This window comes from Bradyrhizobium sp. LB11.1 (genome assembly GCF_040549385.1).
Classification (GTDB): Bacteria; Pseudomonadota; Alphaproteobacteria; order Rhizobiales; family Xanthobacteraceae; genus Bradyrhizobium.
Map to the genome: position 1 here is coordinate 57672 of NZ_JBEPTH010000017.1, position 57671 is coordinate 115342.

Consider the following 57671-nt stretch of genomic DNA (forward strand, 5'->3'; position numbering starts at 1 on the left):
ACACGGCAGCTGCTTTGGCGGTTTTCAAAATCCAGCGTTCGAGGTCATGCCCGGATAGAATGGCGTGTCGCGACCCGGCATCGTGTTCGAGATAAGATTTGAGGGAGGCGAAGAAGTAATGTGCAGAGGCATCGAGCGGGCTAAACGCGCTGTTGTGCTTGGTACAGAGGCATTTTGTCTGGAGAGGCGGCATGATCTTCGTTTCGCCCGCTTCCAGCCACGGAACGCCTGAGATCGAGAACTCACCGTCGCCCATCAATACGCGGCAGACGGAATCCGAAATGATATGCTCGGCCGAGATGGGGGGAACGCATGATCCCAGCTCCTTCATGTAACATTTTTCGACACGTCCCGTGGCAGGCAGCGCTTTGAGTCCAAGGACTGCGGACGGCTTGTGCCAGCCCTGCCCGTTGAAGCAACAAAGGCGCGCGGTCTTCCCCGAGCTGCATGGACACGGTCCGTTTAAGACGGCTTCCCTTTTTCGCCTCGCTTCACCCATGGCTGCGCATTGGAGATCGAAATGTGATTGGGCGTGCCCCGGCAAGCCGGGTTTTGATCATTTGATTTCTGCATAGTCAGGCTTAGCAAATTTGCAAATCTATAAACTTGCCGTTGGTTTGAAATATTGCTATATTGCTTAGTATGACTGAGCATTCAGGCGGGAAACTAAACCACCTTGAACATACCCTCCCGGAAGGCCTATTGGTCGATGCTGGGTGGATGACGAAACATGGCTATTCGACAGGTCTGCGCAGCCAGTATGTCTCGGCTGGCTGGCTGGTTCAGCCGACGCGTGGAACTTTCAAGCGTCCGCTTGGCACTCTGACATGGCAGAAGGCCGTCATATCGCTTCAGACGCTGCTTGAGCGCCCCCTGATCGTCGGAGGGCGAACCGCGCTCGAATTGCAGGGCTTCTCGCACTACCTCCGGGCTGAAGGGCCGACCGTAGTTTATCTGTATGGTCCCACTGCTCCGCCCGGCTGGCTGTCCAAGCTTCCGCTCAAGGAACGCTTCACATTCCGCAAGAGCACAACGCTCTTCAAAGCCGATCCGGTGACGAAGGGGCTCAAGAACTTCGCCTGGAATGTCCAGAACAATACCGGCGCAGCCGCCGATGAATTCCAGGCAGGCCCATTCAAGCAGATATGGGGCCAGGGCGAATGGCCGCTCACCGTCTCATCGCCCGAGCGCGCGTTGCTCGAACTGCTCGACGAGCTGCCGAATAGCGAGAGCTTCCACCAGGCTGACATGCTTGTTGAGGGCTTGCGCAACCTCAGTCCCCGCAAGCTGCAAAAGCTGCTGGACGATTGCCGAAGCGTGAAAGTCAAAAGGCTGTTCTTCTGGTTTGCCGACCGGCACAACCATTCATGGCTGAAGCAAATAGACCGTGACAAGGTCGATTTGGGGAAAGGAAAGCGCATGCTGGTGAAAGGCGGAAGGCTCGATCCGAAATATTTGATCACCGTGCCGGAGGATCTCAGTGCCCCTGTCTGAACGCTATCGGCATCAGGTTGCGCTGCTAATCGAGACCTTGCCATTCGTTGCGGCGGAAAAGGATTTTGCTCTCAAAGGCGGGACTGCGATCAATCTATTCGTGCGCGATATGCCGCGTTTGTCAGTCGATATCGACTTAACCTACCTGCCTGTCGCCGGCCGGCCGGAATCGCTGGCCGCGATCGATGCGGGCATGAAAAGAATGGCTGTCGCCATTGGCAAGGGAATTCCGGGCGTCAAGTTGAATGAGGTCGTGAACCGCGCGGAAGGCATCGTTACCAAGCTGACACTTCAAAGGGCTGGCGCTCAGATCAAGATCGAAGTCACTCCCGTCCTTCGTGGTTGCGTCTTCGATCCCGAGATGCGATCCGTACGTCCCAACGTCGAGGAGAGCTTTGGTTTTGCGGAGACACAAGTCGTCTCGTTTTTCGACCTCTACGCAGGAAAAATCGTCGCGGCCCTTGACCGTCAACATCCTCGCGATCTTTTTGACATCCACGATCTTCTGGCGAATGAGGGAATCAGCGACGACCTGAGGCGCGCTTTCATCGTCTATCTCATCAGCCATGATCGGCCTATTTCGGAGGTTGTGGCGCCGCGGCGAAAGGATATCCGCCAGGAATTCGAGCACGGCTTCGAGGGTATGACCTCAGATCCGGTCTCGCTGGATGAGCTATTGAGAGCCCGCGAGAACTTGATCGCCGAGGTATCTGGAAAGATGCCGAAGGAGCATCGGGAATTTCTGATCGGATTCAAGCTCGGGAAGCCAGATTGGACTCTGCTGGGCGTCGATGGAGCGGCAGAGCTTCCCGCAGTCCGATGGAAGCAGATCAATCTTGATAAGCTGCGTGCCGCAGATCGCGAAAAGCTTGTGGGTCAGTTGATCGCAGTTCTTAAGTGACTGCGTTGTGCTGCATTCGGGTCGTAAGCGGATGGGCATGCAGTAGGGATGTGGAGTAGGCTCGGTCGCTATAGGATAAAGCAGGAGCCCTCATCGTATAATAGCGTAGAGAACACTGGTTTGACGATGTCGCAACAGAGGCCCAGCGTGACCTGCTCCCCAATTTGCCCTCGTTTATAAGTAGAGTCTGTTCTGGATCTGGCCCCTGTTGGGGCGGGTTGCGAACTCGGTCGGCGTGAGCCCGTTGAGGCTCGTGTGCGGTCGGTTGGTGTTGTAGTCGATCCTCCATTCTTCGATGATCTGGCGGGCCTCGTTGAGATTGGCGAACAGGTGCTCGTTCAGGCACTCGTCGCGCAGGCGGCCGTTGAAGCTTTCGACGAAGCCGTTCTGCATCGGCTTGCCGGGCGCGATGTAATGCCACTCGATCCCGAGTTCTTCCTGCCAGGCCAGGATGGCATTTGAAGTGAACTCGGTGCCGTTGTCGCTGACGATCATGCGTGGGCAGCCGCGACTTTCAATGATCTGGCCGAGTTCACGCGCCACGCGTAGCGCAGTGAGCGAGGTGTCGACGACCAGTCCGAGGCACTCCCGGGTGAAGTCATCGACCAAGGTCAGGATACGGAAGCGACGGCCGCTGACCAGCGTGTCCATCACGAAGTCGAGCGACCAACGCAAGTTCTGATCCTGCGGGAGCGATATCGGCGCCCTTGTGCCCAGCGCCCGTTTACGACCACCGCGCTTGCGCACGGTCAACTGCTCCTCCTTGTAGAGCCGGTACAGCTTCTTCCGATTGATCCGGACCCCTTGCCGAGCCAATAGCAGCCCCAGGCGACGGTAGCCGAAGCGGCGCCGTTGCGGCGTAAGAGCAGGTTCACGGAAGAGCAGATCATCAAGGTCTTGAAGGAACATGCTGCCGGGATGTCGGCGAGCGATCTGTGCCATAGCGCGACCGCCACTTGTAAAACGTCGCGTCGCTGATGCCGTGCTTGCTAGGCGAGATAGCGCGCAAGTGGCCATCCACCTAAATTAGGTCGGCTCACACGCGTTGGTGGTTTGATACTGAGAATGCAAACCGATATTGAGTTCGGGTTGAGATCAAACTGGCGGTTGTTCACGCCAGACGTCGAGCGGCTTTAGCTTTGTGCGTTATGTTTCTTCAAAGCGAAATCCGTCCTCCAACCCCACGTTCCGAACCTACGGTTTGCGCGGTGACTACGGGTGACATCTCGGAACTAATCGCAACAGGCGTTGTCGCGCGACATCAAATGCATTGCTGTCACTTCGAGCGAGCGGATATGATGGCGAAGTCAGTGCGGCGGAGAGAGTGTCAGTCAATCCCCATTGAAAGACAAAGTATTTTCGACCTTACTAAATCAAAACCCACTGTTTAAGCTACGGGCGGAGCCAAAGGTCGGCGGCCACCGGACCGGAGAGCGCCGAACTGCGCTCGATAGGTTCAAATCGCGGACTCGCAACCGCGAATCATCAGTTAATCTTCCGGCAAATTTCGTCGCCCGGTGATCCTGCGACTCAGTCTATGACCTCTTCGTCGCACAAAAAATGCGGGTGCACATAGATGCCAAATTCCAATGATGTCGCCGGCAACGAGATGCTTTGGGAGCGGATCCTGTCCCCGCTCGTCGTCCCTGGTCTCATTCTAACAGCCAAAGGCAACCTGAATCTTGTAGCCGAGTACCTGGGATGTGATCAGAACGTCCACTTCCCGTTTGCGTGCCTTGTTGCCGGTACTGGCGGAACGGGCGTCGTTGATTCATGGGCATGTTTGGATGACCACCTAGGGGCTGTTTGGATTCGTCTTGAATTTATCGCGGCGCGGTGAGATTGATCAGCTACCGTAGGAAACGCTCGGCACGGGTTCGGCGAGTACCGCGTGGCGTCGTGCCCGTTTGCTTCGGCGTAGTTCAGAATAATGTCACGCCGGCCCTCTGGAACCATGGAGGACGTAACCGCTTGCGGCAGGCATAAGAGTGGTCCTTCAGCCGGAAATTCGACGGGCGGGGACGACCTGCAAGACTGAGCTGCGACCAATCTTCTCGCAAAGGAAGTCCGCCGGTTACGCGCCGGCGGACTTCAACCGAAATTCCTCCGACGCGGTGAGCTGGCTGATGGTCCAGCACTTGTTCACCAAAGTTCGGCTCAACCGATGTCGGCTGATGATCGCGCACCTATCAGCCTGCGGGCATTGATAAGGACGGGCTCACTACCTTGGACGGTGCGCATCTCCCTCAGCATAGGCATTCGACGTGGCGGTCGCCGATGAAGTGCGATTGCAGGAACCACCGCCTCCTACCTTCGATGCCCGACATTGATCCAGGCTCGTGAAGCCGTAAATCTTTGTGCCATCAGGTCCGCTAAGATACCAGCTTTCTTTGGCGGGAGGCGCAGCGGCGGGGGGCGTAGCGGCGACCGCCGACAGAGTTGTGAGAACGAGACCTATGCAGCAAGCCGCTGCGAGTGACAAGCGACCAGGACGCAATAGCGTATTCATCTAAACTTCCTCCGTGAGCATTGAAGTCATGTGCTGACGAGAAGAGACCTAGGGCGAGAGCCCATATGGTTCAAATGAACTGTCTTTATCGTCCAATTCACAGGTTGCATTTTTCTCGTATCGAATTATCCGACTGACCGCTGTCGACCTCAGGCGGGTCCGCGACCCGCGGAGGCAGACGCCGCCGGCCACTTCACCAGGCGATAGCGGCATCAGGCGCTTCAATAGCCGAAAACGATTTCGTAGCCACGTACTCCTCCAAGCGCAGCAGCAACTCCTGTCAACAGGAATGCAATCCAAAACAGCGCAGCACGCGGAAGGCGCGTCAATGACGCAAGCCCGATCGTTGTCAATAGGCCCACGGCGATGACCATGAGAGCGAGGCCGTAGCCAGGTCCGCCAGGATAACGGGAGCAACCGGCCAAAGCGCTCCCGAGGACCTGAGTGATCGCCGCTATCGGCCAGAAGAACAACTCGTCGACTGGATGATCGGTGAGAGCAGCGGATGTCCCAGTGTTGCGATAGCAAAGCACAAACGAGAGCACGAGCAACGGAACGATTTGCAAGGTCGCAGCGGGATCGCCAACGCCCAAGGCGGCATCAATCGTCCGCGCGAGCACCACACCGAGCACACTCGCCGCGAACAGAGCTGACCAGAACGTCACTCTGGCAAGCTGTGGTGCTGCGGCCCGCCACACGAGTGCACCGCCAAACCAGAGCATCAATGCAACAATCACACGTCCGGAGTGATGCAAGTAACTCCGATTGAGTGCCTCACCCAAGATCCCGCCGCCTGCCGTGACGACTAACCTGTTTGTCCAGAACCCGATCGCGATCTCCGGCACCCCGCCCGTCCCGTTCGCTGGTCCTCGGTCGCGCGAAGAGGGCCTTTCAACACTGCTGTACGGTGGCAAGGCAGGTCTCCTCCGCTATCGAGATTGAGCGACAAGACATTGCTTCAGGCATCCTGCGGAGACGGTCCGCGGCTCCTCCCAGGCACCATTAAGCTGAGGCTGGCACACACTGGCCGATCTCTTCGGATTCTAAATCGCGACGCTAGCTGCTACGATTGTCTTGCGAAGCCACATGTGAGCCGGCGCGTCATCGAACCGTCGATGCCACGTCATTACCGTGCGAAGGTTAGGAGAATCGAATGGAAGCTCAAGGACTTCAATCGGATAGGCACGGCGGAATTCCTCTGCGAGCTTTCCTCCAAGGATCGCGACCAAATTCGATTGCACGAGCACCGCGCCGGCCGACAAATAAGGGACGTCTAAAGCGATCGTTCGGCTCTTTTTCAAGCCTTCATCGATAAAGCTCAAGTCCTCGGCGGCGGAGCTGATTGCAAGATGTTGGACTTCGGCCAGCCCCGCCACCGTCAACTGAGCACGAAGTGCAGGGTGTCCTGTTCTAAGCGCCGCCACGTAGCGGTCGTCGATCAGTACTTGGGAAGCGAAGCGCTCTCCATCACATTTTTGCGCAGTGATGGCGATATCAAGTTCCCCGCGGTCCAGCTTATCGGCAATATTGAGCGTTCCGCTCGGTACGAGAGACAGGCGAAGTTTGGGCGCCCGTGCACAGGTTGCCGCCACGATAGGGCCTGAGGCTACGACCGCGGCATAGTTGTTCACGGCGATGATGAAGCGTCGGTCCGCCGTGGCGGCTTCAAAACTGTCTCCCTCGACGGCCAGTTGCAGGTCGTTCAACGCCTTCCGGATTGGTAGCGCGAGTTGCTCCGCTCTGGGAGTGGGAATCATGCCCGCCGGCGTCCGAACAAACAGCCGGTCCTTCAGCGCATGCCTGAGTCTGTTCAACGCGTGGCTAACAGCAGGTTGGCTCATCGCCAGCACGTCGGCGGCCCGCACCACGCTTCGCTCCGTCAGCACCGTATCGAAGACCAACAGCAGATTAAGATCGATATTGCGAAATCGCACAAGGTGCCTCATACGCGTGGCGTGAACTAACCGATTTTGACGATTCACGTGAATAATAACGATCGTCAATGTGCACAGTGTTTGGCGACTACGAAATGTTCGGCTTATCAAGACGAGGCGGCCGGCGCAGCGTCGGTGATGGAATCGCCACCATCGACGAGAATACGGCAGATCAGTCCTTCGGCATCGAAGCTGAGTTGTGCGCGACCATACGCTCCGAGTGCGCCCGCAATCAGACGCGAACCGAAGCCGCGACGCACTGGTTCTTTCACAGGCGGTCCACCACGTTCTGCCCAGATGATCGCAAGCTGTTGCGTATTAGGACCGCACGGTACGCTCTCCCATGAAATCTCTACCCTTCCGGAGGGCGAGCTTAGGGAGCCGTGTTTATAGGCGTTCGTTGCGAGCTCATGAAAAATGAGGTGCAGCGCAACCGCAATGCTTGGCGCAACCTCGACATCGGGTCCCGCCGCGACGACCTGCATCCGATCGGCCGCATAGGGCCGGATCGCCTGCTCCATGAGCGCGGCGAGTTCAAGTGTAGAACTCGGCCCCGACATCTCATGGCAGCGCCGCAGCACCGAGAGGCGACTCAGCAATTCGGCGCGATATTCTTTAACCGGCCTGATCTGCGTTTGCCGGATCACTGCCTCGACGATGGCGAGCAGATTACGGGCCCTGTGATTTAGCTCTGCAATCAACAATGCGCCATCCTCGCTGTTCGCATCTCCAGCAGCCGCCCCTTCCGCACTGGTGGGATCATCGACTTCGATGCGGGAGCAAATCGTGTTGCCGTGCAGGTCTTGACCTTGCTGGTACATCTCGGATTCTTCCATTGCGAACATCTGCAAAATAATGAGTTGGCTGAGACCGAGACGCTATTAAATTAAAGTACAGCTAAAGCCGGTTTGCGGCGTGCTCACGCAATTCTGAGCACGGCGTTCCCACAGAGCCAGCGCCAGGCACCTCCCGCCGGCGCTCGCGTGAGATATCCTGAAGGATATCGAGCTGCATCTGCGGGATCTCGGCGAGTCGCTGCCACTGGCGCGACATCAGATAGTCCATTTTCTCATGAAGGTGTCTGATCTCGAGCTCGGCCTTGAGGTTAACCTCGTAGTCGTTCTGCGATCGCAGCCTATCCTTGGCGTCCTGACGCTTCTGGCTCATCATGATGATCGGATCCTGGAGCGCAGCAACACATGAGAGGATGAGGTTCAGCAGAATGTAGGGATAGGGATCGAAACGGAATGCATCGGACGCCACCTGGTTGAAACCGATCCAAACCGCAAGCGCGACCATGAACCATAAGATAAACGCCCAGCTTCCGCCAAAATCAGCCAAATGGTCGGAAAGCCGCTCACCGACTGTCCGCTGCACCTCATATTCGGCATCGATATTCTCGGTAATCGTGTCCTGATTGGCCAGACTTTCTGCGACCTGACGGTCAAGCTCCGTCAATTCACCATGCTCGGCTTGCAGCAGCTCCTCGACGTAAATTCGGCGATAGCTCGCTGCCTCGCCGCGGCTGATGAGCGCTCCGGGCGCGAGCGTGGGGTGGTCAACGCGAATCCGCTCGACCAATTTTGGCGCCAGCTGATCGAGCGAAACCAGATTGGACCGGTTGTCGTCACGACCGGAGATCGCGCTCAGTGCTCGGTCATGCCGGCTTGAACGAGCCTGCGCTGGCTTGGCTGGGTTAGGCTCGTCCATCCTATCCCCCTCGGTGGCTGCCATAGCGAGATCCAAATGCCCTGGTGGCGGTCGCGACAACCCAGGCGGTGATGAGGAAGGGAAGCAGCGGGGCATAGAGCCGCGCATGGAGGAGGAGAAGCCCGCCGGCCGTGGCACCGATTACCAGAGAGGCGAGCACAGCTCTCAATCGATGTCGTTCCTCGCCCGTCAGCGGCTCATGCGCCAAGTCGCCGACAACGAAGATGAACGTGGCGGTCGCGGCCGTCGTGAAGACGCCACTCACATTCAGCCGCCGAACCGCTCCGCTTTGCATTCCCATCGCGATGGCCCAGACGACTAAGAGAGCCAGCGTAGCGTTCGCGCCCGGCCGCGCGTCTGTTGCGAGCCAGATCAGCACGAACCCGACGTGACCCAGCAGCGAGAGCCCAAGCGCATACGTCGTCTGCTGCGGCCACACCGCACCAAGAGGCTCCCGATATTGCTCCGACCCGGATGGACGCCGGACAACAATTCTCGTGCCCAGATAGATGCCGATTGCGAAGCCAGCCATCGATGCCAGGACGGCAATTGTACTGGGCGCCCTGGGGTTCTGCGAAATGCCGAGCCCGAGAAAGGCGATGTTTCCGGTCATGAAGGCCGTGAAGACCTTTCCCAGGGCAATGAAACTGATTGCGTCCACCGCGCCCGACGAAACCGTAAGCGTGAAAAGCAGCCGGTCACGGAGGCTGATTTCGCGAGTGAGGTCGCCGGGCTCCGCCGAGATAGCGCTCATGACAAACCTCCTCGCGGGTCGACGCAGAACTCGGAGGATCGCCGGTTTTTCCCGGCGATCCTCAACAGAACTAAGGAGCCCGACTCTGCGGCTTCGTGAGGGACAGCCTTTCTCGGTCTGCTTTTGCCGACGATCAGACCGGCACGATGCCGCGACGATCCCTCGGAAGTTTCTTGAGATCCTCTCGGGTCAGATTCAGATGCTGCATGAGCAATTCAGGCGGGAGATGGCCGAACCACTCCGCAAGCGACACCTCTTCGTATCGGCTGGTCCGGAATACCTCCAGGAACTGCAGAACGTCATTGCCGGTGTTCTCGACGTAGTGACCAAGATTCTTCCGCACCACACCGACATCGCCCGGGCGGAAGTCGTTCGTCGTGGCCTTCGGCCCGGTATTGAAGACCGTCATCCGTGCTTGCCCGCGCAGGTAGTACTGCCATTCGTCGGCGTTCGGGTGCCAGTGCATCTCCCTCATCCCGCCCGGCTCGACTGTGACCAGGGCAGACGCGATGGTTCTGGAGATCTTGAAATTCGTACTGTCCGCGATCTGAATGCAGCCACCACTGCTTTGCTTGACCGGTTTGGAGCGGGAAAGGTGAAAGACCACCGGTTCGGTGTCTGCTCGGACGCGCGCCGCGGCCTTGTCGGCGGCTAGGTTTCCCGGCTCCTCGCCCTGGAAGATCCAGAGATTGCTGAGGGGAATGTTCCTGAAAACCTCTTTGGGCACACCGAAGTTCTTGGCCAGCACCTCCGGTGGCGTGTGCGCGATCCAATCAGTGACGAGCAGCGTGTTACTTTCGGACTGCTTGCCGCTATCGAAGGCAAGGACAAACTCGGCACCCTCGGGGCCAAGGCCCTGCAGCGAGTGCGGCAGGCCAGCCGGGAAATACCAAAGGTCCCCCTCCTCGACATCGTCGATGCTCGGACGCCCCTGAGCGTCGATGGTCGTGATGCGACATCTTCCGCGCGTCATGACCGCCCACTCGGCGGTCTGGTGCCAATGCAACTCGCGGACGCCGCCCGGAGCCAGATGCATGTTCACGCCAGCGATCTCCTCCGAGATCGTAAAGTCCTCAGAGGTGAGTTCGCGTGCCCAGCCTCCGTTCTGGATCCGTTTGGGCGAGATGTTAAACGACGACCAGAAGAAGGGCTGCGTGCTGATATCGGTGGCGGGCGGATCAATTTGCGAGGGGAACTGACTTTCGATGACCTGATTGCGTGGGCCATCGCTTCGTAGGCTCTCGGGGTTGCCCGTCGTGTTCATCCGCCCCTGAGGCGGCAAATCAGGATTGCCGAAGGCCGGCGTCGGATGGTTCGGAACGGATTTAATTGTGTTCGGCTGATTGGCGATGGGCACTGGTTTCTCCTTTGGATCGTGCGCTGGGCTTTGTGCTGGCTGGAGGCGGCGACCAACCGCGAACCGGCCTCCTGTCCTCCGTGCCGCCAGCTACACACGGCCTCCCAGATGGAAAGCAAGCCAAATGTTCTCAACTAAAAACGGATTTAGGATTGAAGCTCTTAACCAGCACGTTAGAACGCATCGAATTGAACGGCTCACCGCAGGTGCTTACGTGATGACCCGCGCGATCACCCGCGAGCTATTTCGAGGCAGCGGGCTCGCGGGTCGCTTGGCTCGATCTACGTCGGCCTGCAGCTATTCGCTTTGCTGGCGTGTCGACCGCCCGTTAGCTTCGAATTTATGTTTCTAAACGCCCGTTTAATGGCTTGGCGAGTGTAGGGAGCGTAATTTCCTTTTCGTCATCATAGATCGGAAGGCGCCCCTGCGATGTCAACGAATGAAAGCCTCAACCCAAATCAGCTTCGCGACGCGCGGGCCGACTTCGTCCACCAACATTGGGTGCTTTACCTCATGGAGGGTTTGCTCCTCCTCGCCCTTGGTGTCGTCGCCATCATCATCCCGCCGATCGCCACGTTGAGCGCGACGATCGTGATCGGCTGGGTCTTTCTGGCAGCCGGCGTCTTCGGCCTGGCCTCCACATTCCGGGCACGTCATGCAGCCGGTTTCTGGTGGTCGCTGATCTCTGCCGTGGCCGGAATCGCCGCTGGTCTGGTCCTGCTGGCCTGGCCGTTCAGCGGATCCGTTTCCCTCACGCTCGTAATGATCGCCTTCTTCACCGTCGAGGGCATCGCGTCAATCATGTTTGGCCTCGAACACCGCCGAGGCGTGCCGACGTGGGGCTCGTTCGTCGCAAGCGGCGTGATCGATCTGCTCATCGCGGCCATCGTCTTCCATGGCTTTCCAGGAACCGCCACATGGGCGCTCGGCCTGCTGGTCGGCATCGACATGATCTTTGGCGGTGCCGCCCTCGCCGTCCTCGCACTTCATCTGCGCAGATGAGTGGGTCTTTTACCGCACTGGAAGCAGATTCAGCGCGAAGCGCGGATGGACTGCGCCGCCTAGATCACAACCACCCTATGACTGCTGGAGTGTGGCCCTGAAACCGCTTTTTCTCGTTTGCCTCGCCCTCGTCGTCAGCTTTCCGACCGTTGCCGCGTTCGCGCGCGGCGGCGTAGGAGCCTCTCACATGTCTGAAACGGGGGGCGTATTCGGAACGAGCGCTGCTGCGCCCGGCACTAATTCGCTCGGGACGGCGCTGGCAGCATCGGGCACCGGCAGCCGCATGAAAGGAGCTTTGCTCGGCACTGACCCCGCCATTGACCGCGAGCAAGCGAAGGTTGATAAAATGATAGATTCCATCTGCCGCGGCTGCTGAAACGACCGCGGAAGGCTTGCTCGCGCCGGGAGCCGCAGGCGTGTAGGTTTAGCAGTGCGTTGCATGGTTGAAGTCGGCTGCCGCGCCTACTGGCGCAAAGCAGGAACGAGGCTAACAGCGAATTTAATAGTTGCTGCCGATGTGCTAGAGCTATCTCGTTGTTTACGGAGGTGTGCGAGAGACATATCCCCTTGGGGCCTGGGACAACGTGATGCCGAAAGTACTGCTGATTGAAGATGATCACGAAACGGCCGACGAGATCGTAGCCGAGCTGGCTGATCGCGGGTATGAAGTTGATTATGCGGCTACGGGAATAGAGGGCCTGGACAAGGCACGTGCGGCGGAAGCCGACGTCATGATTGTGGACCGGTTGCTCCCCGGCGTAGACGGCCTGACCATCATCGAGGTCGCGCGAAAGGAGCAGGTACGGACTCCCGTCCTGGTACTGAGCGCGCTCGGAGCCGTCGATGACCGTGTGCGCGGCTTGCGGGCTGGCGGCGACGACTATCTCACGAAGCCGTTTGCCGTCGCCGAACTGATCGCCCGGATCGAAGCGCTGTTGCGCCGACCTGGCGACGCCAGGGAAACGGTGTTGCGAGTTGGGCCGCTCGAGCTCGATCTTCTTGAGCGTATAGTCAGCCGCAACGGCCGCCATATTGATCTTCTCCCGCGCGAATTTCGCCTGCTTGAATATATGATGCGTCGCAAGGACCAACTGCTGACGCGGGGCATGCTGTTCGAGGAGGTCTGGAATTACAAGTTCGTTCCCGACAGCAATCTGGTTGATGTCCACATGGGACGCCTGCGACGGAAGATCGATGCGTCGGGCGAAATTCCGATGATCCACAACGTCCGGGGAGAAGGATTCATTTTGCGTGCTCCTTCCTGAATTTGCCCGCACACCGACGTTTCGGTACATCCTATTCATCTTCGGGGCGTTCGCGGTTTGCATCGTCCTGATCGCCGGCTTCGTCTATTGGCAGACCTCGGCCTATGTGACATCGACCGTCGACGAGATTATCGTCGATCGCGCAAACGCGTTTGCCGGGCTCGCCGCCGATCAGCGGCTTGAGGCGATTGAGGAACAAGTGACCACCGATCCTCTTCGCGTGAAGCTGATCGGGTTGTTCGATCTCCAAGGCAAACGCATCACCGGCAATATCGACGCCCTCCCGCAAGGTCTCAGATCCGACGAGCCGCGGGAGCTAATGATCGTACGGCGCGATTTACATGGACGTGAGATGCAGATAGCACGCGCGGTTGCGCGCTGGATCGACGGTGGTCAGACCCTTGTTGTCGGGCGTGCGCTGGATCAGGTGACTCAACTCGGGAGGACCATGGACCGGGTCCTGACCTGGGGCCTCATTCCCGCCCTTGGGATTGGTTTGGTGCTCGGGTCGTTTCTGAGTATCCGGGCGCGACAACGTGTTGAGCAGCTCAATGCATTGGTGCAAAGAATCGTCATCGGCGATCTGCACGAGCGGCTGCCAACCCACGGCGGCAAGAGCCCATTCAACGAGCTTGCGACGCTGATCAACGGCATGCTGGATGAAATCGAGACGCTGCTGCGCAGTGTTGCCGGCGTCGGAGACGATATCGCTCATGACCTGCGAACGCCGCTGACACGCGTCAGGGTGACGCTGGAACGCGCTCGGCAAAACGCAAGCACACTCGACCAGCTGCGCAGTGCCATCGACCAGGCTATTGCCGGCCTCGACCAGTCACTCGCGATGGTTACCGCTCTGCTGCGTATTGCGGAGATCGAACATGGTCGCCGGCTGGCGGGATTCGCTGAGGTGGCCATTCCGGAGTTGCTGCGTGAGGTCGGCGATCTCTATGAACCGATCGCGGAAGACAAAGGCGTGACACTGACGGTCGAGACAAGTGGAGAGAGCCGCGTGCGTGGAGATCGCGATCTCCTGTTCGAGGCCATTGCGAATCTCGTCGATAATGCCATCAAGTTCACGCCCGAAGGTGGGTGCGTCGATCTGAAGCTTTGCCGGATCGGCGATGAAGATGCTGTTCGTGTCAGCGATACCGGACCCGGCATTGCAGCCGCCGACCGTGAACTGGTTGCAAGGCGCTTTTTTCGTTCCGACAAGAGCCGTACCAAGCCGGGACTTGGGCTGGGCTTGAGTCTCGTCAATGCTATCACGAGGCTCCACGGATTTCGGTTTGCGATATCGGCCGGTCCGGGGTGCGTGGCTGAAATCGCTTTCCCGCGCGTGGCCTCCTGAAACCAGCGACTGCAAGGCTAGATCAGGCCGCAAGCCTTAGATTTTTGCCGGACATCGAGGGTACATGGCCCCATAAATTCGAATTTAGCTTCGTAACCGGCAATTTAGTGGAGCCGGACCATCGCTTCCGTATCTTCAATTCGAGACTAGGCGCCCGGGCGAAGCGCGTTCGCGGGTGCTCAGTCGTGCAGAAAGAACGATAGGAGCCTTGGATGCGATCCCTATTCACGTTAGCTGCGCTCGCAGTCCTCTGTTCAAGCGCGGCAAGCGCGCAAACCGCAGTCATGTCGTCGGGCTTGGGAGCCACGTCTCCGCTCGGCACCCTCGGCTCAAACGGAAGCAGCGGCAACGGCAGCATCAGCACCACGATCCCGCTCGCCGCAACCGAAGTTGATCCGGGCGGCCTCAGCCCGGCACCGAGCTCGAGCTGTAATTCGAGCGGCGCAACAACTGCGATAGGCAACATGAGCTCCAGCTCAACCTTCGACGGCGGCGGCATAAGCTCGACATCCAGCTGTAGCTCGAGTTCGACGAGCAGCACGACTGCCGCTTCGTCCGCCGACGCTGCGAACACCGGGACCAGTCTGGTCGGCGGCACGATTCCGCTCGACGCAACCGAAACCGCGGGTGCCGGCCTTAGTCCGATGCTTCCGATTCCTGCGCCGACCGTATCCACCACAATATCCGGCACGACAGTAACGGGAGCGACGGCGCCGTGCACGGGCTCGGTCAGTTCCGGGTCGAACGTCACCACGACAGCCGGCTGCTGACACATCGGAGAACATCATGCGCAGATACGGGATTGCCCTGCTCGCTGGCCTGTTGGTCGCAGGAGGCGGCGCACTTGCTGCAAGGCGACTGCAACACACCGAACCGCCCCAGAACAGCACGGTGCCTCTGGCGGTGCCCGTGGTCTCCGCAACCGTGCTCAGCCACGACGTGCCGATTTACCTGCGGGGCGTCGGCACCGTGATCGCGTTCAACAACGTGATCATACGTAGCCAGATCACTGGGCAGCTCACCAAGATCAGCTTCACACAGGGACAGACGGTGAAGAAGGGCGATGTGCTTGCGGACATCGATCCGCGTCCCTACCAGGCTCAGCTCGACCAGGCTATCGCCAATCGCGATCGCGATCAGGCGCAGGTCGAAAATGCTCAAGCCAATCTGAATCGATATACCCCTCTTGCCAAGAATGGCTGGGCGAGCACTCAGCTTGTCGACACCACGAAGGCGCAGGTCGCGCAGCTCCAGGCGATGGTGAAATATGACGAAGGCGTAATCGAGCAGGCCAAGACCAATCTCAGCTACACTCAGCTTAACTCGCCGATTGATGGCGTGACAGGCATCCGCCAGATCGATATCGGCAACATCATTCATCCGACCGACCAGAACGGCCTCGTCGATGTCACCCAGATTCAACCGATTTCGCTGCTGTTCTCGCTGCCGCAGACCGCCTTTGTCGAGATCAACCAGCGAATGGCCGAAGGGCAGCTGAAGGTTCTCGCCTACGGTCAGGATGACACGACCAAGCTTGATGAGGGTGAGCTCGATCTCGTCGATAACCAGATTGTCCAGACCACCGGAACGATCCGCTTGCGTGCGAGCTTTCCCAATACAAAACGCACCCTCTGGCCTGGCGAGCTCGTCAACGCGCGGCTGCTACTCGAGACACGTCACGACGGGCTCACCATTGCGTCGTCTGCGGTTCAGCAAGGACCAAAGGGCGCGTATGTCTGGGTGATTGCACCTGACCAAACCGTGCAGACCCGGCCGGTCGAGGTTTCCGAGATCGGGGGCGGGCAGGTGCTGATCAAGTCGGGCCTTCAGCCCAATGAAAAAGTCGTCGTCGATGGTCAGTATCGTCTCCAGCCCGGGGTGCGCGTGCAAGAGCTTACTGGTGATGCAGCCAAAGTAGCCAACCTGCAGAGCTCGGTCGAAGAGGCCCTCCCATGAACATCTCCGCATCCTTTATCCACCGGCCTATCGCCACCGCCCTGCTGATGTTCGGCCTTTTGCTCGGTGGTCTGGTGACTTACAGACTGCTTCCGGTGGCTGCGCTGCCAAACGTCAACTTCCCGACCATCCAGGTCACCGCTCAGCTTCCCGGCGCTGATCCCCAGACCATGGCCTCGTCGGTCGCAACCCCGCTTGAGCAGCAGTTTTCGCAGATCCCCGGGCTGGTGCAGCTGACTTCTTCCAACGCTCTTGGATTCACCCAGCTGACTGTGCAGTTCGCCCTCAGCCGCAACATCGACAGTGCGGCAACCGATGTGCTGGCGGCGATCAACGCGGCCAGCCCCTACCTGCCGCAGGGCATTCCCTATCCGCCAACCATTCGCAAGGTAAACCCGGCTGAAACCCCGATCCTCGTCTTCGGGTTGACGTCCGATACGCTGCCGTTGACCACGGTCGATGCTTACGCAGAAAACATCCTGGTGCCGAAAATCTCGCAAATCGCGGGTGTCGGTACCGTCGGCATCGGTGGCCAGCAGAAGCCGGCGATTCGCGTTCAGCTCGATCCCCAGGCGCTTGCCAATCGAGGCATCGGTCTGGAGGACGTCCGTAACGTCCTTATGCAGGCCAATGTCGACCAGCCAAAGGGCACGTTGAACAGCCCCAAGCAGACCTTTACGCTCAATACCAACGATCAGCTCCTCAAGCCCGAAGCCTACAAAAATCTCATCGTTGCCTATCGCAACGGCTCACCGGTTTACCTCCGCGACGTCGGCAATGTCATTGAAGGGCCGGAGAACAATCTGCTGGCCGCGTGGTACAACAACAAACGCGCCATCATCCTGGCCGTGCAGCGTCAGCCCGGCGCGAACGTGATCGACACGGTCGATCGCGTACAGGCTCTGCTGCCGCAATTGCAAGCGGCTTTGCCACCGGCCGTCAAGATCAACGTCATTTCGGATCGGACCCAGACTATTCGCGCCTCGGTCTCTGACGTGCAGTTCACACTCCTGCTGACGGTCGCACTCGTCGTGATGGTGATCTTCATCTTCCTTCGCAATTTCTGGGCGACCGTCATTCCCGCCGTCACCGTGCCGCTGTCACTCATCGGCACGTTTGCGGTCCTGTACGAGCTCGGCTACAGCCTCGACAATCTTTCCCTCATGGCGCTGTCGATCGCGATCGGCTTCGTGGTGGACGATGCGGTGGTCGTGATCGAGAACATCGTCCGCCATGTCGAGGCCGGCCTCACCCCGATGGAGGCCGCGCTGCAGGGATCGCGGGAAATCGGCTTTACGATCGTCTCAATCACGCTGTCGCTGATTGCCGTGTTCATTCCCCTGTTCCTGATGGGTGGCTATGTCGGACAGCTCTTCCAGGAATTCGCCGTCACCGTCAGCGTGTCGTTGGTGCTCTCTCTGCTGATCTCGTTGACCCTGACACCCATGCTGTGCGCGCGGCTCCTCAAGCACGACACCAGAAAGCATGGCTGGCTTTATGATCAGTTCGAGCGCGGGTTCAACGGACTGCTCGCCGTTTACGAGCGCGGATTGAAGGTAGCGCTGCGTCATCGCCTGATCACTCTGACGACGCTGTTTCTGGCTATAGGCCTGACCGGCTATCTCTATGTCATCATTCCGAAGGGCTTCTTTCCACAGCAGGATACCGGCATGATCACGGCGATCGCGGAAGCAGGCCAGGATACCTCGTATCCGGCCATGGTCGATCGCATGCAGGCGATCATCAATGTCGTGCTCAAGGATCCGGCCGTCGCTTCGACCGGTGCCCAAATTGGTGCCGGAGGCGCAACCGCCACCCTGAACGACGGCCGGATGTTCATTGCGCTGAAGCCCCTTGGCCAGCGCGGCGCCAGCGCCGATCAAGTGATCGCGCGGCTTCGAACCGAGCTCGCTTCCGTCTCCGGTATCACCCTCTACATGCAGTCCGCGCAGGACATTATGGTGGGGGCGCGTCTGTCCAAAACGCAATATCAGTATACGTTGACGGATGCCGATTCGAATGAACTGACACACTGGTCCGGGATCTTCCTCGAAAAGCTGAAGAAAATTCCCGGTATTATCGATGTCACCAGCGACGAGCAGAACGCGGGGCCACGGCTCAACGTCACGGTGAATCGATCGGTCGCATCGAGCTTCGGCATCCTGCCCTCGAGCATCGATAATACACTCGACGATGCCTTCGGCCAGCGGATCGTCTCGACCATGTTCACACCGCTCAACCAGTATCACGTCGTCATGGAGGTGAATCCGCGCTTCCAGACCAGCCCAATGGCTCTACAGCGCATCTATCTCGCGTCTTCGACCGGACAAGAAGTCCCGCTGAGCACGCTCACGAACAGTGGCCTCACTTCGGCTCCCATCGCGATCAATCACCAGGGCATGTTCCCGTCGACGACGATCTCATTTAACCTGAAGCCCGGCACCTCGCTTGGTGGCGCGGTCGCAGCAATCCACGATTTCGAGCAGCACAGTGGCAAGCCGGCTTCATTGACCACCACGTTCCAGGGTAACGCGAGCGCGTTCCAGTCGGCGTTGGGGGGCGAACTGATCCTGGTATTGGCGGCACTCGTTGTGATCTACATCATCCTGGGCGTGCTCTACGAAAGCCTGATCCATCCGATCACCATTCTCTCTACCTTGCCTTCCGCCGGGCTTGGGGCATTGCTTCTGCTGATGGCTGTACACATGGACCTCAGCGTGATCGCCATCATCGGCGTTATCCTGCTGATCGGTATCGTCAAGAAGAACGGCATCATGATCGTCGACTTCGCGCTCGAGCTCGAGCGGACGGAAGGGGCGGACTCCGAGACATCGATTTATCAGGCTTGCGTTCTCCGTTTCAGGCCCATCCTGATGACAACCATGGCAGCTCTGCTCGGTGGCGTGCCGCTGATGCTTGGAACGGGCAACGGGGCCGAAATCCGCCAACCGCTCGGTTATGCCATCGTAGGCGGCCTGTTGCTTTCTCAACTGCTGACCCTGTTCACAACTCCGGTCGTCTATCTCTATCTAGACCGGCTGCAGCACGTCCTCGGGCGCAGAGCGGCGCGAGCAGCCGAAGCGAAGGCTGCCGCGGACCCAGCGTAATACGCTCGCACGCCTTGGCTGATTCCTTGTCGGCCTCGCAGCAGCCGCCTGCTGCGAGGCCGGCATCCTCCCGTCAGCACGGCGATGTCGGCTAAACGCAAGTTTAGGCGGTTAAAGTCCTATTTAATGGCCTGCCCATCACCTGCGCTCCTACTGTCATTGTGCCGGATTCAGAACATCGGAGCTACACAATGCAGGTCGTCAACGCAGCTGTCGCGTCGCATCGTTTCAGACCAGACAATGATCACTTCAACGGCTACGCCTCTGTCGTAAGAAGATACGAGCTGCTCGAGCCGGACCAGGAACAACAGCTTGCACGGCGCTGGCAAGAGAGCAAAGATCAGCATGCCGCTAATGCCCTCGTCACCAGTCATTTAAGGCTCGCCCATAAACTGGCCAGGAGTTACCGGGGATACGGCCTGCCGCTGGCGGACCTCATGGCCGAGGCGAGCGTCGGACTGGTGCTTGCCGCCTCGAAATACCAACCCGATCGCGGCTCGCGCTTTTCGACTTACGCGGCCTGGTGGATCAGAGCCAGCATTCACGAGTACATCCTCCGCTCGTGGTCGCTGGTCAAGATCGGGACGACGGCGGCCCAGAAAAAGCTGTTCTTCCGCCTGCGCGGAGAAAAGCGGAGGCTAAAGAGCGACGCAGTAGGCGTCACGCCCGAGCTCGCCGAGCAGATTGCGCAAACTCTTGCGGTTACTCCGCGCGAGGTGATCGATATGGACTGTCGCTTGAGCGGGGATCTGTCGCTCAACTCGCCAGTCAATCAAGAGGAAGGCATCGGCGAGTGGCAGGACATGCTGCAGGACGAGGCGCCTAACGCCGAACTCCTTCTTGCGGACTCCGAAGAAGGCACGCAACAGGCCGGCGCCATGCATGCGGCAATCAACATGCTCACCAGGCGGGAGCGTCGCGTGTTCGTGGCACGCCGTTTGACCGACGACCCTCCGACACTCGACCAGCTTGCGCGCGAGCTTTCGATTTCGAGCGAGCGCGTACGGCAGATCGAGATTTGCGCTTTCAGGAAGGTCAAGCGAGCAGCGAGGCACGCTATCGCGAGAGAGAATTGGCAGTCCACCGGATGCCCCTGCTCACGCGCGATTGAGATAGCGTGAAGATAGATTGCATTTAGATCGCCGCGTCCGTTCACACTTCTCTTGAGAAGCCGACTGTTTTGGCTTCCCACATCCAACAGGAGAAATCAATGAGCAAGCTCAAAATCGTTTCGGCCGCGCTAATTGCGACGGCAGTATTGGCCTCGCCCGCAATCGCGCGCGAGAGCCAGGCCGCCACACGGCACGTTGCGGTCAATGTCGAACGCGATGCCGCAACCGCACCCCGCGATATCGACGGCCGCCTCTGCGTCCCCGCACCCCGTGTGGGCGCGTTTGCCACGGCGCCCTGGACCGGCAACAACGTTCCTTGCGAACCGGGCACGTAATGACAGTTAGTGCCACGCGCTAATAGGACGTTCCGACTCGGCTTTCAGACTCCCCGCTCAGCACGGATGGCCCACAGCGCCAAACTGAAAGACGCAATACCGATCGGGCTGCTGGCGATAAGCCGCAGCCCGACTCCCCTTTTGCAAACTCGTGCATTATGGCTAACAGCCAGATCACTAAACTGAAATTTAGTGGTTCTCGCGTCGCGGCGCCCTACCTCACGAGGATCACAATCAGTTGGGGATCCTCGCCGTACATGAGCGCACTTCCCGCCTGCTGCTCGGCGTCCGCCTCCCGAGCAAGCTCGCTTCCGGTGTCGCAAGCATCTCGTGCGCCTGTTCAAGGCTGTGCCAGAGCGGATGCGCGAGACCGTCACCTTCGACAACGGCACCGAGTTCGCATCTCACCTTTCCTTGCAAAGCCTTTTGATGAAGACGTTCTTCTGCGACCCCCATGCTCCCTGGCAGAAAGGCGGCATCGAGAACGCCATCGGCTGCATGCGCCGCTTCATCCCCCGCAGGACCGATCTCGACAAGTTCCAACCCGACGCCTCGTCAAATCCATCGCCGCCTACAACAACACCCCGCGCAAATGCCTTGACTTCAGGACCCCAGCCGAGACCTTTGCTGCTCAAGTGTTGCACTTCGAGTGTGAATCCACCCATCCTCCAAACCCACGGCGAGAAGCTACGGTTTTGCACCGTTACTGGGGCCCTCGCGGAACTGGCCGCAACCGACTTGATCGCGCTACTCGTTGTTTTCGCTGTCATTCCGAACGATGGGATACAGAAGAGAACAGTGTAGTGGCGGAAGGAGCATCCTCCGAACCCACGGCGAAAAACTACAGCTTGGGCGAAGAATTAGCGCAACATCGCGGAATTCTTCGGTGGTTTTGCGGTAGATTCGAACAATCGGATACTGGGGAGAGCTGTGGCGTAGCGTGGCGGAGAGGGAGTCAGTCAATCCCCTTTGAAACATAAAGCATTTTCTGCCTTCCGAGATCAAACCCACCATTTGAACTCCGAACGCTACCGCCTTTCCCCACACCAACCAAACCTACGATCTTATCCAATCCTTTGCATGACGCAGTTCGTGGCCCGCGTCGACGATTAGAGCCGAAGAGCCCGGCCTCGGTGGATCACCGCCGGCGCGTTGCGCACCTTGATAAGATCGGCAGTCGAAGGGATCCGCTGCACAACGCCATCGATTTGACGGGTTCAAATCGGGGAGGCGCAACCACGTCAGCGAGTGCCAGTCACGCCCCGCTAGGACGCCCCGGATGCGGTAAGCGGATGATAGCCTGGATCCTTGAGCAACGCATGCATTTGGCGCCGGCGAACGCCCATGTTGCCGCCGTCGAACAGAGGAAACGCCATCGCGTCCTGCAACAAGCCGGCCAGCGGCACCTGATGATCATAACTCTCGATCCCGACAACCCTCATCAGATCGGTGATCACCCTGACGGCGGTTTCCGAACCGAAGATCTTCGATTGCAGCGACAGTTCAAATGCTCCGGGTGCCTGAACGTCGAGGGCGTGGCAAGCTTTCCAGCTCAGGTAACGCGCAGCCTCGATCGCGGTCTTGGCATCGGCCAACGCATAACCAACGGCCTGATGTTCGATGATGGGGACTGCGCCGGCGCGACGCTCGGTGCGCGCAAAATTCAGCGCGAAGTCGAAAGCGGCCCGCATCAGCGCCACGCCAAACACGCCGACTAGCGCCGCGGTTCCGGCAAAGCTCGCTTCCACCAGTTCCAGCCCGCCCCCGGCGGGGCCGAGGACGTTTTCCTTCGGCGCGCGGACTTGGTCCAGTCGGAAGCGTGGCGTGAGATGGGCGCGGTGCCCCATTGAGTCCGATAGGCGCTCGATAACGATGCCGCTTGAAGGCCCCGGCACCGCGATGACGGAAATAGCGCGCTCGGGCGGGGCCCCGGAATCGGTCCGGCAAACCACGCACATGAGGTCCGCGCCCTCTCCATCCCAGCCGGTCGCGCTTGAGACCCATTGTTTTGCGCCGGTAATCACCCATTCGTTGCCATCGAGCCGCGCTGTGGTGCGAACCCCTTCAGCGGGCGCCGGAGATGCGAAATTCGCGCTCCCGCCGGGCTCGCTGAAGGCAAAAGCGGCCAGCGGCGCTCCCGAACGCGCAAGGAACGGTGCTAGAAAATGCCGTTGCTGCTCCGGTGTGCCCGCAAGCATGACCGGAGTAAGTCCGAGCAAGGCGCCAAACATGGTCAGCGACACGTTGACGTCGACGGATTGAAACTCCTCCGCGACCACTGCCATGTCGAGCACGCCCGTCCCCTCCCCGCCCAGTGGCGCGGGAATCAACCGGCGCAAAAATCCAGCCTTGATCACCTGTTCGTAGAAGGGCTTGGTGGCAGCGAAGCGGTCCGCGGGGGTCGGCAGATGCCGCGTCGCATCGCGGACGTCGACAAGAACTTTTTGTGCGAATTGCCGCGCGCACAACTGCAGCTCGCGTTGGGCAGGCGTCAGCGTGAAATCGATCGGCATGCGGCTCTCCCTGATGCGATCCGGCGCGTCGGATTAGACGATGCAGCCTGGGTCGAGAACCAAAGAGGACTAAGCCCCGGCCGGCTCGAAGTCATTGACGTGGTGTCCTTGCCGATTTGGCAAAATGTCCACCTGACTGGCATGAGATTTGTCTGTATGCTGGTCTAAGAGGCCACATTTCGGACCGGCGACCATGAAAAGCGCTTCCTGGAGTACCGGCGACGTTCAGCCCGCAGAACGCTTCGCCTATTGGCGCGAGGCCGTTTGCCAAACCTATCTGCCGCTCGAACCGGAAGAGCTGTCTTCGGGTTATTTCGATGGCGATCTCAAAAGCATCAGCGGTGCTTCGCTGCAACTGTCGCGGGTCAGGACAATCGCGTCGGTTGTTCGCAGAACCCGCAGCGGCATCGGCTCTTTCCAGGACGGTTCATTCTTCGCCAACCTTCAGATCGCAGGCGAAGCCGTCGTCGAGCAACACGGCACCCAAACCCTGGCGCATGCCGGCGATATCGTTCTGGTCGATACCAACGAACCGTTTACGATCCGATTCGAGCAGGGCTGCAACATCATCTGCGCCAACATTCCCGGTGACAGGCTGCGGCGACACCTGCGGCAGGTATCGCGCCGGCCGGCGAGCGTGATATCCGGCTGCGGTGCCGGGCGGCTGGCATCGGCCTATCTCGGTGCACTCGCGGAAATTCCGGAGGATTTCGACTTCGTCGACGATCTGGCTGCCGATCAGCTTTGTGCGCTGTTGGTACGGGCCACGTCGGTCGGTACTGTCGTCACCCCACCTCATTCGCGCCAGCAGCACCTGTTGCAACGCATTCTGACTCTCATCGCCGACGAACTCTACAACCCGCGTCTTTCAGCAAAATACGCCTGCCATCATTTGAAAATCTCGCGCAGTCGCCTGTTCGCCGTGCTAACCGAAGCGGGCCTGACGTTCGCGACGCGCGTCCGTGAAACACGACTTAATCACAGCCTCGAACAGCTCTCTGATCCCCGATTTTCCGAATTGGCGATCGGAGAAATTTCGCGTCGCTGTGGCTTCGCCAATCAGGAAACCTTCAACCGCGCTTTCCGGAAGCGGTTTCGCGCCACGCCCGGCGCCTGCCGTGCAGGGACGGCAGCTCGATAGTGGGGAGCCTCTCTACGCCAGGTTCGGTTTCCAATCCTCGCATCAAGCCGCGCAGCGGAACCCGGCGGCAATGTCAGCTTCCGATTCCACCTGCGAATGGAGCACCTTCTGCTGTTTCGTGAAGATCGAGACCGGCACAGAATGCGTGGCCCGCGCCGCGAAGCACGACGGTCCGCGCCGAACGATCATTGAAGAGATCGCCGAAATAGTGGCTCAGTTCCGTGGTCATGGGCGTATTGATGGCGTTCAGCGCCTCGGGTCGGTTCAACGTCACCCAGTGCACCGGACCGCGGCGTTCAACCAAAATCGTCTTGTACGTCATCGTCGGCTCTACGATCATCTTCCGGTTTGAACGTCGTACCCGCGTCGCTCCGAAATGCTTGTCGATACCCAGCGCTTCCAGGATAAAAAGGATCAGGACCAGATGATGCGCCTGGGCTGGTACCGCGCGGTCCATGTCAAGATCGTCGCGGTTGCGCGCAAGCTTGCCGGCATCCTGCACCGGATGTGGGTCAACGAAACCGACTTCAAAACCGGCTTCGGCGCCAAGGTCACGCAAAGGCTTAGATTGAAACCTGCACAATAGCTGCTGTGCAGATGACGACGGATGAGCGCTGGGTTTACATCCAGCATGTCGAGGAGGAGCAAAATTAGAGATCCGCGCGCGCGGTGAACCCCCGACCTTGGTTTCGCTCTTTAGCGATCAATTGAAATAGTTTCAGCTAAGGGCGATCATTGACAACAACGGCACTTCAGGCGCCAAAGCTAGGAAGCGCGTCCGGGTGGGCTGGACGCAAGCTTACCGTATATTGCGCGCCACCGCATTGACCCGCTGTCCCAGATTGCCGCGCAAGATATTGGTTCGATGCGAACCTCTCGACTCCCAAGCGCCACCTCATGTCGCCACTTCCGAGGCCGCGGCCTTTTGTAGCGCTCGCTGGCGCCAGGTTGCGCCCCCGACCAGCACGATGACTACGCCAAGCACCGCCAACATGAGATCGCCGCGTTCCCCATCACGGGCAAACCTGGCCACGACGCCGAACGAGGCGAGAAGCGCATTCAGCGTGGCGCCGAGAGGACCGGCAAACAGCGTCTCTAGTTTCGGCTCGATCGCAGGGTCCATCGCGATCACCTCGCCCGCGATCCAGCCGAGCAGCGCCGCGCCGGCCCACATCAGGATCGGCAGACGGCAGAGCAGAGCCATGATTAGCGCTGCACCGGCGACGATAAGGGGAATGCTGATCGCCAGCCCAAGGATCAGAAGCGGCACGCTCCCCTTTGCAGCGGCGGCCACCGCGATCACGTTGTCGAGGCTCATGACGATATCGGCAACCAAGACGATTTGGATCGCCGCCCACAAATGCGCGGCCGACTCGACGCCCTCTTGGTCCTCCTCTTCCGGCACCAACAGCTTGGCCGCGATCACAAGCAGTGCCAGTCCGCCCACCAACTTGAGATACGGCAGGCCCATCAGAGTCGCGACAAGGCCGGTGAACATGATCCGCAGCAACACCGCGGCGCCAGCACCGAAGATCATGCCCCAGAGCCGCTGCCGCGCGTCGAGACTGCGGCAGGCAAGCGCAATCACCAGTGCGTTGTCGCCGGATAGCAGCATGTTGATCCAGATGATCTTACCAACGGCGACCCAAAAGGTCGTCGTTATCATCTCGCCCTTGAGCTGACCCAACAACACACCAAAGTTCGGGGAATCAACGATCTGCCAAAGCCATTCCATAGAACACTCCTGCAAAACTGCGCTACGCTCAACCAAGCCAAGGACCTGGCGCGCCGCCTTCGATTCCGGGCTTAATGAGAAATATTGAGCGCTACCAGAAACCTTGAGACCATGTTGTAGGCAGCGACGGTTGCCACGAGCTCCACGATCCCCTTATCGTCAAACTCCTGCTTGAGCCTTCGGAAGAGGTGTTCCGGAACCGTCACGTCGCGGGTCATCGCATCGGTCAGTTCAAGCGCCAATTTCTCGCGTGGATCAAAAGCTTGCGAGACCGTTTTCTCCGTTACGGCCTCTATCTTTCCGCCATCGAGACCGGCGCGCACTGCTATAGGTACATGAGCTTCGAACTCGAAACTTGCCCGGTTGAGCACGGCGACACGCAGAATGATCAATTCACGCAAACCGGCGGAGATCGACGTTTGATTGCGTACGGCAGTGAGCATCTGCTCCCAGCCGGAGGCTATCGGGGCGGAGTTGAGCAGTACCTGATACAAGAGAGAAATCCGGCCTCGCTCGGCGGAAATACGTTCCTCCAGCTCGGCAAGCTCCGGACGTGTGCCCGGCACGATCAATGGGACTCGAATTCCTTCGCCCACGTCATTCACCCTTGATGCCCTTGGCCTTGATGAGCGCGGACCACTTCTCCGTATCCCTCTTGAGAATGGCCGCAAGCTCGGCAGGCGTCGAAGGCGCAGGTTCAGCCCCCATCGCCGACAGCTTTGCCTTGACGTCGGGGTTCGTCAGGGCCGCGCGGACACCCCTGTTCAAGGTCTCGACCGGGTCGGGAGAAGTCTTCGATGAGACAAAGAGTGCGTACCAGTTGTTGGTATCGATCCCCTTCAGGCCCTGCTCCTCGAATGTCTTGACGTCGGGCAGCGCCGGATGCCGTGTTGGCGCAGCCACTCCGACCGCGCGCAGCCTGCCCCCTCTCACATGGCCGAGCAGCCCCGGAACGTCGCCAAAGAAACCTGCAACCTGGCCACCCATGACGTCGGACAGGGCCGGCGCGGCCCCCTTGTAGGGAATGTGCAGAAAGCTCACTCCGGTCGCGTCCGACAGCTGCTCGATCGCAAGATGAGGAATCGATCCAACGCCCGACGATGCCATTGGCGTCTCCTTGGACAGCCCGGCGTTGGCGACAAATTCGGCGGCATCTTTCGCCTTGTCGTTCGTGTTGATCACCAGGACTTCGACGTTATTCACGACCACTGAAACCGGAGCGAAGTCCCTCGTCATGTCGTAGGCGAGCTTGTCGTAGAGAGACGGGTTGATCGCGGCCGCGCCGACCGACGTTATCCAGATCGTCCCTCCGTCTGGAGGCGATTTCATCACCTCCTGCGCGCCAATCGCTCCGTTCGCACCCGGCTTGTTCTCCACAATGACCGTTCGGCCGAGCTCTTTACCGAGCTGGTCGGCCACGACACGAGCGACACTGTCGACGGGACCGCCCGGCGCAAACGCGACGATGATGCGCATCATCTTGCTTTGAGCGGATGAGGGCCGCGTCAACACAGCACAGCCAGCGGCCGCCAGGAATGTACGCCTCAGCATCTCTTGTCCTCCCTTTTGCTCTTTAGTCGCACCGAGCCACCATGCCGCCATCGACGACGATCTCGGTTCCGGTCACGAAGCGCGCTTCGTCGGATGCGAGGTACGCAACGGCCGCCGCCGTATCGCGGCCGTCTCCCATGAAGCCAAGCGGAATGCGCTTGACCCGCGAGGCGAGCAGCGCCTCGACATCCCCGCCGCTGCGCTGCTTGGCAAGGCGTGTCTCGACCATGGGAGTGTGAAGCTGCCCCGGAACAACCGTGTTAATGCGAATTCCGTCGGGAGCGTGCTGCACGGCAATGACGCGCGACATGTGGATCACCCCCGCCTTGGTCGCTGCATAGGCGACCTGCGCAGAACCGGTCCAGCGCAGTCCGGATGTCGACGCAAGATTGACGATGGCGCCTGTCTTTCTCGCAATCATATGCGGCAACACATGTTTGCAAGTGAGGAAAACGCTTTTGAGATTGACGTCAATTTGCATATCCCAAACGTCTTCCGGCAACTCTACCGGGCCTCCGGCTGCCGAACCGCCGACATTGTTGACGAGAACGTCGATCTTGCCGAAACGCGCGACACACGTCTCGACCATCTCTGCGATGGAGGCGTTGGATGTCACGTCACAGGCTTGCGGAATGATGGCGCTGCCAAGCGCGCCCGCCCGCTCGATCGTTTCCTCGACGCGAGAGAGATCGCGGTCGCAGGCTATGACCGTGGCTCCCTCCTCAGCGAGACGGACCGCTATCGCTCGGCCGTTGCCCCAGCCAGGACCGACGCAGCCGGCGCCGGTCACGAAGGCAATCTTGTCCCTGAAGCGTTGCATCATACGTTTTCTCCGAAGCCGTAGAGTCGTGCAGGATTGCTCACCATCAGGGCGTGTCGCGCTGCTTCCTCTGGTGCGATATCGGAGATCCTGCTCACCAGTTCGCGATCGTCCGGGATCGGCCCTTGGTGGTTCGGATGCGGCCAATCGTTGCCCCAGACCACCCGGTCGGTGTATTCGGACACAAGGGTTCGGGCGAAGGGAACGGCGTCCGCATAGGGCGGACCTTTGCGCGTGATGCGGTCAATACCGGAGACTTTCATCCAGCAAGCCGGATGATTCATCAGACGGCGCATTGCATCGAAGTGATGCTGATCGAGCCCCAAGGCCGCGTCGATGCGACCGATGTGATCGATCACGACGGGGACAGGCCCTTTCAGCAGACACGGAACGATCTCTTCGAGAACCACGCTTGGATCGCCGTGTACCTGCAGATGCCATCCGAGCCGCGCAATGCGTCCGGCGAGCCTCAGAACCGCTTCAACAGAGTCCCCCTCGCCCAGGTGATGCATGTAGTTGAACCTCACGCCCCGAAACCCTGCCACATCGAGGCGCTTCAGCTCTGCGTCCGAGACGTCGGTTGGTACGAGGGCGATTCCCCGATAGGTCGCGGGTCTGGCGGCGATTGCATCTTCGGTCGCGCGGTTGTCGTAGCCATGCACCTTGGACTGCACGATCACACAGCGCTCCAATCCAAGCGCGTCGTTCAAGGCAAACAGTGCTTCCTTCGGAGCCTCAGCCGTGGGCGGGGGGCTGAGCTGATCAAAGGGAAAAAGCCCCGCCGGTCCGAAGACATGGCAATGCGCGTTGCAGGACGGCCGAGGAAGTGACCCAGTCACGACGGTAGGCCCCGGGAATGAGCAACGGCTTCACCCGCTTCCTGAGCGTCGGAAGCAGGAGCCGCGAGGACCGCGACGGCGTCTGCCGCACGTACGCCTGCCCCTTGCGGAAGAACAAAGATCGGATTGATTTCCGCCTCGACAAGCCTGTCGCCCAGCTGGCTCACCATGGCGGAGAAATCGACAATCGCCGTCACCGCTGCGTCGACGTCCAGCTTGGGACGCCCGCGATATCCGTCGAGCAACGGCCAGCACTTCAGGCATTGCAGCGTTGCAAGAGCATCGTCACGACTAAGCGTAGCGCCCGGCGCAAGGAGCCGAACGAATGTGTCGTTCATCAGTTCGGCCGTTAATCCGCCCATGCCGAGAAGCAGAACCGCGCCCAGCGGATCACGGTGGCAGCCAAGAATAAGCTCGAGACCTCCCGGCGGGACCATCTCCTGGACAAGAAAGGCCTCCGGATCAACGCCGGTTTTGGCTTTGACGGCGACCCGCATGGTGTGAAGTCGCTCGCCAATGGTCTCGGCGTCGAGATTGACTGCAACGCCGCCAACATCGCTTTTGTGAGTGATCGTGGAAGACAGGATTTTCAAGACTACCTTGCCGCCAAAGGAACGCGCCGCCTGCATCGCCTCGTCCGCCGTCGCGACGACGGCCTCGCCAACGACGGGCAAGCCAAAACGGGCAAACAATGACTTGGCCTTATGCTCGTCGAGGGAGCCTTGCCAATCCTCGGGAATATCGACGGATCGCGGTCCCGGCGCAGCCTGCGTTTGCGCGATCGGCTGTCCTGCGGTCCAGAGTGCGGACAGCGCCGAGGCGACAGCTTCTGGCGTATCGAATGCCGGCGTTCCGCACCGCGTCAGGCGGGCAGCCGCTTCAGGCGCATGAGGGCTGATATAGGCCAGAACCGGCTTCGACGGTTGCGGGACGGCGTCGCGGATCGCACTGCTGACGAGTTCAGGGTTTCCAACGCCGGAGGAACCAACGATGACCGTGAGTGCGTCATAGGATGGGCTGTCCAGCAACGCCCTGATGCAACCTTTCAATACGTCGGGTTGGAGACCGGCAAGAGTCAGGTCGATGGGATTTGTGTCGAGAGCGCCATGACCGTCAGGCATGGCGGCCAGCAGCTTGTCCACAGTTGGCTTGTCCGGTACCGGCGCATCGAAACCGGACAGGCCAAGGCTGTCGGCCACCAGTGTCCCGGCGCCGCCAGTCGAGGTCAGGATCGCGATCCGCCGGCCCTTGAGCACTGGTTGGGTGGCGAGCGCCGCCGGAATGTCGATGAGATCGCCGAACGTCTGCGCCCGAATGATCCCGAGATCGCGGAAGAACGCATCGTATGTCCGGTCGCTGCCGGCCATGGCGCCGGTATGCGACGCGGCTGCACGCGCTCCGGCGGCGGAACGGCCGATCTTCAGGGCAACGATCGATTTGCCAGCGGCTCTTGCCTTGAGCGCTGCGCGTCTGAAGCTATCCGCGTGGCGGATCGATTCGATGTAGAGAACGATGACCGACGTATCGGGATCGTCCGCAAGGTAATCGATGAAATCGGCGATCTCGAGATCTGCTTCGTTGCTGGTTGCAACCAGCTTCGACAGGCCGATGCCGCGCGCCGACGCGCGGGAGAGCAGAGCGCCGAGAATACCCCCGCTTTGCGAGACCACCCCGACTGATCCTCTCGTGAACGAACCGGCCGCGAGCGCTCCGCTGGCCGACAGGGGAACGCCATCCGAAACGTTGACCAGGCCAATGGTATTTGGCCCGAGAATACGCATCGGGCCGGCAGCTTCGAGCAGCTGCAACTGGCGCCGTTTTCCTTCTTCCCCGCTTTCGCCAAATCCGCTCGCAAGAACAATGGCGTGTTTCGTTCCCTTCTTCGCCAGCGCCTGCACAGCGTCCATAGTGCGCGACGCGCCAAGAACGATCATCGCTACGTCCGGCGCCGCGGGCAGCGCTTCGACGGTCCCGTAGCAGCGCAATCCTTCGATCAAGTCGACGCGCGGATTGACGGGATAGATCTCTCCATTGAAATGTTGCTGACGCAGAAACTTCACCGGCAGGCCGGAGGTCTTGGTGGAATCGGCGGATGCGCCGACGATTGCGACGCTTCGAGGATTGAAGAGCGTTTCCAGCGACATGTAGGATCAACCTGTCGTCTTGGAGAGAAACGCCATCACGGCGTCACGATGCTCGGAGCTGGTGTAGCAGATGCCCTGTGCCTGGCTGCCGCTGGCAAAAATCGAAGCGGCGGCGTTCTCGAATGACTTGTCGAGAATTGTCTTTCCCAGGGCAATTGCAGTGGCGGAGCCGGCCGAGAGCGTGCGCGCCCATTCCTGCGCATCTGCAAGCAAGCTCTCCGGAGAGCTGGTTCGATCGGCAATACCGAGCGACAAGGCCTCGTCCGCGTCAACCCTCCGACCGGTGAAGATGAGTTCCTTGGACCGCGCCAAACCGACCCTGCGCGGCAGAAAATACATGCCGCCGCCGTCGGGGATGAGGCCCCGCAGCACATAGGACCACGTGAAGCTGGCGAACGGACTTGCAATCACAAAGTCGCAAGCCATAGCGGTGTCTGCGCCCAATCCAGCCGCAGCACCGTTCACGGCTGCAATCGTCGGCTTTGGCATGGAATGAAGGAGCGTCATGGCATGGTGGACGCGCTGTTGTCGCGTCCACCCATTGAACGCGACCTCCCCCGCTGGGGCGTTCATGCGCCCTTTCATCGCCGCAATATCTCCACCGGCGCAGAAGCCCTTGCCAGCCCCCGTGAGGACCATCGCTCGGATAGACTTGTCCGCAGCGATATCTTCCAGGGCGGAAATTAATTCGGTCCGCAACTCATCGCTCATGGCATTGCGCTTGTCGGGTCGGTTGAGCGTGAGCGTTGCTACTCCCTCGGAGACAGATTTGAGAACGAGGCCGGTCATGCTGCTACTCCGTGGTGATCTTGTTTTCGGTGATGATCTTGCGCCAGCGCTCCATGTCGGCACGTACGAAGGCGTCCAACTCAGGCGGTGAGCCGGGTCGCAGGGTAATGCCCTCGCCTTCAGCGCGTTTGATGAAGCTTTGGTCCTGCGCGGCCACTTTGACCGCATCGACGATCTTGTCGATGATCTGCTGCGGCGTTCCGGAGCGGGCATAAAGTGCATACCAGCTATCGACGACGTAGCCGGGCACGGTCTCTTCGACCGTCGGCACTCCGGAGATCTTGGACTGCCCCGCCGGCGCCGTCACGGCAATGGGCCTCAATCGATTGTTCGCGATGAAGCCGGCGACCGCCGCGTTGGTCGCGAACATCATGTCAACCTGTCCTCCAAGAAGATCGGTCAGTGCAGGACCCGCTCCACGATATGGAACGTGCAGCAAATCGATCTTCGCCAGATTCTTCAGCATTTCACCGGCCAGATGCGCAGACGTGCCACTGCCCTGCGAGGCGAAGGAGAATTTGCCGGGAGATTTCTTTGCTGCCTCGATAATGTCACCGACGGTCTTGAACGGGCTATCGGGCCTCACCACAAGCACATTGTGCGAATCGCCGATAAGCGTGACCGCCGCGAAGGCCTTCTGTGTGTCGTAAGGCATCTTCGGCTGCATGCTGGGATTGACTGCATGCGCGAGCGTCGCGACGAGCAATGTGTATCCGTCGGCGGGACTGCTGGCGACCGCCTCCGAGCCGATCATCGTGCTGCCGCCGGGCTTGTTTTCGATGATGACGGGCTGCTTCAGGGACTTCGCCATGAGGGAGCCCAGACTTCTGGCTATCGTGTCCGTGCCGCCGCCCGGAGCAAACGGAACGATCAGGCGGATTGGCTTCTCCGGAAATTCCGCCCGTGCCGGCATGGTCAAGGAGGATTGCAAGACGGTTGCCAACGTTAGCAACCCGACAAGCCTGACCACCTTGCGTCCGCTGATCCACATGCGCCTACTCTCCCAATGTTCGGTCTACGTCGGCGAGACCGATATGGAGAGACTATAGGGCGAGCACACACGGTTTATTAGGCGCCCAATTCCATCTGCTGGAACAGGCGCCGTCGCAGGCGCGAAGAGGAAATTATGAAAAAGCGTCGGGCGTCGCTTTTAATTCAAGCCTTTCCAGACATCTGCGCTTCAGGTCGAGCAGCCACGGAACGAGCCGTCGCTTTGCCTCCCCAAGCGGCTCGTCGCTCGCGAGACTGATATTGAGCGAGTGCGGCGGTAGCCTGTCGAAGCACAACGAAGTCGCTACCGCGACAACGCCGGGCTGCCACCTGACGGCACAATAATCGAGATCGTCCAGATCCTTGAGCGATCGTTCGATATCTTGACGAAGCCTGAGCCGTCCACTGGGTCGCCGGCGCGCAATCGCAGCAAGCTCGCGCACGCGCGCCTCGTCCGAGATCGCCCACAGATAGGCGCGGCCAAGAGACGTCAGCTCCATAGGCACCCGCTGACCCGATACCACTGTCCGGAAGCTGGCGCGCGGGCTGTAACGAAACGATTCCAGATAAACCATCATGTCGTCGTCTGCCGCGGCCAGACCCACGTTTACGTGCCGCCGCGTCGCCTCTATCCTCATGAGGGGGGCGATAACGGGCAGGATCGGCGAGCTCAAACGCATCGCGTGGGCCAAGCTCAGGACCGCAGGCGCCAGGCGGTAAACGCGCTGTTTGTCGTCTCTATGCAGCATGCCGCTCGACACGAGCGTCCGGGTCAGCCGGCTGACAGTCGCCTTGGGCAAGCCCGTGCGCTCGGCAATTTCCGCGTTGCCGAGCTCGCTCACTCCGGGCTTGAATGCCCTCAATATCGAGATCCCGCGCTCGAGCGAGCGGTTCGTCCCATCGGCATCGTTCTGGTCCATCGGGGCCGCCGTTTCACTAGATGGAATTAGCACAGCTCATTTCCGGACGATTGTCGATATGGTGATGCAATAAACCATGGGCTCGCGACTTCCGTTGCGATGCGTCATGCGAGGCACGTGAACGCCAATTGGCTCCGTGCCCGGAAATAATGAACAATCGCATGGGAGAATCCGCCTTGATAAAGCTACGGGCCGAGAAAGATTTCTGGGCAGGCTTTCTTTATGTGCTGCTCGCCGCTGCATTTCTGTGGTTCGGACGCGACCTCAAGGTGGGCGCGGCAGCCCGGATGGGCCCTGGCTATTTTCCGCTGACGTTGGGATGGATCCTCGGCGCTTTCGGCGTCGTCTCTATTGCACGCTCCTTCCTCTCCGATGGTCCTCCGGTGGGCAACGTCGCCTGGAAGAAGCTTGCGATCATCACTGCCGCGGTGCTTGTCTTCGGCTTCCTGGTGGACACCGCCGGACTGCTGTTTGCGCTGCCCGCGCTTGTGATCCTCTCGGCTCTGGCTTCGGAGCAATCGGTCTACGATTTCAAAGGGCTTCTCGTCCTCATCGGTCTGACCGTCTTCTGTATCATTGTCTTCGTGAAAGCTCTCGGCGTACCGATGCCGATCCTCGGGTCCTGGTTTGAAGGCCTCGCCCCGCTTTCCTGGCTGCGCTGAACCTGGAGGCTATCATGGATCTTTCTGGCCATCTGTTGCTCGGTCTGCAAACCTCGATGTCGCCGATCAACCTGCTCTACGCGTTGATGGGCTGTTTCCTCGGCACAGCCATTGGTGTCCTCCCCGGCCTTGGACCGGCGGCCACCATCGCCATGCTACTTCCGGCAACCTTCGCCATGCCGCCGGTAACTGCGCTGATCATGCTTGCCGGCATCTTTTACGGTGCGCAGTACGGCGGCTCGACCACCGCGATCCTGGTCAACCTGCCCGGCGAAACATCCTCTGTTGTGACCGCACTTGATGGTTATCAGATGGCGCGGCAGGGCAAGGCCGGACGCGCGCTCGCTGTTGCAGCCCTCTCCTCCTTCTTTGCCGGCACTGTCTGCACGCTGCTGATCGCGTTGTTCGCACCGCCACTTGCCGAGATCGCATTGAAGTTCGGCCCCGCCGAGTATTTCTCGTTGATGGCACTGGGGCTCATAGCATCCATCGTCCTTGCACACGGATCGATCCTGCATGCGCTCGGAATGATCATTCTGGGCTTGTTGCTCGGCCTTGTCGGTACGGACGTCAATTCCGGAATCCAGCGCTACACGTTCGACTTGCCGGAACTCTCCGACGGCATCGGTTTTGTGATTGTTGCCATGGGCATGTTCGGTATTGGCGAGATCGTCGCCAACCTGCAGCACGAGAGCACGCGCGATGTCTCGATCAAAGAGGTCAAAGGACTTTGGCCTACGAAGGAAGATTTCCTGCGAAGCATCGCACCAACCCTGCGCGGCACGGCGCTCGGCTCCATACTCGGCATCCTGCCAGGTGGCGGGGCGGCGCTCGCCTCCTTCGGAGCCTATGCGCTCGAGAAGAAGGTTTCAAAGAACAGGCACGAATTCGGCAAGGGCGCTGTTGAAGGTGTTGCGGCACCCGAGGCGGCCAACAATGCCGGCGCCCAGATGTCGTTCATCCCGATGTTGACGCTCGGCATTCCGGCCAATCCCGTCATGGCCCTGATGATTGGAGCCATGATCATCCAGGGCGTTCAACCGGGTCCCTCGGTGATGACCGAGCAGCCTGAGCTGTTTTGGGGGTTGATCGTGTCGATGTGGGTCGGAAACCTCATGCTGCTGGTCCTCAACCTGCCGCTGATCGGGATGTGGGTGAAGATGATCACCATTCCCTACAGATACCTGTTCCCAATGATCATCGTGTTTTGTGCCATTGGTGTCTTCAGTCTCAACAACGCGCATTTCGACGTTTACCTCATGGCCCTGTTCGGAGTCGTCGGCTACGTCTTCAAGAAGCTTGACTGCGAGCCTGCGCCACTGCTGCTAGGGTTCATTCTTGGACCGATGATGGAGGAGTTCCTGCGCCGCGCGCTTCTGCTGTCCAAGGGCGACCCGCTGGTGCTGCTGACGCGTCCGATCAGCGCCGCCATGCTGGCTCTCGCTGTCCTGCTGCTGGGTCTCGTGCTCTTTCCCGCCTTCTTAGGGACGCGTGAGGAAGCTTTCCAGGAAGAGTAGTCGAACACCAATACCGCTTCACCAGAAGAGAAAATCAATGACGCAGTTCAGCCGGCGAGAGGCGCTTGCCTTTCTTTCATTCGTGGCCTGCGCGGCAGGCGGCGGCGCTGCACAGGCGCAGGACTATCCGTCCAAGCCGGTCAAGCTGATTTCACCCTATGCGCCTGGCGGTGCGACCGACATTATTGCCCGGCTGATCGGACAGTGGCTCGGCGACAAACTGAAGGCGCCCTTCATCACGGAGAACCGGGGTGGAGGGGGCGCCAATATCGGCACGGAAGCCGCTCTCAGATCGCAGGCGGACGGCTACACCCTTCTGCTTGCGAGCACCGCCAACGCTGCGAATGCGACGCTCTATCCGAAACTCAGGTTCAATTTCTTAGCGGACTCCACGCCGGTTGGAAGCATCGGTGTCGTACCCAACGTCCTCGTCGTGCATCCGGATTTTCCCGCGAAGACGCTGCCCGAATTCATCGAGGTCGCCCGCAACAAGACGGGGGCGATCACCATGGGACTTCCCGGGAACGGCAGCCCCCAGCACCTGGCGGCTGCACTGTTCGGCCTCATGTCGAAGACTGAGTTCCTGTTTGTGCAGTACCAGGGCGGCGGACCTGTGCTGAAGGATCTTATCGGAGGACACATTCAAGCCGCCTTCGCATCCTCCGTTTCATCGACCGCAAACATCAAGTCGGGCACCTTGCGTGCGCTTGCGGTCACATCCTCCGCGCGGTTGTCAACGCTACCCGAAGTCCCGGCAATCGGCGAATACGTCCGCGGATACGAAGCGACGAACTTCTATGGTCTCTCAGCTCCCAAGGGAACGCCCCCGTCCATCGTTGCTCAATTGAACCAGGAATTGAATGCCGCGCTCAAGGATGACGCGGTGATCGCCAGGCTGGAGACGCTTGGAATTGGCCCCGTTGCCATGTCGCCTTCCGCGTTTGGAGAGTTTCTTGTGTCGGAAACAAACAAGTGGAGCGACGTCATCAAGTCTGCCGACATTAGAATGGAATGATGACTGACTGGCGGCGAGCTAGGCTCGCCGTGCTGGCATAAGCCGAGCCATACCCGGCAGGTGATCTGAATAGAGTATCGTCTGCATCAGACTTTCGATGTTGTCTGCTTCCAAAACCGTCCCCGCGAGCTCCACAAACTTGCCGATCAGGTCGGCATCGGTCAGCGGATCTTCTGGGTCTCCCTTGCGGGTCTTCTGAAAATGGCTAAGCCGGCGGCCGTCGCTCAAGGTGACTTCAAGCCGTGCCATGCGCTGGCTCGGGTATGCCGCGGCCAAATCGGCGCTCTCGCTCACCGTGATCCGGGACATCAGCTGGCGAATTCGGGTGTCCGTCAATGCATCTCGCTTAAACGCTTCGAGCCGGACTGCCCCGACCACCAGCTGGGCGGCAAGGCAGTACTGGAGACTGAAGCGAGCATCCTGGGCTGTGACCGCCTCGGGCCGGTTGCACATCTGGTAGGTGGCGCTGTAGCCGTCGACATGAACCGCGGCCACGTCTTCAGGCGCAAGCGAATTGGCTTCCTGCATTGCCTTGAGGCCGTCGATCGCCGGGAAAATGTGACCACAGCAACCGTGCGCTTTCACCGTCATTCTTGCAATCGGGGTCCAGTCGCCGAGTCCGTCGAGCGCCTTGGCCCAATCGCCGGCGGAGGCGCTTGTCGCCGCCGCAAACCCCTTGGATCCGTGAAGACTGGCCATCGATCCGGTGACGCCGCGCTTTGCGCATGCAGCCGCCAAAATGCCGGCTTCAGCGGCGTGTCCAGCATGCATCGCCTTTGCCATGCCGTCATCGAGCAAATTCTGCTGATGCCCACCGGCGAAGCTGCTCGCGAGCGCTATGGCGTTGGCGATGCCTTCCATGTCGCAACCGAGCAGAACAGCCGCTGCGACGGCAGAACCGATGGTGCCCACGGTCGAGGTCGTATGCCAGAAGGCGTAGTGGCTGGGCTGGATGGCGAGCGAAATGCGGCATCCAACTTCATATCCGGCAATAATCGCTCGATGAAATTCAGCCGTGGAAAGACTGTGATGCTGCGCTAGCGCCAGAGCCGCCGCGACAGTCGAACTGCCGGGATGATAGCCACCGTCCCTGAAAATGTCATCATACTCGACAGTATGACTGGCGATTGCATTGACCATGGCGGCCTGACGCGGCGACATGTTCGATCCGTCGACATAGCAGATCGCAAGACCGGTCGTTTTCTCTTCGGCTAACCCGCTGAGAACCAGGTTCGCGGGAAGCTCCGCGCATCCCGGAAGCGTCGTTGCAAACCAGTCGAGCACCGCCCGGCGCGCCGCCCATTCGAGGTCCGGAGCAAGATCACGGCCTCGCCAGCCCGCCGCCGTCTCCGCGAGTGTGATCAATGGATTACGCACGGACCGGCCCACTCTGCTCACCCGATAGAGCCTCGAGCTCTTAAGGTTGCAATGTCTTCCTTACCGTAGCCGAGAGAGGCGAGGATCTCGTCGGTGTGAGAGCCGACTGGCTGCGGCGGACACGTCAGTTCTGCGGGACTTGCCGACATTTTAAAACCACTCACCGCGACCTTGAGCGCTTGCTGTCGAGGCCCAGTCAGTCCGGTGTTCTGAACAACCCCACGCAAAACAGTCTGCGGATCTGCAACGGCCTCCGCGAGAGTCCGGATACGGGATGCCGGGACGCGCTGTTCCCGCAGGAGGGTTTCCCACTCTGCCGCGGACCGCGTGGCAATGATACTGGCGAGAACCGCCTCCTCCGCCTCGTGGGCATCGAGGCGCTGGTTGTTGTCTGTCTTGATCATATCCTCTCGCCCCAACGCGATCCACAGCCGCCGTTGCTGGGGCAGATTGGACGCCGCAATCATCAGGTCGGTGTCGGATGCGCGGTAACAACCGATCGTAGCGAACGGAAACCGATTTGCCTTTGCCTTGGGAACGGAGCCTGCCCAGGTCAGACCAGCGATATGCGATGAGCACAGCATAAGGGCGACGTCGAACATCGACACATCGATGTGCTGCCCAATGCCGGTTCTCTCGCGCTGGAAAAGCGCGGCGGAGACGGCAAACGCCGCCGCAAAACCAGTGCCGTAGTCCACCAGCTGAGCCCCGCTCTTCAGCGGTCGGCCGTCACCATACCCGGTCATGGCCATCATGCCGGAAGATGCCTGAATGACGTTGTCGTAGCCAGTCTCTTCGCGCCTCGGACCCGTGGCGCCGAAGGCCGAAATGGAACAGTATATCAGGCGCGGGTTGAGCTTGCGCACGTCTTCATAGGAAAGGCCGAGCCGATCGAACGAGCCAGGGCGAAAGTTCTGCACGAAGACGTCCGCCGTCTCGAGCAGGCGCAGGAGGGCTTGACGGCCGCCTTCCGATTTCAGATCAAGCGCAATGGCCTTCTTGCCGGATCCTTGGGCCATGAACGAAGTACCCATTCCCTCGTCATTCATGGACCTGTCGGCGCCCTGCATACGCGCCTGATCGGGGTTATGCGGGGATTCTACCTTGATGACCTCCGCTCCGAGCACACCGAACTGATAGCTCGCGAATGGGCCAGCAAGGACGTGTGTTGAATCGATTATGCGGATGGAGTTGAAAGCCTTGGTCATTTGCATCCCTCGCCGAATGTCTCGGCCCTCAAGGACCTTTCCATTTTTCTTTATCGGCGGAGGTCCACTGTTGCCGAGGACAGGCTAGTTCGCGCGGCTACCGCAGTCATCGCGGCAATTCCACCTAGTGACACTGGCTAGCTGGCAGTCCTGTGCACCCCTGCGCCACAGCCCAGCAAATTGATCGATTAGTGATATAAGCCTGCAGCCGCAGTCGCGAGGATTTGGGTCACGCGGTTGCAGCTCTGCCACCGATGGGTGGTTTTGGTGCGGCGATCTTCACGTTCCGCGACGAAAAACCTCATGAGGCTTCTGTTGTTACCCTAGCCATCGGCGTGCATTCGGCGCGACCAACGAACCCAGGCCCGCGACATCGCACGAAATCGTGGCGTACAGGATCGTGGAAATGGCGGAGAGAGTGTCAGTCAATCCCCACTGAAAGATAAAGCCTTTTCGACCTTCCTAGACCAAAACCCACCGTTTGAGCTACGGCCGGAAAATGGGGTTTCGCCTCGGACAAAAAGCGCTTGTGCGGATTATCAATCTCGGTTGGAGTTCAGATTGCGCTGGACAATCGTCCGCCAGGGAATTTGCCGTGCTTAGGCAAAGCGCAAATATATCTTTATCGCTGCCGCTGGACGCCTCTATCACGCGGGCGTGTAGATAACAATCTTCAACGAAGGATCATCGTTAGACTGAAAGCTGGAATGTTCGAACGAGAGAATGCCTTTCTTCGAATGATGTAGCCGCTTGATTCCGGCGACTGTGCCTCGGATATCATGCGTCTGCCACCAAAGCGAAAATTCGGGGCAGCCCTTGCGAAGTTTTTGCAGAAGATCGCGAAAGGCGGGATCGTCCGCCCACAAGTCATGAGTTGCACGGAACTGCGCGACCACCCGCTTGGCCTCGTCGGCCCAGGTTGCGCCGAACAGTCTCCGCGCCGAGGGACGCGTCAGCATGGAGATGAGGATGTTACGGTCCTCGCCAGGAAGTTGATCGAACGCAAAGAGGTCATTGGCCGACTTGTTCCAGCCAAGGAGATCCCATCTCCGGCCGGTCACGTAAGCCGGCTGTTTCATGGCGTCGATCATCCGCTGCAATGAATCCGGCATTGTCTCCTGCTGAAAGGCGCGTCGCTCGCCTGAGCGCGTGAGGGCCTTGAGGTGAAGGTGCTCGACCTTGCTGAGCTTGAGGGCACGCGCCAGCGCATCTATTGTCGAGAGAGACGGATTGACCGACCGACCCTGCTCTAGGCGGACATACCAATCCACGCCGATACCAGCCAGTTCGGCCACTTCCTCACGCCGCAATCCGGCGGTCCGGCGCCTGCGTCCATCGGCTAGGCCGACGTCCCGCGGCCGCAACTTCTCCCTGCGCGATCGCAGGAAATCTCCAAGCTCACTGCGGCTTTTGTCGATCACCGGCATGTTGGCCTCCGGCGAGTTTGATGGGGGGCCTGGCAATCCTAGGATAATACCATGCCTTCTGCACGCCCAATTAGCGTGCCATATTTACGGCCGATATCCAGAGCGATGGCCATGAGCACAGACCTCAAGCGACCGAGAGACCCAGCGGCTTCGATCCCGGACCAGCGTGTCGCGCTTTCGATCACCATCAACGGGACACGACACGACCTCGAGGTCGCTCCAACCGCGACGCTTCTGGATGTGATCCGGGACGAACTTCGGCTGACCGGCACCAAGAAGGGATGCGACGTGGGTGGCTGCGGCGCCTGCACCGTACTTGTGGCTGGCCGCCGCATCGCATCCTGTCTCGCGCTGGCCGCCTCGTTCAGTGACACCGAGGTGACGACCATCGAAGGCGTTGAAACGGCAGATCATTTGCATCCCCTGCAAGCCGCCTTCATTCGCCACGATGCGCTTCAGTGCGGCTACTGCACGCCGGGCCAAATTCTGTCGGGCATCGCGCTGCTGTCTGAAAAGCCGCAATCGATCGAAGTAATCCAAGAAGGAATGAGTGGCAATTTGTGCCGCTGCGGTGCGTATACCAATATCGTCGCGGCCATCGCGGAGGTCGCAGGGCTATGAGCGGACCTTCTTTCCATTACGTCCGGGCTACTGAAATCGCGGAAGCGCTCGCGCTGGGAGCCAAGCAAGGCACAGCCTTCCTCGCTGGAGGCACCGACCTGCTGCCGCTCTGGAAGGCAGGCCTCGCGACGCCACACGAAGTGATCGATATCACCCGCCTGCCCCTCGCGGACATCTCTCGTAACCACGTCAGGCTGGTCCTGGGCGCGCTCGCACGGATGAGCGACGTCGCCGCTCATCCAGACGTGAAGGCGGATCACCCGCTGATCGCCGACGCGATCCTCGCGAGTGCGAGCGGGCAAGTGCGCAATCAGGCAACGATCGGCGGCAACCTGCTGCAGCGGACCCGGTGTCCCTATTTTCGTGACCAGGCAACGGCCTGCAACAAGCGCGATCCGGGCTCCGGATGCGGCGCGCTGGATGGCGAGAACCGTCATGCGGCACTCTTCGGTGCTAGCGCGGGCTGCGTGGCGACACAAGCCTCCGATCTCGCGGTCGCGTTGGCTGTGCTCGACGCCGAAATCGTCGTGAGCGATTCGAACGGCGAGCGGCGACTCGCGCTGGAGGACCTCTACCCGCTCCCCGGTGCGACCGACGCGCCGGATTCCTCGCTCGCTCCCGGCGAAATGATTACGGCCGTCCATATCGGCAACGCCTCCCGTTTCGCGGCCCGATCGACCTATCTGAAGGTTCGGGACCGCGCCTCCTTCGAGTTCGCGGTCGTCTCCGTCGCCGCGGCCCTGCGATTCGAAAAGGGAGTGATCGCCGAGGCAAGACTCGCGGCCGGCGGAGTGGCTCCCTTGCCGTGGCGGCTGAGGCGGAGCGAAGCGGCGCTCATCGGTGGCGCGCCGACCGAGCAGGCTTTTCGAGCGGCCGCTGACCTGGCGATCGAAGGCGCCGGCGCCCTCGAAGACAACGCGTTCAAAATCCCCCTGCTGCACAACGCCGTTATTCGCGCCCTGCAAACGGTCGGAGGCCAATCGTGAACACCCGATCCGTCGAGCGCTACGAAGCGGTTCTCAAAGTCACCGGTCAAGCGCACTTTGAAGGCGAGGTCGCGCCCGATGGCCTGTTGCACGCGGCCCTGGTTGAATCGCCTCTCGCCTGCGGCGAACTGTTGTCCCTGGATTCGTCCAAAGCGGAAGCGCTTGCGGGATTCGCCGGTCTCGTCACGCATGCCGATGCCGCGCCGCTAAGACCATCGGCCGCCACCGCGCTGATCCGGGAAAAGTCGATTCACTTTCACGGCCAGCCTCTGGCACTTGTCGCCGGCGGTACGTTGTCCGCCGCGCGCGACGCGGCGAGAGCGGTCCAGGTATCAGTGACGACGCGTCGAGCGGTGACCCATATGGGCCAGGCCATCGAATCCGCCTACGCGCCGGCCATGGTCGGGTTCTTTCCGGCCGAGACCCGCCGCGGCGATTCCGCCAAGGCGTTGGGCGATGCCCAGCTTGTCGTGCGAAACCACTATGTCACGGCCGTCAACAACCATCATCCGATGGAGCCGCATGCCGTCGTGTGCTGGTGGGAAGGCGACAATGCCGTCGTACATACGTCCACCCAGGCGATCTTCGGCACTCGTGCGATCATTGCTCACGCGTTCGACATGCCGGTCGCTGATATCCGCGTGCTGGCGCGATTTCTCGGCGGCGGGTTCGGATGCAAGGGCCAGCTTTGGTGGCCCTGGATGTTCTGGGCGATGCTGGCGTCACGAAAGACGGGACGGCCGGTTCGACTCGAACTGACGCGCGCCCAGATGTTCACGCTGGTCGGGCGGCGGCAGCAGACGGCGCAGGATCTTGCGCTCGGCTTCGTCGACGGCCGCCTCACCGCGATCGAGCATGAGGTCGTTGCCCAGACATCCACGCATGGGGAGTATTCGGACTCCACCGCCGTCTACACCCGAATGCTCTACGCCTGCCCCAATGTGAGCACACGCCACCGGCTCGTGCGCACCAACGAGCCGCAGCCGATACCGATGCGCGCGCCGGGATCCGCGCCGGGCACGTTCGCGCTTGAGTCGGCGATGGATGAGGCAGCGGAACGGCTCGGAATCGATCCGGTCGAGTTGCGCATCCGCAATTTCGCCGATCGCGACCAGGAGACCGGCCGGCCCTGGAGCAGCAACAGCCTCGTCGAATGCTATCGCGTCGGCGCCGAACGTTTTGGCTGGGTTCATCGCCGGAGCCGATCGACGACCAAAATCGGTCGTTGGAATATCGGTTACGGCATGGCCACCACGCTTTATCCAGCGATCCGGCAAGCGTGCCGCGCGCGTGTTTCCTTGAGCGTGAACGGATCGCTTTCGGTCCAGTGCGGTACGCAGGACATGGGATCTGGCACGTATACGGCACTCGGCCAGATCGCGGCCGAAGCTTTCGGCATGCCCGCGGAAAAGGTGACGGTAGAACTCGGCGACACCTGGCTGCCGGATGGCCCCTTCTCCGGCGGCTCGCAGGTCACCGCAAGCATCTTCCCCGCCGTCGAGGCGGCGATATCGAAATTGCGCACCGCGCTGGCAAGGGTCGCCATTGCCGACGCGGCCTCACCTCTCGGCGGCAAGCAACCCGAAGATATCGAATTCAGCGACGAGATGATCCGCAGCCGCTCCAGCAATGCGAGCGAGAGACTCGTCGATGTGATCGCGCGGGCGAGCGCCGCCGATCTCGAAGCTGAGGGCGAAAGTCCCGCGACCGATCACCCAAACCTTGCCGCGACCGGCATGGGATACGGGGCGATCTTTGTCGAGGTTGGAATAGATGTCGACCTCGGAGAGATCCGCGTGCGTCGCGTCACCGGCGCCTTCGCCGCCGGGCGAATCCTCAATCCACTGTTGGCGAGGAGCCAATATATCGGCGGTCTGATCGGCGGCATAGGCATGGCGATTCACGAGCAAACGGCCACCGATCGGCCGACCGGCCGCGTGATCGGAAAATCCTTCACGGATTATCTCATTCCCGTTCACGCCGACATGCCGGAATTCGACATCGCCATGATCGAGGAAACCGATCCGCACCTGCCCGGCGGCGTGAAGGGAATTGGCATGTTGGGCACCGCGGGCATCCAGGCGGCCATCGCTAATGCCGTCTACGACGCCATCGGCAAACGCATCCGCAAGCTCCCGATACGGATCGAAGATAGTCTTGCATCCCGAATCGCGCCGGCGACGGCAACTTGACGCCGAGACTTGCCGGCCGAAATTTCCCGGTCCGCCACTCCGTTTTGCCTAATCCCGTCCGCAACCAAAGCGTAGCGGAGCAGGCCCAGAACCAATCTTTCGCGAGGAGTTCGGCCGGCATTATCAACTCGTCGTCGCGAGCGAAGACGACACAGATGCGGGATTGGCCTGCCGTCCCCGCCGCTTCCACCTCGGCAGCACGGGCGACAGGGCTGCGAAGCTCATTGTGGGTTTCGTTGTGGAAGCGTTTTTCGGTAGGCGCGCTTGATCGTCCGCTTGACGAGCACCCGAATGCGATCTTTGACCTGATCATCGAGAGGATTGTAGACGAGCAATCCGAGATCGGGGCGTCCATCGATGGCAAAGGCGGAATACTCCATCTCGAACGTGCCAAGGTCTGGATGCTGCAGATGTTTGACCCCGTCGCTAGGGGCGTAAACGTCGTTTTCCTTCCAGAATCTAGCAAATTCCGGGCTCTTTGAACAAAGCTCGTCAACAAGGTCTGTCACTTCCGCGACCGCGCCAGCGCGCGCGGCATCGACCCTGAACGCCCCAACCAAAAAGCGCGCCATGCCTTCCCGATCGTGCTGCTTGGCGCGGATGGCGGGATTGCAAAAGACAAGACGGAGGATGTTGCGCTGATCGACGGGTAGCTTGCCGTAGTCCGTCAGCACGATCGCAGCGGCACGATTCCAAGCGACGACGTCCCACGTCGCGGTTTTGATAAAGGCTGGACATGCATCGAAGGAGTCCAGCAATCGCTGGAGACGGGGCGTCACGCCCAGCGTGGGTTTGTAGCGCATCTCCGGCGGTCGTCCCAACGCCAGAACAAAAAGATGCTCGCGCTCGATGTCAGTCAACATCAGACCGGTCGCAATACGATCCAGCACATCGGCGGAAGGCGCGCCGCCACGTCCTTGCTCCAGCCACGTGTACCAGGTCGGGCTGATATTCGAGCGTTGGGCAACCTCTTCCCGCCGCAAGCCCGGTGTTCGCCTGCGCCCCGAATAACCAAACGCCGCTGGATCGAGGCGCGTGCGGCGATCCTTCAAAAAGGCAGCGAGGGTCTTGGCAGTGTCTGCGGGCATGGCGAGCCTGTTAATCATTATAATAGGATAATGTCACTACTTTAACAGGATATAACATCGATCCATACTGAGGAGATGGAATTCAAAAGGGAGAATTAGCATGCGTATCTTTATTACAGGAGCCACGGGATTCATCGGCTCGGCCGTTTTGCCGGAACTCCTCAAAGCCGGACACCAAGTGATTGGCATGACCAGGTCCGACGAAGGCGCGCAGGCGCTTGTTGCCGCCGGAGCCGAGGTTCATAGCGGTACGCTGGAGGATTTGGAGAGCATTCGCAGCGGCGCGGCGAAAGCCGATGCCGTCATCCACACCGCGTTCGACCACGACTTCTCGAAATTCGTGGAGAATTGCGAAAAAGACCGTCGCGTCATTGGTGCGCTGGGCTCCGCCTTGAAAGGTTCCGACCGGCCTCTGCTCATCACCTCCGGAACCGGCATGGGCGGCGGCAAGCACGGTCAACCCGCAACAGAAGACGTGTTCGATACCAGCCATCCCAATCCGCGCATCGCCTCCGAACTGGCTGGGATCGAGCTGCTCGATGCGGGTGTCAATGTTTCGGTCATGCGACTGCCGCAGGTTCATAATACGGTCAAGCAAGGACTGATTTCGCCGCTCGTCGAGATTGCGCGGGAAAAAGGCGTGTCGGCGTATGTGGGTGAAGGTCGCAACCGTTTGCCTGCGGGTCACTTGAACGATGTGGCGCAGCTTTACCGACTCGCGATCGAGAACAAGGAACCCGGCGCGCGTTACAATGCGGTGGGCGAAGAAGGCGTCGAGGCGCGCGCGATTGCGGAAGCTCTCGCTCGCGGCCTAAAACTTCCGGCAGTCAGCGTTTCGCCGGAAAGAGCCGTCGAACATTTCGGCTGGATGGGTATGTTCGTCGGCATGGACATGCCAGCCTCCAGCGCGCAAACGCGGGCAAAGCTCGGCTGGCATCCGAACGGACCGAAGCTGATCGCCGACCTTGATGCGATGCGCTATTTGTAATCACAGCGCACCAACCTATCTCGCCGACCATCGCCTCGATCCCGTGGGACAATGGATGATCGACCATCTGGCCGATTTCGTTGCCCGCAATTCATCGGCTGGAGCCAAAGCGTAGCGGAGCAGGCCCAGAACCAATCTCCTTGAGGAATTCGGCCGGCACCGCGGCCCAAACCAAGATCACCATCGGTGTGCCTCCGGTGCCCGGGTCCGTGCTGTGGGAGTTTGAATCACAGGCACCACTCGTTTCATTGAGCTTGCATCCCGGCTCTGCCGTACCCTGGAGAGCTGCTGATGTCCGAGATCGCGATCAAGACCTCACCATGGAAAGTGCATTCGAAGTCGATCCAGAGATCGAGCGCTCCGTCGGGTAAGCCCGACGCATGGCTGCCAGGCGGCGAATATGGACGACTCATAAGGCGCCGGTCAAGCGCGCATAGCGGGCTGGCGGCAAGCCGGCGTGGCGTGCGAAGGCCACGCTGAAGGCGCTGGCCGAGCCATAACCTACTCGCTCTGCCACCTGATCCATGCCGAGCTTGCGCTCGCGCAACAGGCGCTTCGCCAGCGCCATGCGCCAGGCCAGGAGATACTCCATCGGTCGCAAACCGACGGCACGACTGAATCGCGCGAAGAATGCCGAGCGAGATAGAGCCGCTTCGGTGGCAAGCTCCGCGACCGTCCAGGGATATTCGGGCCGCGCATGCAGCGCGCGCATACGCCACCGCCAGACGCTCGTCGGCAAGCCCTCGGGATAGGCCCTGCGAGGCCGCGGTTTTGACGCCGCACCTCAAGGCCTCGATCAGGAGCACCGCAAAAAGCCGCTCAAGAACGAGTTCGCGTGCGGGTCGCTGCGCGCGGGTCTCGTCACCAAACCAACTGCACCAGCGTGACAAGCCGCGACTCATCATGGAGTTCGACAGCATCATCGCGCAAGCGGACGCGCTCCTTATCGAGCACCCTTTACGCACAGCGCTGACCGAGGCCGAAATCAAGCAAATCGCCAATTACTTCTATGCCCAGACCCTCTATGCGGACGAAGACCTCCGCGAAGAAGGCGTCGGATCGGACCCAGTCTTTGAAAGCGTCCACCGCCAGTTCGCAGAGGCCAGAGGCTGGGGTTGAGATTGAGACGCCCTTCGCGTGCTGCTCGGATTCAAGCCGATTGGGGGGCTATCGGATACCCCTTTGCCGCAGAATCATTAGCAACCACCAATTCAAAGATAATGGTGGGCGAGAATTATGAACGAGGTCTTACCCGCAACAGCGGCCTGCGCTTGCACTGCGGCTAGGAAAGCACGCGCTGATTGCTGAAATCGCTGGCGCCGCGGGTTTCGGCGAGGCAGCCCGCCCGCATCTCCTTGATTGGAAGATCCGCCAGTGCATTGACTATGTGGTACATGGTCGGAAGCTGCTCCCACGTCGAGCGAACAAAAGCGATCGAGGGTTTGCCTTTGCGATAGGAGATGGTGCGCACTCGCGCACCCGAAGGCGACATTACGATTTGCTCAAGGTCGGCGAGACCTGGTTCGCTCAGACCAGGCAGATAGCGATGATGAAGCGTCCCGTCGATGGGCAAGGTGGGGGGCGGCGGATCTGCGTCTGCAAGATCGGACAGCCCCAGACGGAGAAATTCGTGGCCGTCCCACAGGGCGGACCACTCATACACGCCGCCAACCGCGCGAGGCGGCGGAAGTTCGCAGTAGAGCTTCGCAAAACCCAGTTCCTCGCGTCCGCTGATAATCGGCTCGGGCCTGTTCTCCCATAGAACGGATAGGAATGGACCTCGAACGCAATCGCGCTCTCCCTCGAACGCAACCGGAAACTTGATGGCAAGCATCGAGTAGGCGCGGCCCGCAAGCCATTCGACCTCGAGCAAGTCCGAGCGCTCGACTGTAACGATCGGCTCACCATCAAGACGACATCCGGGAGGGAGCAATTGCGTGAGCGCGTCCGCTTCACTGAGAAACGATACAGCCACGCTAGCGCGTGGCGATTCGCTGTAGTCGTAAGCCTGCCCGTCCGGCCCCTGGCGAGGCCCCACTGTGGGGCCGAACACCACAGGCATGCGATGGCGCTTCCGCCGATCGATCAGCTCTTTCATCCGCGCGCTCCCGTCTAAGGGGCAACCTCGTGCCACCTATTTCCCTATATGAGGAATTATTTAGCTCAAAGCAAGTCGCTGGTGACGGATGTTCTGCATGAAGCGGTCGAGCTCGGTACGTAGCCGCGTGCTTTCGCTGGACAGCACTTTGGCCGAGCTCAGGACTTCTTCCGAGGCCGCGCCGGTCTCAGTGGCGCCGCGATTGACCTCGACGATATTGCAAACAGCTTCCCGCGTGCCTAGCGCGACAGTCTGGATGCTGCGCGCGATCTCCTGCGTGGCGACTCCCTGTCGCTCAACGGCGTTGGAGATAGAGGTCGCAATCATGGATACCTGATTGATGGTCTGGCCGATCTCCTTAATAGCTGCTACCGATTCCTGCGTTGCGCCCTGCATGCCCGCGATATGGTTCGAGATACTCTCCGTCGCCTTCGCAGTCTGGTTTGCTAGCGACTTGACCTCGGAAGCAACCACCGCAAAGCCACGACCGGCATCGCCCGCCCGCGCCGCCTCGATTGTGGCGTTGAGCGCTAGCAGGTTGGTTTGCTCGGCAATTGCCGTGATGAGTTTGACGACATCTCCGATCTCCTGAGCCGCCCGGGATAGCTTACCGATGCGTGCGTCAGTCTGCAGCGCCTGCTGGACGGCGGCGTTCGCAATACGATTAGACTCGCGCACTTGCTTACCTATCGCGTCGACGGAGACCGACAATTCTTCGGTCGCCGACGCGACCGACTGGATGTTAGTGGAGGCGGCTTCCGAAGCGCCGGCAACGTCGCTCGACAAGGCCTGAGTGATCTCCGCCGTCCGCGTCAACGTGCCGGCCGCCTGCTCCAGATGAACCGCGGAGGCCGACACATTGAATACGATCGAACCGACTGCGGTCTCGAAATTATCGGCGAAACGTATGAGTTCCACCCGGCGCGCGGCGCTCCCTTCGCGGTTGTGCGCCTCTCGCGTGGCTGCGTCATGCTCGGCTTTAGCGACGGCCGTCATCTTGAACTCCTCGATGGCGCTCGCCATTTCACCGAGTTCGTCCTTGCGGCCGACGCCGGGCAGCACTACCTCGAAATTGCCGGCAGCGAGCCGACGCATCGCCTTACACATCGCGATCACCGGCCGAGAGATGCCGCGACCGAGCAGGATGGCCAAGATTGCGCCTAGAAGCGTCGCGGCGACGCCGCGCGCGACGATGCGCCTTTCGGTCTGGCGGACAAGGTCGTTGGTGTTGACTTCCAGCCGCTGTTGCTCGGCAACTAAATCCTCCTTCATGGAACTCACGCCCTGCCCCATAGCGCCGGCCGAGCGACTCATCTGGGTGACGAGATTCTCCACCGTGTCGGCATTCGCGTTTCTCTGCAGTTGATTCTGGACGACCTGCGCGCTCTGATCTCCAACCGTTACAATGTCTTCAAAGGTCGAGGCAAAAGTCCGAAAATCGATGGCGAGCTTTTCCAAGCACTCGCGTCGACCACGCTCGGTCGTGTTCAGGAGCGCCTGATCAATGGCGCTCTTGAGGCCGGCCTCGGCCGATTGCGCCAACTTGGCGTCATCTTCCTTGCCGGTCACGACATAGTAGTTGACGGCCGAGCGATAGGAGATCAATTCGCGGTCGATATTGCGAGCAAGGTCGGCCTCGACGACGCTGTTCCGGTACGAAGCGATCGCTTCAGAGACCTGCCCGAATCCGAAATAAGCTACCCCGAGGCCAACCACCGAGGTTGACATGACCCACCCAAAGCCTAGCAGGATTTTGGTGCGAAAGCGGAGCGTCGGAAGCCAGGAAAATAATGATTTCAAACGGCCGCTTTCCGACATGCCCCAATCCTTTCCCGCGAGGCCCGCAAAGCAGGAAGCGGCAGATCCGACTCGAATAAATAAATCTGTTGTCCAAGCCCAATTACAACGAATGTAAGTGCTCTACCCATGCGCGTTGTCTGTCATTAGACCAGGATGATGGTTGTCCCGCGCGTCTTGTCGCGCGCCTGCGAAGGTTGGAGCGCTCTCTCCGACCAGCGCGTTGACGATTACTCTATCTGCGATTTCATAATAATTCCTTTATCAAAGAATTATTCGACTTCGTTCTTAGGAGAATTGTCGGGCGTTGTCATGGTCGCACGCTCCTATCCATTACCCGAAGACCCCGCGGCCAGTACGATCGTGCCACAAACGCCCAGCGTCATGAGAAAGACATACGTCTCGAAGAGGGCGTTAGCCAGCGCGTTGGGGCCGGCGAATGAGTGGTCGGCAATCGCCGCGACAGCGACGGCAGAACCGAAGATCCCTTGGAACATGAGCAAGATGGCCATGGTCTTGGCCACCATATTCGGGGGGATGTGTGCGACACGATAGTCGAGACGATCGGAAGATAGCAGGTACTTGAAAGCAGCACGCCGAATCCAAGAATCCACATAAGTCCGATGGAGCTGGCAGCTGTCACGGTCGGGCCGAAGATCAGTCTAACAGGAATTATCCGCCTCGCCGCGATAGTCAAGCAACTGATAGACCACGCCCAAGCTCGTTTCCGGTCGTGTAAAATAGCACCGCATGCTGCCAACTATCATAAGCGTATCCCCTTGAGTTTGCACGCCGCGCTCCGCGAGCACTGCACGCGCTTCCTCGACGTCATCAAACTCGAGCGCGATATGGTCCATACGTCCGCGCGCGCCCCCAAGGCGCATTTCGCGGATCAAAGGATCCCCAAATTCGATAAGTTCGATCTGCACGTTCTGATTTTGGCTACCGAGAAATTCCGCCCCGAGCTGGAGATGCGGTACGCCCCCTGAGCGGATCAGTTCGAACCCGAAGTCCTGTAGGAACGCGCGTGTGGCTTCAAGGCTAGCCACCACAATTCCAATATGGTCGAGGCGTGCTTTCATTCTGCTCTCCTAGTGTACAGTGACTATGGAGCCCGCTCTGCAATACCGATCGCTAACCCGCGCTTGTCGTCGAACCATCACAAAATGGCCTGTGCAATTGAATACCGAACTGCCGTCAACGGCGATGACCTCCTTGACGAACGGATACTCTGGTTTTGCCCTGAACTCAGCTTTCGCGCTGACGCTTTCCGTCTTCAAAATCCGCGAGAAGTCGGAGGGAGAGTTCATAACCGGATCAAGACCCACAGCGACGAAGGCCTGCCTGGTGAACCTAGGATCCTGATAAGCAGCGACGGCGACCGCGGCCATCCCCTGGGCTGCCGCAAAGATTATCTGCGACGATAGGATTTCAATTGCGTGCGATAGGTTTTCCGGCAGGATCTGTCGGGCGCGCCAGATTCCCGCCTTTAGTCTGTTCACTCGTTGTGCCGCGGCAACCAATGACGCCGATACTATGCTCAATGCGATTCTCGATGCGAACCGATCAACCCGGAAACCCTGCGGCAGTGCAGGACGGGAATGCCGTGCGGCGGCGACGCGCGGCAGCGGTGGCATCGCTCCAGAGACGCTCAAAAGCACGTTGTCTTGGGAGATCGACGCGAGTTTCCGATGCAGGATGTGGGCATGAAAATCGATCACGCCGGAGTCCGACATGCTACTCCTTTGCATGTTGGCCAAGTTGTGGGCTCAGGACAGCGAAGAGGCGCAAGAACAAGCGAACGGCTGCGTGCCCGGCGATGGCCGCCGGACTTTCTCGTAAGCATCGACGCGCCTGATCGCGCCAGTGATGGCCGCGCATTGTTCCCTCTCCTTGGCAGCGAGTAGATCGCTTTATCGTGTTGTGCGCTTGAATGCCGACTGAACGTCTAAAAGACAATAGAACGGTTGCTGTTAATTCCTTTGTCGAGGAATTCAAGAGCTTGTTGCCACAAAAGTCGTAAGAATGTCAAGAAGCGCACGTCGGTGTCGGCGTACTGAGGCCGTCTCGAGTTGTCGGCCTCTCTCTAATTGCAAACGAAAAGCCGATAATCGGCTAGCCTGCCGAGTGACATTTTACTGGGAGTATTCCCACCTATGGGGAAGGTTTGGCCGGTAAGAGATCGCAGATGTTGTAAAGGGCGACATCGGTTGTGGCGCTTTTGTTGGCTAACGCGGCCATGAGCTCACGCTTTTCCCCGCCCTCGGCTATTGTGCGTTTGCCCATGGCATAGGCCAGACTCAGGATCGATGAAACAATCGCTCTATCGCCTGGTTCGCTGCTGAGGCCATCGATGAAGCTGCGATCGATCTTCAGCAGTCGGCCGGCATGTCGCCGACAGGCGACAGTGTCGAGTGTTCGGTATCTCAACTGGCCGCCGAGCGACAAAGAAACTCATACGAAGCGCATTGTCGTAGCGTTTTCCCTCTCGTTTCGTCGTCGTCACGGACGCGGGTGGCCAAAGTTCTTGGCTGCCGAGATGCCGCCAATAACGAAATCGACCATCTGTGCGAGGGTCGGACTCGGCTCAGCCCCACACTGAGAGATGATTTGCGGGTAGAAGAAGCGTCCCATCGCCGAGACCACGCAAAGCGCTGTCATCTTTGGGTCTGCCCTATTGAATTCCCCCTTCTCCATTCCGTCGCTTACTACGTCGCCGACTATCGCGGCGATGATCTCGAGGTGAGCATCGCAAGCCTTCCAATACTCTTGCATGGCGATGGCAACCATTTCGTGGAGCTTGAAATCGCCGACATAGCGCTCCTTGTTCATGTGGTGGATAGATGCCAGGAGCTCGCGAAGCCGCTCGGTGGCAGATAGCGGCTTTTCGGCGATCGCCGCGGCTGCCTGTTCGATCTCACCCATGAGTCGACGCGCCACCGCCTCATGTATTGCCCGCTTCGATTCGAAGAAGCGGTAGACGTTTGCAGGACTCATTTTGAGCACCTTGGCGATGTCAGCCACGGTGATCTTCTGATACCCGATTTCGCGAAAGAGCCGTTCCGCGGTCTGAAGAATCCGGGCGCGGGTATCGGACCGATTATGCTCGAGAACTGTTGTCAAGGATGTCCCGCCATAACTAGCAGCACGGCTCCCAACTTCACGACGACGAGATCCATGCTGCGCTCACTGGCGTCGACTTCCTCTGAGCCGCCGATCAGTGGAATACCGAACCGCCGTCAACAGCAATGACCTGCCCTGTGATGAACCCCGCGTCTGGGCTCGCGAGGAAATAGATCACGTTGGCGAGATCGATGGGATAAGCATCGCGCTTTATCAGTCGTGTCGCTATCGCCATCTCGGAATAGGGGCGGAGCTCGGGCTTCGCCGCAGCGTTCTCGGAAAGCGTGAAACCAGGCGCAACAGCATTGACCAGGATGTTGTCAGGAGCAAACTCACTGGCCAGAGCGCGGGTCATCGAGATGATAGCTCCTTTGCTGGCTACATACTGCATTAGGCCCGGAGTGCCCTTGAAGGCTGTACCGGAGCTGAGATTTATGATCCGTCCCGACCCTGCGGCGCGCATATGCGGCGAGACTGCACGGCACATGCGAAAGATACCGACGACGTTAACGTCGTAGACACGAAGCCAGTCCTCGGCGGTTTTCTGCTCAAAGGGCCCGGGCTTGAGTTGCGACGCCATTGCGGCGTTGTTCACCACGATGTCGATGCGGCCACATCGCTCCATGGTGCTCTTCACGAGGCCCGAAACGCTATCGTCGCGCGATACATCAGCCGTCACGGCGACGACATCGAGACCCTTGGCCGTCAAATCGGTCGCGGCCGCCTCGTGGCCCTTAATGTCGGCGATAACAACGGAAGCCCCCTCTTCCGCCAATCGCTTGGCAGCGGCGAAGCCGATGCCAGTAGCCGCTCCCGTTACAATCGCACATTGGCCCTTCAACTTCATTTGTCTCTCCCAAACATCACGCTCATGCGAACCACAATGTCGCTCGTCCAAGACACAGAGATGTGCCGGTCGACCGCGCTCAAGCCCCTTGACCGTACGGAAGGTCCTTTCGCCTGAGCGTCAGAAGCAGAAGCACCGAAACTAGCAACACCGCTATCGACGTGCCGAAAATAAGCTTGTCAGGAACTTCCGTGGCCAGCGACACGCCAATAACCGCCGGCCCTATTGAGAGACCGATGCTGGTCGCCAACGTAATCAGACCGTATATCGCGCCATAGGATCGGAAACCGAACTCCCGCGAGGTCATATAGGCCGCAACGGCGTACTCCGTGCCGATCCCGAAGCCAAGGAAGGCTGCCGAAGCGGTCAGCGCGATCTGTGCGGTGCTTGTCATTAGCAGAATGAATGATAGCGTCGACACGGAGGCGATCACGATCGTGACATGCGGCGCAAACCATCGATCGAGAACGAATCCGAGCAGCAATCGGCCAGCGAACATGGATATGCCGATCACCGACATGATTGCTGCCGCGGCCTGCGCGTCAGCCCCTTCTCGACGGAGCACGACCGGAAATTCTACGGCCATGCCTCCCAGGACGGCTGACAGCAAAAGAAAGATCACGGCCGTTTTCCAGAAGCGCGTCGTGCGAAGTGCCTCTCGAACGAGAAGACCGGACACCTGGCCTTGTTGTTCCGGGGTTGCCGCCGTCTGCGCCGACGGAGCGTTCCGAAGCAGAAAAAGCGCCGAGAGAAAGATAACGCTGCCCGCTGTGGCGCCCATTGCCATGTAGGCATGGCGCCAGCCCAGATGCGCTATCAGCCCGGCGGCGTAGACGGGCCAGACGGCTATGCCTATGGCTCCGGTACAGAACATTATCCCCATGGCAAGCCCCCGGCGCTTGTCGAACCAGCCTGTCAGCGCCTGAGCATAGGAGATCGGAGAACCTGCGAACGCCAGGACAAACATAACCGCCAACAGAACGGAGAAGGTGTTGGGGCTACTCGACGCCCAGCCCAGCAGCGCAATACCGAGCCCGAACGCCGGACCGCCAACCAGAGCCAGAGGCCGCACGCCGAACTTGTCGCTTAACCGCCCGATCACCGGCGCGGTTAACGAAGCGATGAGCGCGGCTGGTCCGATGGCGGCCGCCACTGCCGGTGCCGACCACCGCGTTTCGGCGATGATCTCGGGCACGAACACGCCGAAGGTGTAGTAGACGACGGCCGGTATGCCGCAGAACATGCACAGGCTGGCTCCAATCAGCACGCCCCAGGCACGATCATATTGTAGAGCGCGCCCTTTTTCGGCGGTGGATGGACGAGCTGGTGTTGCGGGTACCGATGCAGCAAGCCCCGCTGCTCCCAGGACATGCCTTACTCTCATCATAGCCCCCTCTGTCCTTGCCACGGCGAATGCCGCGAATTCAAAAAGTCGTGTGACACGTAGGCACTCGGCGCCGGTCGCGCCGCTCGAGCTACGTCCTGCAGATCGCCTGCGTCTCGTGTGGCATCGCCGAATCAGTCCGATGGCTTTACCGTTTGCAGCAATGCCGAGGCATTCCCGGAAGTGATCTTCTGCCGGTCCTCGGCCGATAAGCCCTCAACCCGATCGAGCAGATCGAACGCGGTGGGATCACCAAATGGAAAATCCGAGCCAAGCAAAAGACGTTCGGCGCCCACGTGCTCGATCAATCGCGCCAGTGCCGCGGGATCGTAGACGCAGATGTCGTACGAAAGACGTTTGATGTAGTCACTCGGAAAGCCCCGAATGTTGACCGTACTGTCGGGCATGTTGGTGACGTTCCGGTCGAGGCGCCCCATGAACAGCGGTGCGTAGCCGCCACCATGGGAGATCACGATCGCAATGCCGGGATGACGTTCGAGCACGCCTTCGTAGATTAGCGAAGCGATAACCTTGGTCTCCTCCATCGGCTGTCCGACCGAGTTCCACAAGCTATAACGTTGGAACCACGGATCGCGCACGCCATCGGGATGAATGAAGGTGACGAGGTTCGCCTCCGAAGCAACACGCCAGTAGTCGTTGAAGGAGGGATCACCAAGATAACGATCATGAACGTTGGCCGGCGCATTGACGATACGGAACCCATAACGTTCGCGGCAGCGCTCGATTTCGGACAGCGTTGCTTGCATGTTCTGGAACGGCAAGACCATCGTTCCGACGAAGCGATCGGGATAGGACAAAACCCAATCGTTCATCGCATCATTCATCATCGCACAAAGGCGTGGCTCCTCGTCAGGCGCCGCCCAAAAGGTGCCTTGCACCACCGTGCTCGATGACAGCACATGAACGTCGATCTTGCGCCGGTCCATCTCGGCGACGTGAAGGTCGGGCCGCAGCATGAACTGGAAGAACGCATCGGCCCGAGAACCTGGCGGTCGGGGACGCGGTGGCGTCGCTCCAAAACCGGTCAAAACGACCTTATCCTGGGAGATCGATGCGAGCTCCGGATGCAGGATATGGGCGTGGAAATCAATTGT

54 protein-coding genes and 2 pseudogenes (2 of these 56 cut by a window edge) are annotated in these 57671 nt (G+C 59.9%); 21 read left to right on the plus strand and 35 right to left on the minus strand.

The features are described 5' to 3' along the window. Positions 1-331 carry the beginning of a hypothetical protein gene (locus ABIA96_RS31495; protein WP_354140815.1) on the minus strand. Its footprint begins 404 nt before the window's first position, so the window shows 331 of its 735 coding nt (coding positions 1-331); the start codon lies at positions 329-331; the stop codon falls past the left edge of the window. Between the two features lie 311 nt (positions 332-642). Here ABIA96_RS31495 and ABIA96_RS31500 point away from each other — a divergent pair, with 311 nt between their 5' ends. Further along, entirely contained in the window at positions 643-1494 is an 852-nt protein-coding gene (locus tag ABIA96_RS31500; protein WP_354140816.1) for a type IV toxin-antitoxin system AbiEi family antitoxin domain-containing protein, read from the plus strand. Beyond that, on the plus strand, positions 1481-2395 hold the full coding sequence (locus ABIA96_RS31505; protein WP_247280256.1) for a nucleotidyl transferase AbiEii/AbiGii toxin family protein: 915 nt from the start codon (positions 1481-1483) through the stop codon (positions 2393-2395). Before ABIA96_RS31500 ends, ABIA96_RS31505 begins: the two co-directional genes overlap by 14 nt. A 174-nt stretch (positions 2396-2569) precedes the next feature. Here ABIA96_RS31505 and ABIA96_RS31510 read toward each other — a convergent pair. After that, positions 2570-3271, minus strand: a pseudogene (locus ABIA96_RS31510) (IS3 family transposase); the annotation flags it as partial. 700 nt (positions 3272-3971) lie between these two features. Here ABIA96_RS31510 and ABIA96_RS31520 point away from each other — a divergent pair. Next, positions 3972-4235 (plus strand): hypothetical protein, encoded by a 264-nt coding sequence (locus tag ABIA96_RS31520; RefSeq protein WP_354140817.1) that lies wholly within the window; start codon positions 3972-3974, stop codon positions 4233-4235. 890 nt (positions 4236-5125) lie between these two features. Here the strand turns inward: ABIA96_RS31520 and ABIA96_RS31525 are convergent. The 6 genes from ABIA96_RS31525 to ABIA96_RS31550 all read right to left on the minus strand — a co-directional run bounded on the left by ABIA96_RS31525 (position 5126) and on the right by ABIA96_RS31550 (position 10659). Continuing rightward, positions 5126-5749, minus strand: coding sequence for a hypothetical protein (locus tag ABIA96_RS31525; RefSeq protein WP_354140818.1), 624 nt, complete (start codon positions 5747-5749; stop codon positions 5126-5128). 198 nt (positions 5750-5947) lie between these two features. Next, on the minus strand, positions 5948-6838 hold the full coding sequence (locus tag ABIA96_RS31530) for a LysR family transcriptional regulator (protein WP_354140819.1): 891 nt from the start codon (positions 6836-6838) through the stop codon (positions 5948-5950). A 107-nt stretch (positions 6839-6945) separates the two neighbouring features. Continuing rightward, positions 6946-7674 carry an HWE histidine kinase domain-containing protein gene (locus ABIA96_RS31535; RefSeq protein ID WP_354140820.1) on the minus strand — a complete coding sequence of 243 codons (729 nt, stop codon included), beginning with the start codon at positions 7672-7674 and terminating at the stop codon, positions 6946-6948. Positions 7675-7735: 61 nt separating this feature from the next. Then, complete coding sequence (locus tag ABIA96_RS31540) at positions 7736-8548, minus strand: DUF1003 domain-containing protein (RefSeq protein WP_354140821.1); 813 nt, start codon at positions 8546-8548, stop codon at positions 7736-7738. Between the two features lies 1 nt (position 8549). Next, the gene (locus ABIA96_RS31545) at positions 8550-9302 is read right to left on the minus strand and encodes a YoaK family protein (protein WP_354140822.1); all 753 of its coding nucleotides are present in this window, start codon (positions 9300-9302) and stop codon (positions 8550-8552) included. A gap of 133 nt (positions 9303-9435) precedes the next feature. Then, complete coding sequence (locus tag ABIA96_RS31550; protein ID WP_354140823.1) at positions 9436-10659, minus strand: cupin domain-containing protein; 1224 nt, start codon at positions 10657-10659, stop codon at positions 9436-9438. Positions 10660-11088: 429 nt separating this feature from the next. Between ABIA96_RS31550 and ABIA96_RS31555 the strand changes: the two genes are divergently transcribed. The 4 genes from ABIA96_RS31555 to ABIA96_RS31570 all read left to right on the plus strand — a co-directional run bounded on the left by ABIA96_RS31555 (position 11089) and on the right by ABIA96_RS31570 (position 14274). Next, entirely contained in the window at positions 11089-11661 is a 573-nt protein-coding gene (locus ABIA96_RS31555) for an HdeD family acid-resistance protein (protein WP_354140824.1), read from the plus strand. Positions 11662-11848: 187 nt separating this feature from the next. Further along, entirely contained in the window at positions 11849-12037 is a 189-nt protein-coding gene (locus ABIA96_RS31560; RefSeq protein WP_354140825.1) for a hypothetical protein, read from the plus strand. A 211-nt stretch (positions 12038-12248) separates the two neighbouring features. Next, entirely contained in the window at positions 12249-12926 is a 678-nt protein-coding gene (locus ABIA96_RS31565) for a response regulator transcription factor (RefSeq protein ID WP_354140826.1), read from the plus strand. Then, positions 12913-14274, plus strand: coding sequence for a sensor histidine kinase (locus ABIA96_RS31570; RefSeq protein WP_354140827.1), 1362 nt, complete (start codon positions 12913-12915; stop codon positions 14272-14274). Before ABIA96_RS31565 ends, ABIA96_RS31570 begins: the two co-directional genes overlap by 14 nt. A gap of 22 nt (positions 14275-14296) precedes the next feature. Here ABIA96_RS31570 and ABIA96_RS31575 read toward each other — a convergent pair whose 3' ends face one another. Beyond that, positions 14297-15028, minus strand: coding sequence for a hypothetical protein (locus ABIA96_RS31575; protein ID WP_354140828.1), 732 nt, complete (start codon positions 15026-15028; stop codon positions 14297-14299). A gap of 32 nt (positions 15029-15060) precedes the next feature. Between ABIA96_RS31575 and ABIA96_RS31580 the strand changes: the two genes are divergently transcribed. The 5 genes from ABIA96_RS31580 to ABIA96_RS31600 all read left to right on the plus strand — a co-directional run bounded on the left by ABIA96_RS31580 (position 15061) and on the right by ABIA96_RS31600 (position 21588). Continuing rightward, positions 15061-16230 (plus strand): efflux RND transporter periplasmic adaptor subunit, encoded by a 1170-nt coding sequence (locus ABIA96_RS31580; protein WP_354140829.1) that lies wholly within the window; start codon positions 15061-15063, stop codon positions 16228-16230. Next, positions 16227-19337, plus strand: coding sequence for an efflux RND transporter permease subunit (locus ABIA96_RS31585; RefSeq protein WP_354140830.1), 3111 nt, complete (start codon positions 16227-16229; stop codon positions 19335-19337). Before ABIA96_RS31580 ends, ABIA96_RS31585 begins: the two co-directional genes overlap by 4 nt. Before the next feature lie 191 nt (positions 19338-19528). Further along, positions 19529-20458, plus strand: coding sequence for an RNA polymerase factor sigma-32 (locus ABIA96_RS31590; RefSeq protein ID WP_354140831.1), 930 nt, complete (start codon positions 19529-19531; stop codon positions 20456-20458). Between the two features lie 89 nt (positions 20459-20547). Further along, on the plus strand, positions 20548-20784 hold the full coding sequence (locus ABIA96_RS31595; RefSeq protein ID WP_354140832.1) for a hypothetical protein: 237 nt from the start codon (positions 20548-20550) through the stop codon (positions 20782-20784). 330 nt (positions 20785-21114) lie between these two features. Next, a complete protein-coding gene (locus tag ABIA96_RS31600) occupies positions 21115-21588 on the plus strand; it encodes a hypothetical protein (RefSeq protein ID WP_354140833.1) in 474 nt (157 codons plus the stop codon). Between the two features lie 461 nt (positions 21589-22049). Here ABIA96_RS31600 and ABIA96_RS31605 read toward each other — a convergent pair whose 3' ends face one another. Further along, a complete protein-coding gene (locus ABIA96_RS31605; protein WP_354140834.1) occupies positions 22050-23297 on the minus strand; it encodes an acyl-CoA dehydrogenase family protein in 1248 nt (415 codons plus the stop codon). A 193-nt stretch (positions 23298-23490) separates the two neighbouring features. Between ABIA96_RS31605 and ABIA96_RS31610 the strand changes: the two genes are divergently transcribed. After that, entirely contained in the window at positions 23491-24438 is a 948-nt protein-coding gene (locus ABIA96_RS31610; RefSeq protein ID WP_354140835.1) for an AraC-like ligand-binding domain-containing protein, read from the plus strand. A gap of 73 nt (positions 24439-24511) precedes the next feature. On the opposite strand, the gene ABIA96_RS31615 is transcribed toward ABIA96_RS31610, so the two are convergent. The 10 genes from ABIA96_RS31615 to ABIA96_RS31660 form a co-directional block, all read right to left on the minus strand. Further along, positions 24512-24997: an enoyl-CoA hydratase/isomerase family protein gene (locus ABIA96_RS31615; protein WP_354140836.1), complete on the minus strand. Its 486-nt coding sequence runs from the start codon at positions 24995-24997 to the stop codon at positions 24512-24514. A 336-nt stretch (positions 24998-25333) separates the two neighbouring features. Continuing rightward, on the minus strand, positions 25334-26173 hold the full coding sequence (locus ABIA96_RS31620) for a TerC family protein (RefSeq protein ID WP_354140878.1): 840 nt from the start codon (positions 26171-26173) through the stop codon (positions 25334-25336). A gap of 71 nt (positions 26174-26244) precedes the next feature. After that, entirely contained in the window at positions 26245-26769 is a 525-nt protein-coding gene (locus ABIA96_RS31625; RefSeq protein WP_354140837.1) for a carboxymuconolactone decarboxylase family protein, read from the minus strand. Position 26770: 1 nt separating this feature from the next. Further along, positions 26771-27652, minus strand: a complete 882-nt coding sequence (locus ABIA96_RS31630) for a Bug family tripartite tricarboxylate transporter substrate binding protein (RefSeq protein ID WP_354140838.1) — start codon at positions 27650-27652, stop codon at positions 26771-26773. 94 nt (positions 27653-27746) lie between these two features. Continuing rightward, positions 27747-28514, minus strand: a complete 768-nt coding sequence (locus ABIA96_RS31635) for an SDR family NAD(P)-dependent oxidoreductase (protein ID WP_354140839.1) — start codon at positions 28512-28514, stop codon at positions 27747-27749. Between the two features lie 29 nt (positions 28515-28543). After that, positions 28544-29383 (minus strand): amidohydrolase family protein, encoded by an 840-nt coding sequence (locus ABIA96_RS31640; RefSeq protein ID WP_354140840.1) that lies wholly within the window; start codon positions 29381-29383, stop codon positions 28544-28546. After that, entirely contained in the window at positions 29380-31527 is a 2148-nt protein-coding gene (locus ABIA96_RS31645; protein ID WP_354140841.1) for an acetate--CoA ligase family protein, read from the minus strand. Before ABIA96_RS31645 ends, ABIA96_RS31640 begins: the two co-directional genes overlap by 4 nt. Positions 31528-31533: 6 nt before the next feature. After that, complete coding sequence (locus tag ABIA96_RS31650; RefSeq protein ID WP_354140842.1) at positions 31534-32316, minus strand: enoyl-CoA hydratase/isomerase family protein; 783 nt, start codon at positions 32314-32316, stop codon at positions 31534-31536. 4 nt (positions 32317-32320) lie between these two features. Then, positions 32321-33307 carry a tripartite tricarboxylate transporter substrate binding protein gene (locus tag ABIA96_RS31655; RefSeq protein ID WP_354140843.1) on the minus strand — a complete coding sequence of 329 codons (987 nt, stop codon included), beginning with the start codon at positions 33305-33307 and terminating at the stop codon, positions 32321-32323. Between the two features lie 133 nt (positions 33308-33440). Beyond that, entirely contained in the window at positions 33441-34226 is a 786-nt protein-coding gene (locus ABIA96_RS31660) for an IclR family transcriptional regulator (protein ID WP_354140844.1), read from the minus strand. Positions 34227-34375: 149 nt separating this feature from the next. Here ABIA96_RS31660 and ABIA96_RS31665 point away from each other — a divergent pair, with 149 nt between their 5' ends. The 3 genes from ABIA96_RS31665 to ABIA96_RS31675 are packed head-to-tail and all read left to right on the plus strand — an operon-like array spanning position 34376 to position 37420. Continuing rightward, positions 34376-34888, plus strand: coding sequence for a tripartite tricarboxylate transporter TctB family protein (locus ABIA96_RS31665; RefSeq protein ID WP_354140845.1), 513 nt, complete (start codon positions 34376-34378; stop codon positions 34886-34888). 14 nt (positions 34889-34902) lie between these two features. Beyond that, positions 34903-36405: a tripartite tricarboxylate transporter permease gene (locus ABIA96_RS31670; protein ID WP_354140846.1), complete on the plus strand. Its 1503-nt coding sequence runs from the start codon at positions 34903-34905 to the stop codon at positions 36403-36405. A 37-nt stretch (positions 36406-36442) separates the two neighbouring features. Further along, positions 36443-37420, plus strand: coding sequence for a Bug family tripartite tricarboxylate transporter substrate binding protein (locus ABIA96_RS31675; RefSeq protein ID WP_354140847.1), 978 nt, complete (start codon positions 36443-36445; stop codon positions 37418-37420). Positions 37421-37438: 18 nt separating this feature from the next. Here the strand turns inward: ABIA96_RS31675 and ABIA96_RS31680 are convergent, their stop codons facing one another. The 3 genes from ABIA96_RS31680 to ABIA96_RS31690 form a co-directional block, all read right to left on the minus strand. Beyond that, a complete protein-coding gene (locus ABIA96_RS31680) occupies positions 37439-38785 on the minus strand; it encodes an MmgE/PrpD family protein (protein ID WP_354140848.1) in 1347 nt (448 codons plus the stop codon). Between the two features lie 29 nt (positions 38786-38814). Then, complete coding sequence (locus ABIA96_RS31685) at positions 38815-40005, minus strand: CaiB/BaiF CoA transferase family protein (protein ID WP_354140849.1); 1191 nt, start codon at positions 40003-40005, stop codon at positions 38815-38817. Positions 40006-40652: 647 nt separating this feature from the next. After that, positions 40653-41426 carry a helix-turn-helix transcriptional regulator gene (locus ABIA96_RS31690; RefSeq protein WP_502918862.1) on the minus strand — a complete coding sequence of 258 codons (774 nt, stop codon included), beginning with the start codon at positions 41424-41426 and terminating at the stop codon, positions 40653-40655. A gap of 117 nt (positions 41427-41543) precedes the next feature. Here ABIA96_RS31690 and ABIA96_RS31695 point away from each other — a divergent pair, with 117 nt between their 5' ends. From ABIA96_RS31695 to ABIA96_RS31705, 3 genes are read left to right on the plus strand one after another with little or no spacing between them, the layout of a single operon-like run. Continuing rightward, positions 41544-42053: a (2Fe-2S)-binding protein gene (locus ABIA96_RS31695; RefSeq protein WP_354140851.1), complete on the plus strand. Its 510-nt coding sequence runs from the start codon at positions 41544-41546 to the stop codon at positions 42051-42053. Beyond that, a complete protein-coding gene (locus ABIA96_RS31700; RefSeq protein ID WP_354140852.1) occupies positions 42050-43039 on the plus strand; it encodes an FAD binding domain-containing protein in 990 nt (329 codons plus the stop codon). Before ABIA96_RS31695 ends, ABIA96_RS31700 begins: the two co-directional genes overlap by 4 nt. After that, positions 43036-45231 (plus strand): xanthine dehydrogenase family protein molybdopterin-binding subunit, encoded by a 2196-nt coding sequence (locus ABIA96_RS31705; protein ID WP_354140853.1) that lies wholly within the window; start codon positions 43036-43038, stop codon positions 45229-45231. Before ABIA96_RS31700 ends, ABIA96_RS31705 begins: the two co-directional genes overlap by 4 nt. 221 nt (positions 45232-45452) lie before the next feature. Here ABIA96_RS31705 and ABIA96_RS31710 read toward each other — a convergent pair whose 3' ends face one another. Next, entirely contained in the window at positions 45453-46319 is an 867-nt protein-coding gene (locus ABIA96_RS31710; RefSeq protein ID WP_354140854.1) for a helix-turn-helix transcriptional regulator, read from the minus strand. A gap of 100 nt (positions 46320-46419) precedes the next feature. Between ABIA96_RS31710 and ABIA96_RS31715 the strand changes: the two genes are divergently transcribed. Then, positions 46420-47307, plus strand: coding sequence for an SDR family oxidoreductase (locus tag ABIA96_RS31715; protein WP_354140855.1), 888 nt, complete (start codon positions 46420-46422; stop codon positions 47305-47307). Between the two features lie 409 nt (positions 47308-47716). Here the strand turns inward: ABIA96_RS31715 and ABIA96_RS31720 are convergent. Then, positions 47717-48243: pseudogene (locus ABIA96_RS31720) on the minus strand (helix-turn-helix domain-containing protein); the annotation flags it as partial. Here ABIA96_RS31720 and ABIA96_RS31725 point away from each other — a divergent pair. After that, positions 48211-48426, plus strand: a complete 216-nt coding sequence (locus ABIA96_RS31725) for a hypothetical protein (protein WP_354140856.1) — start codon at positions 48211-48213, stop codon at positions 48424-48426. The pseudogene ABIA96_RS31720 and the gene ABIA96_RS31725 sit on opposite strands and share 33 nt — an antisense overlap. 163 nt (positions 48427-48589) lie before the next feature. Here ABIA96_RS31725 and ABIA96_RS31730 read toward each other — a convergent pair whose 3' ends face one another. From ABIA96_RS31730 to ABIA96_RS31775, 10 genes are all read right to left on the minus strand, one after another. After that, positions 48590-49405, minus strand: coding sequence for an acetoacetate decarboxylase family protein (locus tag ABIA96_RS31730; RefSeq protein ID WP_354140857.1), 816 nt, complete (start codon positions 49403-49405; stop codon positions 48590-48592). Between the two features lie 60 nt (positions 49406-49465). Next, positions 49466-51223, minus strand: a complete 1758-nt coding sequence (locus ABIA96_RS31735; protein ID WP_354140858.1) for a methyl-accepting chemotaxis protein — start codon at positions 51221-51223, stop codon at positions 49466-49468. 305 nt (positions 51224-51528) lie between these two features. Then, positions 51529-51714, minus strand: coding sequence for a hypothetical protein (locus ABIA96_RS31740; protein ID WP_354140859.1), 186 nt, complete (start codon positions 51712-51714; stop codon positions 51529-51531). Positions 51715-51864: 150 nt separating this feature from the next. Next, complete coding sequence (locus tag ABIA96_RS31745) at positions 51865-52284, minus strand: VOC family protein (RefSeq protein WP_354140860.1); 420 nt, start codon at positions 52282-52284, stop codon at positions 51865-51867. A gap of 9 nt (positions 52285-52293) precedes the next feature. Continuing rightward, complete coding sequence (locus tag ABIA96_RS31750; protein WP_354140861.1) at positions 52294-52938, minus strand: hypothetical protein; 645 nt, start codon at positions 52936-52938, stop codon at positions 52294-52296. Between the two features lie 418 nt (positions 52939-53356). Then, positions 53357-53650, minus strand: coding sequence for a hypothetical protein (locus ABIA96_RS31755; RefSeq protein WP_354140862.1), 294 nt, complete (start codon positions 53648-53650; stop codon positions 53357-53359). A gap of 54 nt (positions 53651-53704) precedes the next feature. Further along, positions 53705-54325, minus strand: a complete 621-nt coding sequence (locus ABIA96_RS31760; protein WP_354140863.1) for a TetR/AcrR family transcriptional regulator — start codon at positions 54323-54325, stop codon at positions 53705-53707. 94 nt (positions 54326-54419) lie between these two features. Further along, positions 54420-55172 carry an SDR family NAD(P)-dependent oxidoreductase gene (locus ABIA96_RS31765; RefSeq protein ID WP_354140864.1) on the minus strand — a complete coding sequence of 251 codons (753 nt, stop codon included), beginning with the start codon at positions 55170-55172 and terminating at the stop codon, positions 54420-54422. 79 nt (positions 55173-55251) lie between these two features. Beyond that, positions 55252-56415: an MFS transporter gene (locus ABIA96_RS31770; RefSeq protein ID WP_354140865.1), complete on the minus strand. Its 1164-nt coding sequence runs from the start codon at positions 56413-56415 to the stop codon at positions 55252-55254. 275 nt (positions 56416-56690) lie between these two features. Further along, positions 56691-57671, minus strand: partial view of an amidohydrolase family protein gene (locus ABIA96_RS31775; protein WP_354140866.1) — the 3' portion only. 15 nt of this gene lie beyond the right edge of the window; only the last 981 of its 996 coding nucleotides appear in the window; its start codon lies beyond the right edge, outside the window — the gene reads right to left on this strand; it ends in the stop codon at positions 56691-56693.

Coding starts and splice junctions, on each gene's coding strand:
- ABIA96_RS31500 (WP_354140816.1), top strand. CDS start 643: ATGACTGAGCATTCAGGCGGGAAACTAAACCACCTTGAACATACCCTC.
- ABIA96_RS31520 (WP_354140817.1), top strand. CDS start 3,972: ATGCCAAATTCCAATGATGTCGCCGGCAACGAGATGCTTTGGGAGCGG.
- ABIA96_RS31535 (WP_354140820.1), bottom strand. CDS start 7,674: ATGGAAGAATCCGAGATGTACCAGCAAGGTCAAGACCTGCACGGCAAC.
- ABIA96_RS31540 (WP_354140821.1), bottom strand. CDS start 8,548: ATGGACGAGCCTAACCCAGCCAAGCCAGCGCAGGCTCGTTCAAGCCGG.
- ABIA96_RS31545 (WP_354140822.1), bottom strand. CDS start 9,302: ATGAGCGCTATCTCGGCGGAGCCCGGCGACCTCACTCGCGAAATCAGC.
- ABIA96_RS31555 (WP_354140824.1), top strand. CDS start 11,089: ATGTCAACGAATGAAAGCCTCAACCCAAATCAGCTTCGCGACGCGCGG.
- ABIA96_RS31560 (WP_354140825.1), top strand. CDS start 11,849: ATGTCTGAAACGGGGGGCGTATTCGGAACGAGCGCTGCTGCGCCCGGC.
- ABIA96_RS31565 (WP_354140826.1), top strand. CDS start 12,249: ATGCCGAAAGTACTGCTGATTGAAGATGATCACGAAACGGCCGACGAG.
- ABIA96_RS31580 (WP_354140829.1), top strand. CDS start 15,061: ATGCGCAGATACGGGATTGCCCTGCTCGCTGGCCTGTTGGTCGCAGGA.
- ABIA96_RS31585 (WP_354140830.1), top strand. CDS start 16,227: ATGAACATCTCCGCATCCTTTATCCACCGGCCTATCGCCACCGCCCTG.
- ABIA96_RS31590 (WP_354140831.1), top strand. CDS start 19,529: ATGCAGGTCGTCAACGCAGCTGTCGCGTCGCATCGTTTCAGACCAGAC.
- ABIA96_RS31595 (WP_354140832.1), top strand. CDS start 20,548: ATGAGCAAGCTCAAAATCGTTTCGGCCGCGCTAATTGCGACGGCAGTA.
- ABIA96_RS31605 (WP_354140834.1), bottom strand. CDS start 23,297: ATGCCGATCGATTTCACGCTGACGCCTGCCCAACGCGAGCTGCAGTTG.
- ABIA96_RS31610 (WP_354140835.1), top strand. CDS start 23,491: ATGAAAAGCGCTTCCTGGAGTACCGGCGACGTTCAGCCCGCAGAACGC.
- ABIA96_RS31620 (WP_354140878.1), bottom strand. CDS start 26,173: ATGGAATGGCTTTGGCAGATCGTTGATTCCCCGAACTTTGGTGTGTTG.
- ABIA96_RS31630 (WP_354140838.1), bottom strand. CDS start 27,652: ATGATGCGCATCATCGTCGCGTTTGCGCCGGGCGGTCCCGTCGACAGT.
- ABIA96_RS31645 (WP_354140841.1), bottom strand. CDS start 31,527: ATGTCGCTGGAAACGCTCTTCAATCCTCGAAGCGTCGCAATCGTCGGC.
- ABIA96_RS31650 (WP_354140842.1), bottom strand. CDS start 32,316: ATGACCGGCCTCGTTCTCAAATCTGTCTCCGAGGGAGTAGCAACGCTC.
- ABIA96_RS31655 (WP_354140843.1), bottom strand. CDS start 33,307: ATGTGGATCAGCGGACGCAAGGTGGTCAGGCTTGTCGGGTTGCTAACG.
- ABIA96_RS31660 (WP_354140844.1), bottom strand. CDS start 34,226: ATGGACCAGAACGATGCCGATGGGACGAACCGCTCGCTCGAGCGCGGG.
- ABIA96_RS31665 (WP_354140845.1), top strand. CDS start 34,376: ATGAACAATCGCATGGGAGAATCCGCCTTGATAAAGCTACGGGCCGAG.
- ABIA96_RS31670 (WP_354140846.1), top strand. CDS start 34,903: ATGGATCTTTCTGGCCATCTGTTGCTCGGTCTGCAAACCTCGATGTCG.
- ABIA96_RS31675 (WP_354140847.1), top strand. CDS start 36,443: ATGACGCAGTTCAGCCGGCGAGAGGCGCTTGCCTTTCTTTCATTCGTG.
- ABIA96_RS31685 (WP_354140849.1), bottom strand. CDS start 40,005: ATGACCAAGGCTTTCAACTCCATCCGCATAATCGATTCAACACACGTC.
- ABIA96_RS31695 (WP_354140851.1), top strand. CDS start 41,544: ATGAGCACAGACCTCAAGCGACCGAGAGACCCAGCGGCTTCGATCCCG.
- ABIA96_RS31700 (WP_354140852.1), top strand. CDS start 42,050: ATGAGCGGACCTTCTTTCCATTACGTCCGGGCTACTGAAATCGCGGAA.
- ABIA96_RS31710 (WP_354140854.1), bottom strand. CDS start 46,319: ATGCCCGCAGACACTGCCAAGACCCTCGCTGCCTTTTTGAAGGATCGC.
- ABIA96_RS31715 (WP_354140855.1), top strand. CDS start 46,420: ATGCGTATCTTTATTACAGGAGCCACGGGATTCATCGGCTCGGCCGTT.
- ABIA96_RS31725 (WP_354140856.1), top strand. CDS start 48,211: ATGGAGTTCGACAGCATCATCGCGCAAGCGGACGCGCTCCTTATCGAG.
- ABIA96_RS31730 (WP_354140857.1), bottom strand. CDS start 49,405: ATGAAAGAGCTGATCGATCGGCGGAAGCGCCATCGCATGCCTGTGGTG.
- ABIA96_RS31735 (WP_354140858.1), bottom strand. CDS start 51,223: ATGTCGGAAAGCGGCCGTTTGAAATCATTATTTTCCTGGCTTCCGACG.
- ABIA96_RS31740 (WP_354140859.1), bottom strand. CDS start 51,714: ATGGCCATCTTGCTCATGTTCCAAGGGATCTTCGGTTCTGCCGTCGCT.
- ABIA96_RS31745 (WP_354140860.1), bottom strand. CDS start 52,284: ATGAAAGCACGCCTCGACCATATTGGAATTGTGGTGGCTAGCCTTGAA.
- ABIA96_RS31750 (WP_354140861.1), bottom strand. CDS start 52,938: ATGTCGGACTCCGGCGTGATCGATTTTCATGCCCACATCCTGCATCGG.
- ABIA96_RS31765 (WP_354140864.1), bottom strand. CDS start 55,172: ATGAAGTTGAAGGGCCAATGTGCGATTGTAACGGGAGCGGCTACTGGC.
- ABIA96_RS31770 (WP_354140865.1), bottom strand. CDS start 56,415: ATGTTCTGCGGCATACCGGCCGTCGTCTACTACACCTTCGGCGTGTTC.